This is a genomic window from Burkholderia sp. AU30280, from assembly GCF_020420125.1.
Taxonomy (GTDB): Bacteria; Pseudomonadota; Gammaproteobacteria; order Burkholderiales; family Burkholderiaceae; genus Burkholderia.
The window spans coordinates 168,096-224,764 of the sequence record NZ_JAIZRY010000010.1; the positions used below are offsets into that span (position 1 = coordinate 168,096).

The 56,669-nt window shown below is 68.1% G+C and carries 50 protein-coding genes and 1 pseudogene (2 of these 51 cut by a window edge); 21 read left to right on the top strand and 30 right to left on the bottom strand.

Annotated features, from left to right (window positions below):
- From LGN17_RS23315 to LGN17_RS23330, 4 genes are all read right to left on the bottom strand, one after another.
- Positions 1–294, bottom strand: the 5' portion of a protein-coding gene (locus tag LGN17_RS23315; protein ID WP_006478174.1) for a RidA family protein. 165 nt of this gene lie to the left of the window's left edge; 294 of the gene's 459 nt are visible here — the first part of the coding sequence; its start codon is at positions 292–294; the stop codon falls past the left edge of the window.
- 42 nt (positions 295–336) lie between these two features.
- On the bottom strand, positions 337–1,518 hold the full coding sequence (locus tag LGN17_RS23320) for a PLP-dependent aminotransferase family protein (RefSeq protein ID WP_175951063.1): 1,182 nt from the start codon (positions 1,516–1,518) through the stop codon (positions 337–339).
- A 151-nt stretch (positions 1,519–1,669) separates the two neighbouring features.
- Positions 1,670–2,578 carry a DMT family transporter gene (locus LGN17_RS23325; protein ID WP_175951064.1) on the bottom strand — a complete coding sequence of 303 codons (909 nt, stop codon included), beginning with the start codon at positions 2,576–2,578 and terminating at the stop codon, positions 1,670–1,672.
- Between the two features lie 55 nt (positions 2,579–2,633).
- Positions 2,634–3,326, bottom strand: coding sequence for a VOC family protein (locus tag LGN17_RS23330; RefSeq protein ID WP_226198799.1), 693 nt, complete (start codon positions 3,324–3,326; stop codon positions 2,634–2,636).
- 223 nt (positions 3,327–3,549) lie between these two features.
- Here LGN17_RS23330 and LGN17_RS23335 point away from each other — a divergent pair, with 223 nt between their 5' ends.
- From LGN17_RS23335 to LGN17_RS23350, 4 genes are all read left to right on the top strand, one after another.
- Positions 3,550–5,010, top strand: coding sequence for a PLP-dependent aminotransferase family protein (locus LGN17_RS23335; protein WP_175951066.1), 1,461 nt, complete (start codon positions 3,550–3,552; stop codon positions 5,008–5,010).
- Positions 5,011–5,169: 159 nt separating this feature from the next.
- Positions 5,170–7,068, top strand: coding sequence for a molecular chaperone HtpG (htpG, locus tag LGN17_RS23340; protein ID WP_226198800.1), 1,899 nt, complete (start codon positions 5,170–5,172; stop codon positions 7,066–7,068).
- A gap of 8 nt (positions 7,069–7,076) precedes the next feature.
- Positions 7,077–7,673, top strand: a complete 597-nt coding sequence (locus LGN17_RS23345; RefSeq protein ID WP_226198869.1) for a chorismate--pyruvate lyase family protein — start codon at positions 7,077–7,079, stop codon at positions 7,671–7,673.
- On the top strand, positions 7,673–8,149 hold the full coding sequence (locus LGN17_RS23350; RefSeq protein WP_226198801.1) for a DNA-deoxyinosine glycosylase: 477 nt from the start codon (positions 7,673–7,675) through the stop codon (positions 8,147–8,149). Before LGN17_RS23345 ends, LGN17_RS23350 begins: the two co-directional genes overlap by 1 nt.
- 19 nt (positions 8,150–8,168) lie before the next feature.
- Here LGN17_RS23350 and LGN17_RS23355 read toward each other — a convergent pair whose 3' ends face one another.
- The gene (locus tag LGN17_RS23355) at positions 8,169–8,423 is read right to left on the bottom strand and encodes a hypothetical protein (protein WP_226198802.1); all 255 of its coding nucleotides are present in this window, start codon (positions 8,421–8,423) and stop codon (positions 8,169–8,171) included.
- 221 nt (positions 8,424–8,644) lie between these two features.
- On the opposite strand from LGN17_RS23355, the gene LGN17_RS23360 reads away from it, so the two are divergent.
- From LGN17_RS23360 to mctP, 3 genes are all read left to right on the top strand, one after another.
- Positions 8,645–9,562, top strand: coding sequence for a spermidine synthase (locus LGN17_RS23360; RefSeq protein WP_226198803.1), 918 nt, complete (start codon positions 8,645–8,647; stop codon positions 9,560–9,562).
- A gap of 198 nt (positions 9,563–9,760) precedes the next feature.
- A complete protein-coding gene (locus LGN17_RS23365; RefSeq protein ID WP_011352801.1) occupies positions 9,761–10,003 on the top strand; it encodes a DUF3311 domain-containing protein in 243 nt (80 codons plus the stop codon).
- A complete protein-coding gene (gene mctP / locus LGN17_RS23370; protein WP_226198804.1) occupies positions 10,000–11,550 on the top strand; it encodes a monocarboxylate uptake permease MctP in 1,551 nt (516 codons plus the stop codon). The genes LGN17_RS23365 and mctP overlap by 4 nt, the downstream gene beginning before the upstream one ends.
- Positions 11,551–11,899: 349 nt before the next feature.
- On the opposite strand, the gene LGN17_RS23375 is transcribed toward mctP, so the two are convergent.
- The 5 genes from LGN17_RS23375 to LGN17_RS23395 all read right to left on the bottom strand — a co-directional run bounded on the left by LGN17_RS23375 (position 11,900) and on the right by LGN17_RS23395 (position 17,033).
- The gene (locus LGN17_RS23375; protein ID WP_226198805.1) at positions 11,900–12,355 is read right to left on the bottom strand and encodes a VOC family protein; all 456 of its coding nucleotides are present in this window, start codon (positions 12,353–12,355) and stop codon (positions 11,900–11,902) included.
- Positions 12,356–12,598: 243 nt separating this feature from the next.
- Positions 12,599–13,552: a transaldolase gene (tal, locus tag LGN17_RS23380; RefSeq protein WP_175951075.1), complete on the bottom strand. Its 954-nt coding sequence runs from the start codon at positions 13,550–13,552 to the stop codon at positions 12,599–12,601.
- Positions 13,553–13,720: 168 nt separating this feature from the next.
- The gene (locus LGN17_RS23385; RefSeq protein ID WP_226198806.1) at positions 13,721–14,932 is read right to left on the bottom strand and encodes a benzoate/H(+) symporter BenE family transporter; all 1,212 of its coding nucleotides are present in this window, start codon (positions 14,930–14,932) and stop codon (positions 13,721–13,723) included.
- 55 nt (positions 14,933–14,987) lie between these two features.
- Positions 14,988–16,163, bottom strand: a complete 1,176-nt coding sequence (locus LGN17_RS23390) for a vWA domain-containing protein (RefSeq protein ID WP_069257258.1) — start codon at positions 16,161–16,163, stop codon at positions 14,988–14,990.
- Between the two features lie 27 nt (positions 16,164–16,190).
- Positions 16,191–17,033: an AAA family ATPase gene (locus tag LGN17_RS23395; RefSeq protein ID WP_011352794.1), complete on the bottom strand. Its 843-nt coding sequence runs from the start codon at positions 17,031–17,033 to the stop codon at positions 16,191–16,193.
- Between the two features lie 246 nt (positions 17,034–17,279).
- Here LGN17_RS23395 and LGN17_RS23400 point away from each other — a divergent pair, with 246 nt between their 5' ends.
- Together LGN17_RS23400 and LGN17_RS23405 are read left to right on the top strand one after the other, a co-directional pair.
- A complete protein-coding gene (locus tag LGN17_RS23400; RefSeq protein ID WP_175951078.1) occupies positions 17,280–17,639 on the top strand; it encodes a c-type cytochrome in 360 nt (119 codons plus the stop codon).
- A gap of 39 nt (positions 17,640–17,678) precedes the next feature.
- On the top strand, positions 17,679–18,038 hold the full coding sequence (locus LGN17_RS23405; protein ID WP_027786804.1) for a c-type cytochrome: 360 nt from the start codon (positions 17,679–17,681) through the stop codon (positions 18,036–18,038).
- Positions 18,039–18,137: 99 nt separating this feature from the next.
- On the opposite strand, the gene LGN17_RS23410 is transcribed toward LGN17_RS23405, so the two are convergent.
- Complete coding sequence (locus LGN17_RS23410; protein ID WP_226198807.1) at positions 18,138–18,572, bottom strand: DUF1841 family protein; 435 nt, start codon at positions 18,570–18,572, stop codon at positions 18,138–18,140.
- Positions 18,573–18,624: 52 nt separating this feature from the next.
- Between LGN17_RS23410 and LGN17_RS23415 the strand changes: the two are divergent.
- Positions 18,625–19,059, top strand: a pseudogene (locus tag LGN17_RS23415) (EamA family transporter); the annotation flags it as partial.
- Positions 19,060–19,247: 188 nt separating this feature from the next.
- Here the strand turns inward: LGN17_RS23415 and nth are convergent.
- Positions 19,248–19,892: an endonuclease III gene (gene nth / locus LGN17_RS23420; protein ID WP_042976184.1), complete on the bottom strand. Its 645-nt coding sequence runs from the start codon at positions 19,890–19,892 to the stop codon at positions 19,248–19,250.
- Entirely contained in the window at positions 19,889–20,881 is a 993-nt protein-coding gene (gene rsxB / locus LGN17_RS23425; protein ID WP_226198808.1) for an electron transport complex subunit RsxB, read from the bottom strand. The genes nth and rsxB overlap by 4 nt, the downstream gene beginning before the upstream one ends.
- A 156-nt stretch (positions 20,882–21,037) precedes the next feature.
- Between rsxB and LGN17_RS23430 the strand changes: the two genes are divergently transcribed.
- On the top strand, positions 21,038–21,670 hold the full coding sequence (locus LGN17_RS23430) for a TetR family transcriptional regulator (RefSeq protein ID WP_039370405.1): 633 nt from the start codon (positions 21,038–21,040) through the stop codon (positions 21,668–21,670).
- A 70-nt stretch (positions 21,671–21,740) separates the two neighbouring features.
- Here LGN17_RS23430 and LGN17_RS23435 read toward each other — a convergent pair whose 3' ends face one another.
- A complete protein-coding gene (locus LGN17_RS23435; protein ID WP_226198809.1) occupies positions 21,741–23,225 on the bottom strand; it encodes a polyhydroxyalkanoate depolymerase in 1,485 nt (494 codons plus the stop codon).
- Between the two features lie 212 nt (positions 23,226–23,437).
- Positions 23,438–25,267: a glycoside hydrolase family 15 protein gene (locus LGN17_RS23440; protein ID WP_226198810.1), complete on the bottom strand. Its 1,830-nt coding sequence runs from the start codon at positions 25,265–25,267 to the stop codon at positions 23,438–23,440.
- Between the two features lie 166 nt (positions 25,268–25,433).
- On the opposite strand from LGN17_RS23440, the gene LGN17_RS23445 reads away from it, so the two are divergent.
- Positions 25,434–26,678, top strand: coding sequence for a lactonase family protein (locus LGN17_RS23445; RefSeq protein WP_226198811.1), 1,245 nt, complete (start codon positions 25,434–25,436; stop codon positions 26,676–26,678).
- A 95-nt stretch (positions 26,679–26,773) separates the two neighbouring features.
- Here LGN17_RS23445 and LGN17_RS36765 read toward each other — a convergent pair whose 3' ends face one another.
- Both LGN17_RS36765 and LGN17_RS23455 read right to left on the bottom strand, forming a co-directional pair.
- A complete protein-coding gene (locus LGN17_RS36765; RefSeq protein WP_226198812.1) occupies positions 26,774–31,429 on the bottom strand; it encodes a DNA translocase FtsK in 4,656 nt (1,551 codons plus the stop codon).
- Positions 31,430–31,606: 177 nt separating this feature from the next.
- Entirely contained in the window at positions 31,607–32,152 is a 546-nt protein-coding gene (locus tag LGN17_RS23455; RefSeq protein ID WP_226198813.1) for an META domain-containing protein, read from the bottom strand.
- Between the two features lie 213 nt (positions 32,153–32,365).
- Between LGN17_RS23455 and purT the strand changes: the two genes are divergently transcribed.
- From purT to LGN17_RS23475, 4 genes are all read left to right on the top strand, one after another.
- Positions 32,366–33,580, top strand: coding sequence for a formate-dependent phosphoribosylglycinamide formyltransferase (gene purT, locus LGN17_RS23460; RefSeq protein ID WP_226198814.1), 1,215 nt, complete (start codon positions 32,366–32,368; stop codon positions 33,578–33,580).
- 18 nt (positions 33,581–33,598) lie between these two features.
- Positions 33,599–33,784: a DUF6726 family protein gene (locus tag LGN17_RS23465; protein WP_226198815.1), complete on the top strand. Its 186-nt coding sequence runs from the start codon at positions 33,599–33,601 to the stop codon at positions 33,782–33,784.
- Positions 33,785–33,865: 81 nt separating this feature from the next.
- Positions 33,866–34,246: an MliC family protein gene (locus LGN17_RS23470; RefSeq protein ID WP_175951088.1), complete on the top strand. Its 381-nt coding sequence runs from the start codon at positions 33,866–33,868 to the stop codon at positions 34,244–34,246.
- Positions 34,247–34,626: 380 nt separating this feature from the next.
- The gene (locus tag LGN17_RS23475; RefSeq protein ID WP_226198816.1) at positions 34,627–36,195 is read left to right on the top strand and encodes a DEAD/DEAH box helicase; all 1,569 of its coding nucleotides are present in this window, start codon (positions 34,627–34,629) and stop codon (positions 36,193–36,195) included.
- Between the two features lie 184 nt (positions 36,196–36,379).
- Here the strand turns inward: LGN17_RS23475 and gluQRS are convergent, their stop codons facing one another.
- Positions 36,380–37,273 (bottom strand): tRNA glutamyl-Q(34) synthetase GluQRS, encoded by an 894-nt coding sequence (gene gluQRS, locus LGN17_RS23480; protein WP_226198817.1) that lies wholly within the window; start codon positions 37,271–37,273, stop codon positions 36,380–36,382.
- A 22-nt stretch (positions 37,274–37,295) separates the two neighbouring features.
- Positions 37,296–38,150 (bottom strand): sulfurtransferase, encoded by an 855-nt coding sequence (locus tag LGN17_RS23485; RefSeq protein ID WP_175951091.1) that lies wholly within the window; start codon positions 38,148–38,150, stop codon positions 37,296–37,298.
- Positions 38,151–38,367: 217 nt separating this feature from the next.
- Between LGN17_RS23485 and dnaE the strand changes: the two genes are divergently transcribed.
- From dnaE to LGN17_RS23500, 3 genes are all read left to right on the top strand, one after another.
- Positions 38,368–41,901 (top strand): DNA polymerase III subunit alpha, encoded by a 3,534-nt coding sequence (gene dnaE / locus LGN17_RS23490; RefSeq protein WP_226198818.1) that lies wholly within the window; start codon positions 38,368–38,370, stop codon positions 41,899–41,901.
- A gap of 306 nt (positions 41,902–42,207) precedes the next feature.
- Positions 42,208–43,299, top strand: coding sequence for a glycosyltransferase family 9 protein (locus LGN17_RS23495; protein ID WP_226198870.1), 1,092 nt, complete (start codon positions 42,208–42,210; stop codon positions 43,297–43,299).
- 174 nt (positions 43,300–43,473) lie between these two features.
- The gene (locus LGN17_RS23500; RefSeq protein ID WP_226198819.1) at positions 43,474–44,652 is read left to right on the top strand and encodes a glycosyltransferase family 9 protein; all 1,179 of its coding nucleotides are present in this window, start codon (positions 43,474–43,476) and stop codon (positions 44,650–44,652) included.
- 139 nt (positions 44,653–44,791) lie between these two features.
- On the opposite strand, the gene LGN17_RS23505 is transcribed toward LGN17_RS23500, so the two are convergent.
- From LGN17_RS23505 to LGN17_RS23515, 3 genes are all read right to left on the bottom strand, one after another.
- Positions 44,792–46,072, bottom strand: coding sequence for an O-antigen ligase family protein (locus tag LGN17_RS23505; protein ID WP_226198820.1), 1,281 nt, complete (start codon positions 46,070–46,072; stop codon positions 44,792–44,794).
- 128 nt (positions 46,073–46,200) lie between these two features.
- Positions 46,201–47,043, bottom strand: coding sequence for a glycosyltransferase family 2 protein (locus tag LGN17_RS23510; RefSeq protein ID WP_226198821.1), 843 nt, complete (start codon positions 47,041–47,043; stop codon positions 46,201–46,203).
- 120 nt (positions 47,044–47,163) lie between these two features.
- Positions 47,164–47,916, bottom strand: coding sequence for a glycosyltransferase family 2 protein (locus LGN17_RS23515; RefSeq protein WP_226198822.1), 753 nt, complete (start codon positions 47,914–47,916; stop codon positions 47,164–47,166).
- A gap of 223 nt (positions 47,917–48,139) precedes the next feature.
- Here LGN17_RS23515 and msbA point away from each other — a divergent pair, with 223 nt between their 5' ends.
- Positions 48,140–49,891 carry a lipid A export permease/ATP-binding protein MsbA gene (msbA, locus tag LGN17_RS23520; RefSeq protein WP_226198871.1) on the top strand — a complete coding sequence of 584 codons (1,752 nt, stop codon included), beginning with the start codon at positions 48,140–48,142 and terminating at the stop codon, positions 49,889–49,891.
- Between the two features lie 94 nt (positions 49,892–49,985).
- Positions 49,986–50,357 carry an RcnB family protein gene (locus tag LGN17_RS23525; protein WP_226198823.1) on the top strand — a complete coding sequence of 124 codons (372 nt, stop codon included), beginning with the start codon at positions 49,986–49,988 and terminating at the stop codon, positions 50,355–50,357.
- A 64-nt stretch (positions 50,358–50,421) separates the two neighbouring features.
- On the opposite strand, the gene LGN17_RS23530 is transcribed toward LGN17_RS23525, so the two are convergent.
- From LGN17_RS23530 to rsfS, 8 genes are all read right to left on the bottom strand, one after another.
- A complete protein-coding gene (locus tag LGN17_RS23530) occupies positions 50,422–50,988 on the bottom strand; it encodes an FUSC family protein (RefSeq protein WP_226198872.1) in 567 nt (188 codons plus the stop codon).
- Between the two features lie 41 nt (positions 50,989–51,029).
- On the bottom strand, positions 51,030–52,289 hold the full coding sequence (locus tag LGN17_RS23535) for an MFS transporter (RefSeq protein WP_175005482.1): 1,260 nt from the start codon (positions 52,287–52,289) through the stop codon (positions 51,030–51,032).
- A complete protein-coding gene (locus tag LGN17_RS23540) occupies positions 52,286–53,248 on the bottom strand; it encodes a PRC-barrel domain-containing protein (RefSeq protein ID WP_226198824.1) in 963 nt (320 codons plus the stop codon). Before LGN17_RS23540 ends, LGN17_RS23535 begins: the two co-directional genes overlap by 4 nt.
- Before the next feature lie 296 nt (positions 53,249–53,544).
- Complete coding sequence (locus tag LGN17_RS23545) at positions 53,545–53,880, bottom strand: YggL family protein (protein ID WP_175951101.1); 336 nt, start codon at positions 53,878–53,880, stop codon at positions 53,545–53,547.
- 118 nt (positions 53,881–53,998) lie between these two features.
- Positions 53,999–55,468: a ribonuclease G gene (rng, locus tag LGN17_RS23550; protein ID WP_175971483.1), complete on the bottom strand. Its 1,470-nt coding sequence runs from the start codon at positions 55,466–55,468 to the stop codon at positions 53,999–54,001.
- A gap of 8 nt (positions 55,469–55,476) precedes the next feature.
- Complete coding sequence (locus LGN17_RS23555) at positions 55,477–56,109, bottom strand: Maf family protein (RefSeq protein ID WP_175971482.1); 633 nt, start codon at positions 56,107–56,109, stop codon at positions 55,477–55,479.
- 51 nt (positions 56,110–56,160) lie between these two features.
- Positions 56,161–56,631 carry a 23S rRNA (pseudouridine(1915)-N(3))-methyltransferase RlmH gene (rlmH, locus tag LGN17_RS23560; RefSeq protein ID WP_011352746.1) on the bottom strand — a complete coding sequence of 157 codons (471 nt, stop codon included), beginning with the start codon at positions 56,629–56,631 and terminating at the stop codon, positions 56,161–56,163.
- A 25-nt stretch (positions 56,632–56,656) separates the two neighbouring features.
- A protein-coding gene (rsfS, locus tag LGN17_RS23565) for a ribosome silencing factor (protein ID WP_175951104.1) crosses the window boundary here: on the bottom strand, positions 56,657–56,669 show its end. The gene runs 440 nt beyond the window's last position; the window shows 13 of its 453 coding nt (coding positions 441–453); the start codon falls outside the window, past its right edge; the stop codon is at positions 56,657–56,659.

Sequence of the window (56,669 nt, forward strand, 5' to 3'; positions counted from 1 at the left end):
GTTGACGAGGCTCATCAGCTTGACGATGCGCGTGACCTTGTTCAGGTCGCCGGTGTGGGCGTGCAGCGTCGCGAGCAGGTCGATCGCGATCGAGCGGGCGGCGGCCTTGCCGTCTTCCGTCTGCAGATCCGCGCCGAGCTTGCCGGCCCAGACCTTGCCGTCCTTCTTCGCGATGTGGCCCGACAGGTAGACCGTGTTGCCGCTTTGTGCGCTCATCACGTAGGCGGCGGCCGGTGCGCCGGCGGTCGGGAGCTCGATGCCGAGCGACTTCAGCTTGTCGTAGACGTTAGCCATGTGTTCGATTCCTCGTAAAGGGTCGTGACAGGAAAAAGGGGATCAGAGGCGCTCTCGCAGCAGCTTGCCGAGGCGCGCGACGCCTTCCTCGATCTTCTCGGGCGGCACCGTCACGAACGACAGGCGCAGCGTGTTCTGCTGCGCGTTGTCTGCGAAGAACGGCGCGCCCGGCACGAACGCAACGTGGTTGTCGACGGCCGTGGCGAGCAGCTTCATGCTGTCGATCTGCCCGGGCAGGTTCACCCAGATGAACATCCCGCCTTCCGGGCGGTTCCACGTGACGCCTTCCGGCATGTGGCGCTCGAGCGCGCCGAGCATCGCGTCGCACTGCGCGCTGTACAGCTCGCGGATCGTCGGGATGTGCTCGTCGAGGAAACCGTCCTTGATCACTTCGTGCGCGATGCGCTGCGTGAGCGTCGGCGTGTGCAGGTCGGTGGCCTGCTTGGCCTGCACGAGCTTGAAGTGGAGTTCCTCGGGCGCAATGATGTAGCCGATCCGCAGGCCCGGCGCGAGCACCTTCGAGAACGTACCGAGGTGCACGATGTGGTCGGGCGCCATCGACAGCATCGTCGGCAGCGGCTCGCCGCGGTAGTTCAGCGCGCCGTACGGATCGTCTTCCAGCACCGGGAACGGGCTCGACTGCGCGAACGCGGCAAGCGCGCGGCGGCGCTCGACGGGCAGGCGGCGGCCGGTCGGGTTCTGGAAGTTCGGCTGCGCGTACAGCAGGCGCGCGCCTTGCGTGAGTTCGGGCGTGAGGCCGTCCGGCAGCAGGCCCTGTTCGTCGGTCGGCACCTGCACGTAGCGCGGCTCGTACAGCGAGAACGACTGCAGCGCGCCGAGGTAGGTCGGGGTTTCGACGAGGATCGGGCTGCCCGGATCGACGAGCGCCTTGCCGAGCAGGTCGAGCGCCTGCTGCGAGCCGGTCGTGATCAGCACCTGCGACACCCGCACGCTGTAGCGCTCGGCGATCCATTCGCGCAGCGGCAGGTAGCCTTCAGTCGCGCTGTACTGGAGCGCGGCGGCCGGCGCGTCGCGCAGCACGCGATCGGCGGCCGCGCGCATGCGCTCGGCCGGGAACGTGGCAGGGGCGGGCAGGCCGCCGGCGAACGAGATGACCTCGGGGCGTTCCGTGACCTTCAGGATTTCGCGGATGGCAGAGCTCGTCAGCTTGCGTGCGCGTTCGGAAAGCTGCCAGTGCGGCGGATGCAGGTCGCTCGGATTCATAGTCTCCTCGTTCGGATATCGTGGTCAGTCAAGAAAGGTCGTTCGGGCAAATCGCTTCGACGCCGCCGGGTGGGCAGGCACGAGCGCGATCGAGCCTTCGCGGCCGGGTGGGCAAACCGATCAGGCAAAACGTCCATTATGGCGCAGCTGTTCAGCCGGCGCGAGCCGGTTGCGGCGCGGCGGCGACCGCCGAGCGGCGCCCGAGCACCACGGTGGCGATCACCGCGGCGGCGAACAGCCACGTCGACGGCGTCACCGTTTCGCCGAACAGCAGCGCGGAAAAGGCGATCGTGAAGAAAATCTGCAGTAGTTGCACCTGGCCGACGCGCGCGATGCCGCCCATCGCGAGCCCCGCATACCACGCGAAAAAGCCGATGAATTGCGAAAAGAGGGTCACGTAGCCGAATGCGAGCCACGTGCGCAGCGCGAGCGGGCCCGGATGCGCGGCATGCTGCATCCACGCGAGCCAGCCGACCGGCAGCACGAGGAACGGCGCGGACACGACGAGCGCCCAGCAGATCACCTGCCAGCCGCCGATCTGGCGCGCGAGGCGCGCGCCTTCCGCATAGCCGAGCGCGCCGATGCCGACCGCGACGAGCATCAGCGCGTCGCCGGCCTGCACGGTGCCGCCGCCGTCGCGCAGCGCGAACGCGATCACGAGCGCGCTGCCGGCCACCGCGCTGACCCAGAACGCCTTCGACGGCCGCTCGTGCGACAGCCAGGCCGCGTACAGCGCGACGAACAGCGGCTGCAGGCCGTTGACCACCGCGCCGTGCGAGGCCGGAACCGTTTTCATCGCCCAGGCGGAGAACACCGGGTACGCGATGATCACGCCCGCCGACGTGATCGCGAGGCTTTTCAGCTGCGCGCGGGTCGGCAGCGGCTCGCGGCGCCACCACAGAAGCAGGCCGGCCGGCACCGCGGCGGCGAGCGCGCGGCCGAGCCCGTTGAGCAGCGGATGGAGTTCGGAGACGACGATGCGCGTCATCGGCAGCGTCAGGCTGAAGATCATCACGCCGATGAGGCCGAGCAGCATGCCCCGGGTTTCGCGCGAATTCATGTCGTGGGTGTCTCCGTGTTGCAGTGTCGGTGTAGTCGAAGGGGCGGCGGGGCGCTCAGCGCAGCGTGCGCGCGCCTTGCGGCGTGTCGAATTCGGCGACCAGCGCGGGCGGGCCGTCGGCGGCTTCGAGGTCGAGCAGGTGGGCGGCGCAGAGCCAGTCGAGCTGCTCGCGGATCGCGTCCGCATGCGGGTGGGTGCCCTTGAGCGCCGTCAGCGCGACGCCGTCTCCCGGCAGCGATTCGGCCGGGTGGCGCGCGCTGTCCCACTGGATCAGCGACGGCAGGAGGCCGTCGCCTGCGCCTTGCCACGCGGGGAACGTGCCGTCGTCGGGCACCGTGAGGCCCCAGCTCAGGTCGCCGCGCCGCATCGCGACGACCGGCGGGATGCGCGCCGGATACTGGCGCTGCCACAGCCCGAGCTGGCGCGGACGGTCGACGCGCGCGACCCAGTGCGCGAGAAACGGGCCCTGCGCGAGCCGCGCGTGCATGGCCGGGTCGTCGAGCCCGAACAGCCGCGCGCGCGGCGGCGCCGCGCCGTCGTTCGGCGCCGGCGCATCGGGATCGATCGCGATCACTTCGAGGTAGAGCCCGCCCCACGCGCCGAACAGCGCATTGTGGGTCCGCATCAACTGGTGGCGGCCGCCGCCGGCCGGTTCGATGCCGAGCGCGTCGGCGACATGGCGTACGCCTTCGTCGAGCGTGCGCGCGGCGATCACGAGATGGTCGAGTGTCAGGGAGCGGGCTGGCATGAACGTCGGTCGGGAAGCGAAAGTGTCATGGTAGGCAGGCGGGGCGGTGGCCGGACCGGCCGGCGTACCGGCCGCAATGCAGGCCGGTGGGCGCGGTGCCAGGTGCGGCGGGGCCGAAACGGTGGCCGCACCGTCGCCATTCCGGTCAACTGTAATCGTCGCTACCGGCACAGTAACGGTACAATCGGTGCGATAGCCTTCGGTACAGTTGGAGCTGCCGCCCATGTCCACCGTCCCACTCGCCCAGATTCCCGTGCCGCACGACACGGCCACGCTCACGCTCGTCGACCAGCTTGTCCAGTGGGCGCGGCGGCGCATCGACGAACGCGTGTTCCGGCCCGGCATGCGGATGCCGTCGATCCGCAAGCTCGCGCTCGACAAAAGCGTGTCGCGCTTCACCGTCGTCGAGGCGTACGAGCGCCTCGTCGCGCAGGGCTACCTCGACTCGCGGCGCGGCTCGGGTTTCTACGTGCGCGAGCGCACGGCCGCCGGCCCGCAACTGGCTGACAGCGTCGCACGCGTGGCCGAGGCCGCGCCGGTGCACAACACGATCGACGTCGTCTGGCTGCTGCGCAACATGCTGCACACCGTCAGCCCGGAAAAAGGGCCGGGTCTCGGCTATTTGCCGGGCCGCTGGCTCGACGGCGAGCTGATCACCGGCGCGCTGCGCGCGCTGGGGCGCCAGTCCGGCGCGCAGATGCTCGGTTTCGGCACCGCGCAGGGCTTCCTGCCGCTGCGCCAGCAACTGCAGACGCGCCTCGCCGAAGTGGAGATCGGCGCGAAGCCCGAACAGATCGTGCTGGTGTCGGGGATCACGCAGGCGATCGACCTGATCTCGCGGATCTATGTGAAGCCCGGCGATGCGGTGATCGTTGGCGATCCTGCGTGGTTCCAGATGTTCGGCCGTTTCGCGGCGCAGGGCGCGCAACTCGTCGGGATGCCGTACACGCCGGACGGCCCCGATCTCGACGCGCTCGAGACGCTCGTGCAGATGTGGCGGCCGAAGATGCTCGTGATCAACTCGGTGCTGCAGAACCCGACCGGCACGTCGCTGTCGGCCGCGCAGGCGTTCCGGATCCTGAAGCTCGCGGAGGCGTACGACTTCCTCGTCGTCGAGGACGACGTGTACGGCGACCTGTGCCCGCCGAGCTATCCGGCCACGCGCCTCGCGAGCCTCGACCAGCTCAAGCGTGTGATCTACCTCGGCAGCTATTCGAAGACGCTCGCGGCGAACCTGCGGGTCGGCTACGTCGCGTGCGCGCCGGAGATCGCGAAGGCGATCACCGACCAGAAGATGCTGGTCGGGATGACGACGCCCGAGCTCAACGAGCGCGTGCTGTACAAGATCCTGACCGAAGGGCATTACCGGCGCCATGTCGAGCGGCTGCGCGCGCGGCTCGACGGCGTGCGCGACAAGACTGCGCGGATGCTGGAGCGCACCGGGCTGGGGCTGTTCACGATGCCGGCGGCCGGGATGTTCCTGTGGGCCGACACGGGTGTCGATTCGGACGCACTCGCGGCCGCCGCGCACGAAGCGGGGTTCCTGCTGACACCCGGCAGCCTGTTTTCGCCGCAGCAGTCGTCGTCGACGTGGACGCGCTTCAACGTCGCGAACTGCGGCGATCCGGCGTTGCCGGGGTTTCTCGCGCGCTATATCGACTCGGCCGTGCGGCGCGCGTCGTGACGCGGCGCCGCACGCCGGCCCTTGAAATCGCACGCGCCACCCCCAGATAGGCGCGCGAACCGCCGGCGCCGGGCGGTCGCCCGTTCGCGGGCCTCGCGGCATCGCGCGCCGGCCGCCTGCGCCACACCATCCAAGTTCAAGTAAGAGGAAACAGCATCCATGGCACATGAAACGATGAGCTTTCAGGCAGAGGTCAAGCAACTCCTCCACCTGATGATCCATTCGCTCTACAGCAACAAGGAAATCTTCCTGCGCGAACTGGTGTCGAACGCGTCCGACGCGGCCGACAAGCTGCGTTTCGAGGGGCTCGCGGACAACGCGCTGTACGAGAACGATCCGAACCTGCGCATCCGCATCGGCTACGACAAGGCCGCGCGCACGATCACCATCGACGACAACGGCATCGGCATGAGCCGCGACGAAGCGATCGCGAACCTCGGCACGATCGCGCGCTCGGGCACCAAGGAATTCTTCACGAAGCTGTCCGGCGACCAGCAGAAGGATGCGGCGCTGATCGGCCAGTTCGGCGTCGGCTTCTACTCGGGCTTCATCGTCGCCGACAAGATCACCGTCGAGACGCGCCGCGCGGGCCTGCCGGCGAGCGAAGCCGTGCGCTGGGAAAGCGCGGGCGAGGGCGATTTCACGATCGACGCGATCGAGCGCGCGCAGCGCGGCACGACGATCACGCTGCACCTGCGCGAAGGCGAGGATGAACTGCTGTCGTCGCATCGCCTGAAGTCGATCATCCAGAAGTATTCCGACCACATCGCGCTGCCGATCCTGATGCAGAAGGAAGAATGGGATCAGGAAAAGGGCGAGATGGTCCTGAAGGACGAGGACGAGACCGTCAACCAGGCTAGCGCACTGTGGACGCGTTCGAAGGGCGACGTCACCGACGAGCAGTACACGCAGTTCTACCAGCACATCGCGCACGACCACCAGGATCCGCTCACGTGGACGCATAACCGCGTCGAGGGCCGCAGCGAGTACACGCAGCTGCTGTTCGTGCCGTCGCACGCGCCGTTCGACCTGTGGAACCGCGACTATCGCGGCGGCCTGAAGCTGTACGTGAAGCGCGTGTTCATCATGGACGACGCCGAGCAGCTGCTGCCGCAATACCTGCGCTTCGTGAAGGGCGTCGTCGATTCGGCCGACCTGCCGTTGAACGTGTCGCGCGAGATCCTGCAGGAAAGCCGCGACGTGAAGGCGATCCGCGAAGGCGTGACGAAGCGCGCGCTGTCGATGCTCGAAGAGCTCGCGAATGCGGAAGAGGATGCCGGCAAGGAAAAGTACAAGACGTTCTGGGGCGCATTCGGCCAGGTGCTGAAGGAAGGCCTCGGCGAAGATCACGCGAACCGCGAGCGCATCGCGAAGCTGCTGCGCTTCGCGTCCACGCACGGCGATACCGACGCGCAGGACGTGTCGCTTGCCGATTACGTGTCGCGCATGAAGCCGGAGCAGAGCAAGATCTACTACGTGACGGCCGATACGTGGCAAGCGGCGAAGAACAGCCCGCATCTCGAAGTGTTCCGCAAGAAGGGCGTCGAGGTGCTGCTGCTGACCGACCGCGTCGACGAATGGATGCTGTCGTTCCTGCATGAATTCGACGGCAAGCCGCTCGCGAGCGTCGCGCGCGGCGACCTCGATCTCGGCGAGCTGAACGACGAAGAGAAGAAGGCGCAGGAACAGGCCGGCGAGGCGATCAAGCCCGTCGTCGAGAAGATGAAGGAAGCGCTCGGCGACAAGGTGAAGGAAGTGCGCGTCACGTTCCGCCTGACCGATTCGCCGTCGTGCCTCGTCGCGGACGACAACGACATGAGCGGTTACCTGCAGCGGATGCTGAAGGCGGCCGGCCAGAACGCGCCGGCGATGCAGCCGATCCTCGAGATCAATCCGGAGCACGCGCTCGTGAAGCAGTTGAACGCCGACAGCGCCGATTTCGGCGACTGGTGCCATCTGCTGTTCGATCAGGCGCTGCTGGCCGAAGGCGGCATGCTCGACGATCCGGCGAGCTTCGTGAAGCGGACCAACGCGCTGCTGCTGTCGCGCGCCGCGTGAAGACGCGCCTGCGATTCGACGGCGGTCAGGCCGGCTGGCGCGAGACGCCGCGGCCTGGCTGCACGCTCGACCAGCGCGACTGGCTGACGCGCGGCGGATCGCTGACCGCGCACCTCGCGCGGCTCGGCCGCGTGAACGTGCGCGTGACGCGCGAGGCCGTCGACTGTCCATGGTTCGACGAGCCGGACGCGGTCGCCAGTGCGCCGCGCGCGCCGATGTGGGTGCGCGAGGTGATCCTCTCGGTCGACGGCTTGCCGTTCGTCGCCGCGCACAGCATCGCGCCGCTTTCCGCCAGCAAGGGTGTGTGGCAGGCCATGCGGCGGCTGCGCACGCGGCCGCTCGCGGAGCTGCTGTACAGCGATCCGCAGGTCGAGCGTTCGGCGCTCGTCAGCCGGCGCGTGATCGCCGGCCATCCGCTGTATGCGCTGGCGACCCATGCGCTTGGCGGTGCGCGAGCGCCGCATTCGTTCGTCGCGCGACGCTCGGTGTTCCAGCGTCACGGCAAGCCGTTGATGGTCACCGAGTGCATGCTGCCCGCGCTGTGGCGCCATCTCGATGCGCACGGCGACGGGCCGCGCTCGGGCGGGCCGGGCGGAGGCGCGTAATGTTGCGGGGTTTCCCGCCGGTCGTCACGGCGAATACGCACACGATGATCCTCGGCAGCTTTCCTGGCGAGGCGTCGCTGGATGCCGCGCAGTACTACGCGCATCCGCGCAACCAGTTCTGGCGGCTGCTCGGCACGGTGCTCGGCGAGCACGGGCTGCACGAGCTCGCGTACGACGCGCGGCTCGAGCGCGTGCTGTCGCACGGGATCGGAATCTGGGACGTACTGGCCGCGTGCCATCGCGAGGGCAGTCTCGATTCGGCGATCCGCCACGCGAAGCCGAATGATTTCGATGCGTTGAAAGCCCATGCGCCGCTGCTGAAGAAGGTCTGCTTCAACGGCAAGACGGCGGGGCGGTTTGCGGAGGTGATCGGCGCGGCGGGGTACGACACGCTCGTGCTGCCTTCGTCGAGCCCGGCGAACGCGATGCTGACGTTCGAGCAGAAGCTGGTGCAGTGGCACGGGATTCGCGCCTGACGCATTGGCGGATCGTCGCTCATTCGTCCTTGCCCCAGCGCCACTTCGGCTTGTCGCCTTTCAGCCAGCACACGACCGTGAGCACAGCCACCAGCGCCACGATGCATGCCGCGAACGCCAGCGGTGACCGGGCGGGCGAGACGTGCGTCGCAACCGCGACGATCCCGAGCACAAAGAGCAGCAGGACGACCCAGCCTTGCCACGCGACCGGCAACCCCCATCCCCAGCCGTAGCGTTTCGCCGGGAACCAGATCTTCTTGTTGGCCGACTCCATGGAACCTCCTCGACGCCGCGCGGACACCCGATCGCATTGTGCGCCGATTCCGATCCAGGCACGGCGCGCCGGCGGCTACCTCCAGGTCCCTTCGTGCGAAGGGTGACGAATCCGACGGCAATGGTGCCGACGTGGCGAAGGCGTGCCGGTCCGGCGGCGGGATCCCCGCCAATGCTATCCTCTCGTCCGCTAAAACCAGCTTCACCCAGCGAGATTCACACATGACCCGACTGATCAAGCGCGCGTCCGCTGAGGCGCGCGCGTCCAAGCGCAGCAAGCCGTCCGCCTACAACTGCTCCGAGAAACTCCAGCCGCCGCGCGTGAAGCGCCGCCCGGACATCGACGAACACGACGATGTGCCCGTGCTCGAAGCGCCGCGCAAGCCGCGCTTCGCGCCTGTCACGTTCTCCGAAGAGGGCGGCGTGCGCTTCCTGCACTTCGGCACCGAATGGGTGCAGGGCGCGATGCGGATCTCGAAGCCGCTGCATATCGAGCTCGAGTACGCACAGCAGATGATGGCGTGGCTGCTGTTCCTCGAAACGCCCGGGCGGATCGTCCAGCTCGGGCTCGGCACCGGCGCGCTGACCAAGTTCTCGCATCGCTTCCTGCCGCACGCGAAGGTCGAGGCCGTCGAGCTGAACCCGGCCGTGATCGTCGCCGCGCGCACGATGTTCGCGCTGCCGCCCGACGATGCACGTCTCGCCGTGCACGAAGCCGACGCTTGGGATTTCGTCAACGATGCGGCCAACCGCGGCACGACGGGCGCGATCCAGATCGACCTGTACGACGCGACCGCGCGCGGCCCCGTGCTCGACAGCGTCGCGTTCTACCGCGCGGTGCGCGGTTGTCTCGCCGACGCGGGCATCGCGACGATCAACCTGTTCGGCGATCATCCGAGCTTCGTGCGCAACATGAAGCACCTGAACGCGGCGTTCGATCATCGCGTGATCGCGCTGCCGGAAGTGCATGACGGCAACCGGATCGCGATCGCGTTCTCGGGCCCCGCGCTCGACGTGTCGTTCGCGCAGCTCGACGAACGGGCGAAGCTGATCGAGGACACGCTGAAGCTGCCCGCCCGCAAGTGGGTGAAAGCTTTGAAAGAAACGACCGGCGCACGCGACACCTCGTTCGCGATCTGACGCTTCATGCACCGGCGGCATGCCGGTGCAACCTCGCGACAAGGGGCGGATCACCTCGGGTTCGCCCCCGCTTGACCGCGTGCTGGCGGCTCCTATACTGGCGCGAAGCCAGGGGAGCCGCAGCCTACCCGTTTTGCGCTCCTCTCGGCGCCGTACCCGCTCAACAAGATCGATAACCGGGATAGAAGAGGAGACGTCATGGCTCACGATGCCGACGCCAACCGGGCCGCCAAGCGCTGGCTCTGGCTGCTGGTGCTGCCGCTGATTGCGATGGTCTGGGTACCGTCGTACAGCAAGATCGAACCGCAATGGTTGGGTTTTCCGTTTTTCTACTGGTACCAGCTGCTTTGGGTCTTCATCAGCGCGGTGATCACCGCGTTCGTGTACTTCAAGACCAAGAACGCGTGGAAGGCGAGCGGCCCGCAGGGAGGCGCGCGATGAATCTCGGTGCAACCTTCGTCTTCGTCCTGTTGTTCATCGGCGTCACGATCATCGGTTTCCTGGCCGCGAACTGGCGCCGCGGCGATCTCGCCCATCTCGACGAATGGGGCCTCGGCGGCCGCCGCTTCGGCACGATCGTCACGTGGTTCCTGCTCGGCGGCGACCTTTACACGGCCTATACGTTCGTCGCGGTGCCCGCGCTCGTATTCGGCGCCGGCGCGATGGGCTTCTTCGCGCTGCCGTACACGATCCTGATCTATCCGTTCGCGTTCGTCGTGTTCCCGAAGCTGTGGAGCATCGCGAAGCGGTACGGCTACGTGACGGCCGCCGACTTCGTCAACGCGCGCTACGGCAGCCGGATGCTCGCGCTCGCGATCGCGGTGACGGGCATTCTCGCGACGATGCCGTACATCGCGCTGCAGCTCGTCGGCATCGAAGTGGTGATCGGCGCGCTCGGCTTCGATACGACCGGTTTCGTCGGCGACCTGCCGCTGATCATCGCGTTCGCGATCCTCGCCGCGTACACGTACACGTCGGGCCTGCGCGCGCCCGCGATGATCGCGATCGTCAAGGACGTCCTGATCTACATCACGATCGCCGCGGCGGTCATCGTGATCCCGGCGAAGCTCGGCGGCTTCGGGCACATCTTCGCGAGCGTGCCGCCCGCGAAGCTGCTGCTGAAGGCGCCCGACGCGACGAGCCTGAACGGCTACAGTGCGTACGCGACGCTTGCGATCGGCTCGGCGCTTGCGCTGTTCCTGTATCCGCATTCGGTGACGGCGATCCTGTCGTCGTCGTCCGGCAACTCGATCCGCCGCAACATGGCGATGCTGCCGGCGTATTCGTTCGTGCTCGGACTGCTCGCGCTGCTCGGCTACATGGCGCTCGCTTCCGGCGTGAAGGACATGCCGCAGTACGCGCCGTACTTCAAGGCGTTCGGCCCGAACTTCGCGGTGCCCGCGTTGTTCCTCCAGTATTTCCCGTCGTGGTTCGTCGGCGTCGCGTTCGCGGCGATCGGCATCGGCGCGCTGGTGCCGGCAGCCATCATGTCGATCGCGGCCGCGAACCTGTACACGCGCAACATTCACCGCGAGTTCGTGAACCGCAACATGTCGCACGAGCAGGAAACGCACGTCGCGAAGCTCGTGTCGCTGATCGTGAAGGTCGGCGCCGTCGCGTTCATTCTCGGGCTGCCGCTGACCTATGCGATCCAGTTGCAGCTGCTCGGCGGGATCTGGATCATCCAGACGCTGCCCGCGATCGTGCTCGGCCTGTACACGCGCGTGCTCGACCATCGCGGCCTGCTGGCCGGCTGGGCGGCCGGCATCGTATGCGGCACGTGGATGGCGATCTCGCTGAAGCTGGCAGGATCGATCTTCACGATCCACCTGTTCGGTCTCGCGATTCCCGGCTATGCCGCCGTGTGGTCGCTGATCGTGAACCTGGTGGTGGCCGTGGCGGTGAGCGTGCTGGTGCGCGTGATGGGCATGGCGCATGCGGAGGATCGCACGCGGCCGGAGGACTATCTCGACGTCGTCGAGGGCTGATTCCCCGGAGCTTCTGTTGCAGTTTCGACACGACGCCCGCGATGCAAATCGCGGGCGTTTTGCATGGTGCCCGCGAACGCCGCGTGTGGCCGTGTGCTCGTTTCGCGGCCGACGATGCGTCCTGCACGTCAAAGGGTGGCGCCGCATCGCGCATCGTGATCGGCGATCGCAAGTACGACGAAGTGTGGGCGGCGGTTGCGCAGGTCCATGCGGCCGGCAAGCAGAAGAGCGCGCGTCGCGTGCCGCTCGAACGGCACGCTCGAGCAGGCGCTGGCGGAGGTGCTGCGCAAGTAACGGTCCCGCCCGGATCGCCGCGGCTGCGCGGCGGTCCGGGTGGCTGACGCGTGCGTTACTGGCCCGCGCGTTGCGCGAGGTCTTCGCGCTGAGACAGGTCCTCGACGTTGACCATCCAGTGCACGCCGAAACGATCCTTCGCCATCCCGAAGCCGAGCGCCCAGAACGTCTTGCCAAACGGCATCGTCACTTCGCCGCCGTCGGCGAGCGCATTGAACAGCCTCTGGCCTTCCTCGACCGTCGCCGGGTTCAGCGACAGCGAATAGCCGGCATGCGTGCCGCCGCCGGGCTGATTGCAGTCGCCGTCCGAGCACATGATCATCGAGTCGCCGATCGTGAAGCTCGCGTGCATCACCTTGTCGGCCATCTCCGGCTTCATCGGGTAGTCGGGATTCGGCGGCGCGTCCTTGAAGTGCATCTTGAACATCGTCTTCGCACCGAGCGCCTTTTCGTAGAACTGAAGGGCTTCGTCGGCGCGACCGTAGAACGTCAGGTACGGTTGGACTTGCATCGTTGTCTCCTGTAGCGGGGAGCCGGCCTGCACAGCTGCGCGGGTCCGGCGTCGTGCAAGACTGACTGGGAAAGGGCGCCTCGGGAGGCGGCCGACGCACCCGTGACGTGGATTGTAGTGCGCGGGCTTGACGATGGAATGAAAAATAAAAACGGCCGCGAACATGACGTTCGCGGCCGTATGCGGCGTGCGTGCCGACGGCTGTTGCCAGTGTTGCTGACAGCCGCTGACGCGTGTCGCGGCTCAGCGCAGCGAGTCGATCAGCTTCTCGAGCTTCACCGCATCGGCGGCGAATACGCGGATGCCTTCGGCGAGCTTTTCGGTCGCCATCGCGTCGTCGTTCAGCTGGAAGCGGAACGCGGCCTCGTCGATCGCGACGCGCGCGGCGGGCTTGTCCTGCAGCGCTTCCGGCGACAGCTTGCGCGTGACGGTCTCGTTGCTGTCCTGCAGCTTCTGCAGCAAATCGGGACTGATCGTCAGCAGGTCGCAACCGGCGAGTTCGGTGATCTGGCTGGTCGTGCGAAAGCTCGCGCCCATCACTTCGGTCTTGTAGCCGAACGTCTTGTAGTACGTGTAGATGCGGCGTACCGACTGCACGCCCGGATCGTTCGCACCACCGTCCTTCTCTTCATTCCACTCCGCGCCGGCCTGCTTCTTGTACCAGTCGTAGATGCGGCCGACGAACGGCGAGATCAGCTGCGCGCCGGCTTCCGCGCACGCGGCGGCCTGCACGAGCGAGAAAAGCAGGGTCATGTTGCACTTGATCCCTTCCTTCTGCAGCACTTCGGCCGCGCGGATGCCTTCCCACGTCGACGCGAGCTTGATCAGGATGCGCTCGCGGCCGATGCCGGCTGCTTCGTACAGCTTGATGAGCTCGCGGCCCTTGTCGATCGAGCGCTGCGTGTCGAACGACAGGCGCGCGTCGACCTCGGTCGACACGCGGCCCGGGATCAGCTTCAGGATCTCGGTGCCGAATGCGATCAGCAGGCGGTCGATGATGAAATCGGTGCTTTCGTTGCGATGATCGCGGACGGTTTTCTCGAGGATCGGCTTGTACGCATCCTTCTGGACGGCCTTCAGGATCAGCGACGGGTTCGTGGTCGCGTCGCGCGGCTGGTATTGCGCAAGCTGCTGGAAATCGCCCGTGTCGGCGACGACGGTCGTGTACTGCTTCAGCTGGTCGAGTGCGGTAGTCATGGCGATTCGGAAGAAGGGCGCAACGCGCCGGGTTCTCACGGGCCGCGCGAACGCGGCGGCGAAGCGAGGCGGCGCCGGGCACCGCCTCCGATCCGCTATTCTAGGCCCGATTCGTGTCGCGCACGTTCTGGCGTGCCCGATGGCCGCAGCGGCGGGCGCCGTGCCGCGTCACCCGGGTCGGCGCGCGTTCAGGATCACCTGCGTGACGATCCCCGCGACGAGCCCCCAGAATGCCGAGCCGATCGACAGCAGCGTGAGGCCCGACGCGGTGACCATGAACGTGACGAGCGCGGCTTCGCGCTGCTTGACGTCCTGCATCGCGTTCGCGAGGCCGCTCATGATCGAGCCGAACAGCGCGAGCGCGGCGACCGAGACGACGAGCGCCTTCGGCAGCGCCGCGAACAGCGCGGCGATCGTCGCGCCGAAGATCCCCGCGATCAGGTAGAACGTGCCGCACCACACGGCGGCCGTGTAGCGCTTCGCGCGATCCTCGTGCGCTTCCGGGCCCGTGCAGATCGCGGCCGTGATCGCCGCGAGGTTGACGCCGTGCGAGCCGAACGGCGCGAGCAGCAGCGACGCGAGGCCGGTGGTCGCGATCAGCGGCGACGACGGGGTCTGATAGCCGTCCGCGCGCAGCACCGCGATGCCCGGCACGTTCTGCGACGCCATCGCGACGACGAACAGCGGAATGCCGATGCTGACGATCGACGCGATCGAGAACGCGGGCATCGTGAACACGGGTTTCGCGAACGCGATGTGAAAGCCACTGAAGTCGAGCAGGCCGAGCCCGCCGGCGACCGCGGTGCCGACGATCAGCGTCGTCGGAATCGCATAGCGCGGCGCGAGCCGCTTGACGATCAGGTACGTGAAGAACATCGCGAGCACGAGCGCCGTCTGGAACTGCGCGGCGCGGAAGATCTCGATGCCGATCTCGAACAGGATGCCCGCGAGCAGCGCAGCGGCGATGCCGGCCGGAATCTTGCGCATCAGCGTGTCGAACAGGCCGCTCACGCCGACGGCCGTCAGCAGCACCGCGCAGACGACGAACGCACCGATCGCCTCGGGATAGGGCACGCCCGGCAGCGACGCGATCAGCAGCGCGGCGCCGGGCGTCGACCACGCGACGACGACGGGCGCGCGAAAGCGCAGCGACAGGCCGATCGTCGTCAGCGCCATGCCGATCGACAGCGCCCAGATCCACGACGAGATCTGCGCATCGGTGAGGTGGGCGGCGCGGCCGGCCTGGAACATCAGCACGAGCGAGCTCGTGTAGCCCGTCATCATCGCGACGAAGCCGGCGACGAGCGCCGAGACGGAAGTATCGGCGAAAAAGCGGCGGCCGCCGGCGCGGCTGGCGCTCGCGGTGGGCGAGGGGTTCATGCTATCTCCGGGGGAAGCCGCTCGGACGCGGCCTTTGAGTCTTGGGGGGCTGTGGTTACTTGCTGAGTGCGCGCATCGCAGTTTCGAGGCCCGCGAGCGTGAGCGGATACATGCGATGGCCGAGCAGGTCGCGGATCACCGCGACCGACTGCCGGTATTCCCATAGCCGCTCGGGCTCCGGGTTCAGCCATGCATGGTGGGGGAACTGGTCGGCGAGGCGACGCAGCCACACGGCGCCGGCTTCCGGGTTGTTGTACTCGACCGAGCCGCCGGGCTGCAGCACTTCGTACGGGCTCATCGTTGCATCGCCGACGAAGATCAGCTTGTAGTCGGGCGTGAACTTGTGCAGCACGTCCCACGTCGCGGTGCGTTCCGAGTGGCGGCGGCGGTTGTTCTTCCACAGGTGGTCGTACACGCAGTTGTGGAAGTAGTAGAACTCGAGGTGCTTGAATTCGGCCTTCGCGGCCGAGAACAGCTCTTCGGTGCGCTTGATGTGATCGTCCATCGAGCCGCCGACGTCGAGCAGCATCAGCACTTTCACGTTGTTGTGGCGCTCGGGCACCATCCGCAGGTCGAGCCAGCCCGCGTTCGCGGCGGTGCTGCGGATCGTGCCGGGCAGGTCGAGCTCCTCGGCGGCGCCTTCACGCGCGAAGCGGCGCAGCCGCCGCAGCGCGACCTTGATGTTGCGCGTGCCGATCTCGACGGAATCGTCGTAGTCGCGATACGCGCGTGCTTCCCACACCTTCACCGCGGTGCGGTTGCCGTTCGACGGGCCGCCGATGCGTACGCCTTCCGGGTTGTAGCCGCCGTGCCCGAACGGCGACGTGCCGCCGGTGCCGATCCACTTGTTGCCGCCTTCGTGGCGCTCCTTCTGCTCGTCGAGCAGTTCCTTCAAGCGCTCCATCAGCTTGTCGAGCCCGCCCATCGCCTCGATCTGCGCCTTTTCCTCCGGCGACAGCTCGCGCTCGAGGCGCTTCTCGAGCCAGTCGAGCGGAATGTCGAATGCTTCGGACGGCAGGGCGGACACGCCGTGGAAATACGCGCCGAACGCCTGGTCGAACTTGTCGAAGTACTGCTCGTCCTTGACGAGCGTCATCCGCGCGAGGAAGTAGAACGCGTCGATCGACGGCGAGATCAGCCCGGCCTTCAGCGATTCGAGCAGCGTCAGGTATTCCTTCACCGAGACGGGCAGCTTGGCTGCGCGCAGCGCGTAGAAGAAATTGAGCAGCATGGCCGGGCCTTCGCGGGTGGGAGAGGATTACCGGTTGTGCCGGTTCATGTAGACGAGCCGTTCGAGCAGGCTCAGGTCCTGCTCGTTCTTCAGCAGCGCGCCCGCGAGCGGCGGCACGATCTGCTTCGCGTCCACGCCGCGCAACTGGTCGGCCGGGATGTTCTCGGCGAGCAGCAGCTTCAGCCAGTCGAGCAGCTCGGACGTCGACGGCTTCTTCTTCAGGCCCGACACGCCGCGCAATTCGAAGAAACTCTCAAGGGCCGCGCGCAGCAGCTCCTCGCGGATGTCCGGGAAATGGACCGCGACGATCTTCTGCATCGTCGCCGGATCGGGAAACTGGATGTAGTGGAAGAAGCAGCGCCGCAGGAATGCGTCGGGCAGCTCTTTCTCGTTGTTCGACGTGATGATGACGAGCGGGCGATGCTTCGCGCGGACCGTTTCCCGTGTTTCGTACACGTGGAATTCCATCCGGTCGAGCTCGCGCAGCAGGTCGTTCGGGAATTCGATGTCGGCCTTGTCGATCTCGTCGATCAGCAGCACGCTCGGGTGCTCGGCATCGAACGCCTGCCACAGCACGCCCTTGACGATGTAGTTCGAGATGTCCTTCACGCGCTCGTCGCCGAGCTGCGAATCGCGCAGCCGCGACACGGCGTCGTATTCGTACAGGCCCTGCTGTGCCTTCGTGGTCGACTTGATGTGCCACTGCAGCAGCGGCATGTCGAGCGCGGCGGCCACTTCCTCGGCGAGCATGGTCTTGCCGGTGCCGGGCTCGCCCTTGATCAGCAGCGGGCGTTGCAGCGTCAGCGCGGCATTGACCGCGAGCTTCAGATCGTCGGTGGCGACGTAGTGCGAGGACCCTTCGAAACGCATGGCGGCGCTCTTATCAATCGGGGAAAAAAACCCAGTATAAGTCAGAAGGGCTGTCCGGTTGGGCCGTGCCCGCGTATCGTGGCGGGACTGCGGCGGGGCGAACCGGGGCGCCTTATGGACGCGTTCCCCGCCGACGCGGTACAATCTGGCCGTTTTTTTTGGCCTGCGTGGCGATCCGATAAGCAAAACGGCGCGGGCCGTTGCCGCTTCGGCGCCAGTTTCCCCTCAAGCTAGGTTACAAGAGCTATGAACAAATTCGTCGGCAAACACGTCGTTGTCGCAGCGCTCGTGGCGCTCGCGGGCAGCGCGCAGGCGGCCGGTGTGGTCGGCAACCCGAAGGACGGGGCGAGCAAGGTCGCCATGTGCATCGGTTGCCACGGCATCCAGGACTACCGCGCGGCGTATCCGGAGGTCTACCGGGTGCCTGTCCTCGGCGGCCAGAACCAGCAATACCTCGAGAACGCGCTGAAGGCTTACCGCAAGAAGGATCGTCACTTCCCGTCGATGAATGCGATTGCCGGTTCGCTGACGGACCAGGACATCGCGGATCTGGCGGCGTACTACGCCGCCCAGAAGGCCGACTCGAAGGACAACCCCTACAAGTAAGCGCGCGCCGCCGATCTCTCCGGCGGGACAGGAGCATTCATGAACAACGCATTCAAGACGGCGGCGGTTGCACTGGCGGCCGGCCTCGCGATCGGTACCGCGCACGCGGCGGACATCACGAAGGGCAAGGAACTGGTCGAATCGCACAACTGCGCCGCCTGCCACGGCGCGCAGATGAACAAGCCGATCAACGCCGAATATCCGCGCCTCGCCGGCCAGCATGCCGACTACCTCGTGTGGGCGATGCGCCAGTACCAGATGGGCCTGACGAATCCGCTGCTCGGTCGCAACAACGCGATCATGCAGGCACAGGTGCAGAGCCTGTCGGTCAGCGACATGAAGGACATCGCGGCCTACATCGAGTCGCTGAAAGAAACCGATCTGGTGTTCAAGAAGTAAGCGCGACAGGCCCGACGGGCCCGCGCAGCAAAAATACCCTGCCGAGGCGGGGTATTTTTTTGTCCGCGCTCCGGCGCCCGTGGGCTGGAGCCGCGGCGCTCAGTCGCGCGACGCGCGGCGCAGGATGCGCTGCAGGTACGCGTCGGTATCGGGCGGCGTGCCGGTGCGCTGGGCTTCCCAGATCGTCTCGCCGAGACATTCCATGATCACGTGCTGCGCGTCGTGGGTCGAGTCGAGCTTGGCCGCGAGCTTGTCGTGCGCGGCACGGATGCCGGGCGGCTGGTCGATCGACAACTGCTCGCTGATCGCGAGATGCATCGACAGGTGCAGGAACGGGTTCGTGCGGCCTTCCTCGGGCGTGTACTCGCGCGCGGTGGCGCCATCGGCGTCGGCGAGTGCGTCGTGGTATTCGGGGTGCTCGACGATCCAGTCGGCTGCCATCGCTTCCAGCGGCGTCAGGATCTCGCCCGCGCGCTGCTTGCGCCAGGTCTCGGTGAAAAAGCGACGCACTTCGTCGCGACTTGGATTGAACATGGTGGGGAAACGTCGTGATTCGAACGGCGTGATGCCGCGTCGCGCATTGTACGCCGGGTCGGCGGACGGCGCTGGCCGTGGGCGGGAGCGGATCGCGCTCGCGCTGGCCGCCGCGGTGATCTATTCGCTGTACGTCGTCGGCGGCACGAAGGCGACGCGCGGCGTCGATCGGCTCGCGACCACCGCGATCATCTGCCTGTCGGCGACCGCGACGCTCGTGGCGATCGCCGTCGTGCGGACCACCGCGTCCGGCGCGCCGCCGCGCTGGCCCGCGACGGCGGGCGGCTGGGCGGCGATGCTCGCGCTCGTGTCGACGGTCGCGGCGATGCGCGCATGCTTTGCCGGACTCGAACGGCGCGGGGCTGCACGCACGTCGATGCTGTCGACGCTCGAACCGGTCGCGACGGTCGCGCTTGCGGCGCTGCTGTTCGGTGAAGCGCTGTCGCCGCTGCAGTGGGCGGGCGGCGTCGCGATTCCGGCAGCCGTGCGGGCGGTGCGGCGGCAGACGATGCGACGGTGACGTCCAACGCGTAGTTTGAAAGGGGACGCGGGATCGATGGTGCGGGTGGCGACGCGTTGTCGCGGCTGCGGCTTGCCGGCCGAACAACGACCGACGCGGCGTGCGTCCGACCGCATGGCGCCGGACGGCTGCGGCACGTCAGCCGCGGTTGCGCGTCACTCGTTCGGCGGTGGCGTCTTTGGCCTGAATTCGCACAGCGGCTCGATCGCGCAGTGCCAGCATTCGGGCTTGCGGGCCTTGCACACGTAGCGCCCGTGCAGGATCAGCCAGTGATGCGCATCCTGCAGGAATTCCTTAGGCGTGAACTTCTCGAGCGCGGCCTCGACGGCGCGCACGTCCTTGCCCGGCGCGAGCCCGGTGCGGTTCGCGACGCGAAAGATATGCGTGTCGACCGCGATGGTCGGCTGGCCGAACGCGGTGTTCAGCACGACGTTCGCGGTCTTGCGGCCGACGCCAGGCAGCCCTTCGAGCGCTTCGCGATCGGCCGGCACCTCGCCGTCGTAGCGGTCCAGCAGGATCCGGCACGTCGCGACCACGTTCTTCGCCTTGGTCCGGTACAGGCCGATCGTCTTGATGTACTCGGTGACGCCTTCTTCGCCGAGTGCGACGATTTGTCGCGGTGTGTTCGCGACCGGAAACATCTTCCGCATCGCCTTGTTGACCGATACGTCAGTCGCCTGTGCGGACAGCATCACGGCGATCAGCAGCTCGAACGGCGTCGAGTATTCGAGCTCGGTGGTCGGATGCGGATTGAGGCTCTGCAGCGTTTCGTAGATCGCGCGTCGTTTGCTGGCGTTCATGGAGCGTTCTGGTCGGGCGGTGCGGACGGCCCGCCTGGGCCGTCGTTGCCTGCGTCGTTCTCTTCGTCGGTGCCGCTCGCGGCTGCCGCTTCGGCGTCGCGCTGGGCCTGTTGTTCGGCGAGCCGTTTGCGGCGTGCCTCGGCCGCGTCGATCTGCGCCTGGACGGCCGCACTCACGCTTTCGGTGTTCTTCGGCCCGGCGCCTTGCCCGGACAGCTCTTCCTTCTTCTTGCGCGCCCGTTCGAGCGCGGCGGCGATGATCGCGCGCTTCTTCGCTTCGGCGTCGTCCGCAGCCGGGGCGGCGGATTGCGCTTCCGCTGGTGCCGCCGCCGGCTTCGCGGCACTGGCCGCACGGCGTGCGGCCGCGCGCGCTTCGGCGGCCTCGCGTTCGCGGCGCTGGCGCGCGAGCCGCAGATCGTGGCGTTCGCGCGCGGCATCGGCCTGTTCCTGCGACCACGCGTCCCAGCCGGTGCGTTCGCCGGTCACCGGCAGCATCGCGATGCAGTCGACCGGGCAGGGCGGCACGCACAGGTCGCAGCCCGTGCACAGCGATTCGATGATCGTGTGCATCTGCTTCGGCGCGCCGACGATCGCGTCGACCGGGCACGCCTGCATGCACAGCGTGCAGCCGATGCACAGGCTTTCGTCGATGAAGGCGACCGCGCGCGGATGCTCGCTGCCGTTGACGGGGTTCAGCGGAATCACCGGTTTGCCGAGCAGGCTCGACAGGCGCACGATGCCTTCGGCGCCGCCGGGCGGGCACTGGTTGTAGTTCGCGTCGCCGGCGGCGATCGCCTCGGCGTACGGGCGGCAGCCGTTATAGCCGCACTTCGTGCATTGCGTCTGGGGAAGCAGATCTTCGATGCGATCTGCGAGTGTTTTGGAATCGGTCACGGTGACAACGGGCGCAGCGGCGCCGAATGGCTCTCGGCCACGTCGGGCGCGGCCGGAAAGGTTTGCCAAAGCTCGATTATCGCCGATTTCCCGCATTGCGCTGGACGCCGTCTGTGCGCATAATCGAACCGCTTTTTTGCAGGGGCTCAGCAGGAGGGCGGCCGCCCGCGGCGCGCCAGTTCCACGGCGGCCGGCGCCGAGGCGGTGGGGGTGCCGGTCCGGATCACGCGGCTCACATAGCAAAACGCCACCATGAATCAGCCAAAAATCAAAAGAGATCCTGAAGGTACGCGGCGCCGCATCCTGATGGCGGCAGCCGAAGAGTTCGCGAGTGGAGGGCTGTTCGGCGCACGCGTCGACCAGATCGCGCGCCGTGCCGAAACCAACGAGCGCATGCTCTATTACTACTTCGGCAGCAAGGAGCAGTTGTTCACGGCCGTGCTCGAACACGCGTTCTCCGCGCTGACCGAGGCCGAGCGCGAGCTCGATCTCGACGGCGTCGCGCCGGTCGAAGCCGTCACGCGGCTTGCGCATTTCGTTTGGGACTACTACCGCGACCATCCGGAACTGCTCAGGCTCATCAACAACGAGAACCTGCACGAAGCGCGCTACCTGCACAAGTCGACGCGGATCCGCGAGATGATGTCGCCGATCGTCGCGAAGCTCGGCAACGTGCTGACGCGCGGCCAGAAGGCCGGGCTGTTCCGCACCGACGTCGATCCGCTGCGCTTCTACGTGACGCTGTCGGGGCTCGGCTACTACATCGTGTCGAACCGCTTCACGCTCGCCGCGACGCTCGGCCGCGATTTCACCGATGCCGACGAGCGGGCCGAGATGGTCCGGATGAACACCGAAGTGCTGCTCGCGTATCTGCTGCGGCGCTGATGCGCCGCCAGATGTGAAAACGCCGCCGTGCGCAGGCAACGGCGGCGTTTTTTCGTCGGAACGCGGTGCGTCAGGCGGCCTTGCGCGGGCGCACGGCCTTTGCGCGTGGGCTGCCGGCGGAAGCGCGTTTCGTGGCCGGTGCTGCCGATGCGGCCTTGGCGGGGGCGGCGGCTTTCGCCGGCGCCTTCGCGCGCGTGCGCTTCACCGTGGCAGCGCGCGTCGTTTCGGCCGGCGCGTTGCTGGCCGGCACGGCCACGAGCGTCTTGGCCGCCGGTGCTGCCGGGACATCCTTCGTCGCGCCGTGCTTCGGCTCCGGTGCATGCTCGCGGATGAAGTCGCGCAGTTGCGGATAGATGATCGTGCGCCAGCGGCGGCCCGAGAAAATCCCGTAGTGACCGCACTTCTCGGCGGTCAGGCTGCGGCGCTGGTCCTGCGGGATACCCGTGCACAGCTCGTGCGCGACGTGCGTCTGGCCGCTGCCGGAGATGTCGTCGAGTTCGCCCTCGATCGTCATCAGCGCGGTGTGCTTGATGTCCTGCGGACGCACGCGCTCGCCTTCGACATCCCACGTGCCTTCCGCCAGGCGGAATTCCTGGAACACGATGCGGATCGTCTCGAGGTAATACTCGGCGGCCATGTCGAGCACCGCGTTGTACTCGTCGTAGAAGCGGCGGTGCGCTTCGGCGTCATCCTCGTCGCCGCGCAGCAGGCTCTGGTAGAAATCCCAGTGCGATTGCGCGTGCCGCTCCGGGTTCATCGCGACGAAGCCCGTGTGCTGAAGGAAGCCCGGATAGACCTGGCGGCCTTCGCCCGGATAGTTGGCGGGCACCGTGTGGATCACGTTGTTCTCGAACCACGCGGTCGAATGCTGCGTGGCGAGCGAATTCACCGACGTCGGGCTGCGGCGTGCGTCGATCGGGCCGCCCATCATCGTCATCGTGAGCGGCGTGTCCTCGCCGCGGCTCGCCATCAGCGAGATCGCCGCGAGCACCGGCACCGTCGGCTGGCACACCGAGATCACGTGCAGGTTGCGCGCGCCGATGTGACGGATGAACTCCTGGATGTACGCGATGTAGTCGTGCAGGTGGAACGGGCCGGTTTCGACCGGCACCATCCGCGCGTCGATCCAGTCGGTGATGTAGACCTTGTGATCCTGCAGCAGCGTGCGCACCGTATCGCGCAGCAGCGTCGAATGGTGGCCCGACAGCGGCGCGCAGACCAGCACGACCGGCTCGTCCTTCAGTTGCGTGACGGCGTCGGCGTCGTCCGAATAGCGCTTGAAACGCAGCAGCCGGCAGAACGGCTTCTCGACGATCGTCTGCTCGACGATCGGAATGTTGTGGCCGTCCTTGACGATCTGATGAATGTTGAATTCGGGCTTCTCGTAATCCTTGCCGAGCCGGTACATCAGTTCGTACGCGGCGGCCATCCGCGTCGCGCCGGGCATCAGCGAGAACGGGCTGGACGGATTGGCGAACGACTTGGACGCGGCCTGGGCCCAGGCCGTGAGCGGGCTCAGCATCGCCCGCTGGAATTCGTGCAATTGGTAAAGCATGCAGGCTACTCCCGCGTGGGGGACGGTGCGCAAGGGCGGCGTGGGGCGTCGCGGCGTGCCGTGTGGGTCAGCGCCCGGCCATGGTGCACTGCAGCCGGACAATCGCGTCGATCATATCGGACAACGATGGGTGGTGCAATGCAACATTTCCCCGATTTTTCATCAAAGTTTTGCGATTTGACGTTCTCTGACCAAGTCGCTCGCGCCCCCGTTCAGCGCCCCGTCGCGACCGCCGGCGCGGGCTGGCCGGCTGCGCGCGCCATCGCGTCCTCGTGGTGCATCAGGTTCATCGCGGTATGCACGAGCGCCACATGGGAAAACGCCTGCGGGAAGTTGCCGACGAGCCGTCCGGCGACCGGGTCGTACTCCTCCGCGAGCAGCCCGAGGTCGTTCGACAGCGCGAGCAGCCGGCTGAACAGGCGGTGCGCGTCGTCGATCCGGCCGAGCAGCGCATAGTTGTCGACCAGCCAGAAGCTGCACGCGAGAAACGTGCCTTCGCCGGGCGGCAGGCCGTCGTCGTAGTCGGTCGTGCGGTAGCGCATCACGAGCCCGTCGTGCAGCAATTCCCGCTCGATCGCTTCGACCGTGCCGACGATGCGCGGATCTTCCGGCGGCAGGAAGCCGAGCAGCGGCATCAGCAGCACGCTCGCGTCGAGCTCGTCGCTGCCGTAGCTCTGCGCAAACGCCTGTTTGCTTTCGTGCCACGCGTTGTTGCACACGTCGGCATGGATCTCGTCGCGCAGCGCGCGCCAGCGGTCGAGCGAGCCGGGCAGCCGGAACATCTCCGCCGACTTGATCGCGCGGTCGAACGCGACCCACGCCATCACCTTCGAGAACGTGAAATGACGGCGGCCGCCGCGCGTTTCCCAGATGCCTTCGTCGGGTTCCTGCCAGATTTTCTCGAGATGGTCGAGTAGCGCGCACTGCACGGACCAGACCGTGTCGTCGGCCTGCAGGCCGCCCACCCGTGCGAGGTGCAGCGCGGCCATCACCTCGCCGAACACGTCGAGCTGCAACTGGTTCGCGGCGCCGTTGCCGATGCGTACCGGCTTCGAGTCCTGGTAGCCGGGCAGCCAGTCGAGCTCCATTTCCGGCAGCCGGCGCTCGCCGGCGATCCCGTACATGATCTGGATCTGCTCGGGCGAGCCGGCCATCACCCGGCCCAGCCACGTGCGCCACGCGCGCGCCTCGTCGTAGTAGCCGCCGCGCATCAGCGCGAGCAGCGTGATCGTCGCGTCGCGCAGCCAGCAGTAGCGGTAGTCCCAGTTGCGGTTGCCGCCGATTTTCTCGGGCAGCGACGTGGTCGGCGCCGCGACGATGCCGCCGGTCGGCTCGTACGCGAGCGCCTTCAGCGTGATCAGCGAGCGGCGCACCGCGGCGGCGTAGCGGCCCTGCACCTGGCAGCGGCCCGACCATTCGAGCCAGTAGTTCTCGGTGCGCGCGAGCATCGACAGCGGATCGCGCGCGGGCGGCAGCCGCAGGTGCGATGCCGCATAGCTCAGCGAGAACGGCACGCGCTCGTCCGCGTTCACCGTGAATTCCGCGAGCGTATGGAGGTTTTTGCCGGCGAGCGGCACCGGCGTACGCAGCACGACGGTGTCGGGGCCCGCGATCGCCTTCATGCCGTCCTCGCGGGTTAGCTGCGTGACCCACGGGACCGAGAAGCCGTAGTCGAAGCGCAACACCAGCTCCATGCGCATCTTCATCGTGCCGTGGCGGCCGACGACGATCCGCACCAGTTCGGACCAGCCGTTGCCGGGCGGCATGAAGTCGATCACGGTGACGGCACCGTCGGCGCTTTCGTAGTCGGTTTCGAGAATCAGCGTGTCGCCGCGATAGCGGCGCGTCGTGTGCGTGATCGCGGCGTCGGCGGCCGGCGCGAGCAGCCAGCGGCCGTGCTCGGGCGTGCCGAGAAGCGCCGCGAAGCAGGCGCCCGAATCGAAGCGGGGCCAGCACAGCCAGTCGACGGAGCCGTCTTTGGCGATCAGCGCGGCGGTGTGGCCGTCGCCGACGAGGGCGTAGTCTTCGATCAGGGCAGGCATGGGCAGGCGATCCTTGGGTATTCGAGTTCACAATGCGGGCGGCGGTGGCCAAGGCTTCACGCGCTGGCGCCGCGCCCCGTATACTCGGCCGGGCGGCGGAGCGCATGAACGGCCGGCGTTTCGTCCTATCTCAACACTTGAAGCGACTCGATGCAAGGAGGATTCAATGCCCAACCGTTTACGCGAGCGTGACGCACGCGCTTCGACACGAGGGTTCCCGCTTAGGCTCGCTCACTGGATGAAAGGTTTCGCGATCGTGCTCTCCCTTTCCGCGACCCACGCATTTGCGCAGCAATCGCCCGCCCCGGCTGACGGCGTCTACAACCTGCTCGTCGGCACCTATACGGGTGGCGGCAGCGACGGCATCTATGTTTACCGCTTCGATACGAAAACCGGCAGCGTCGCGCCCGTGTCGTCGGCGAAGACCGTGAATCCGTCGTACCTGTTGCCGAGCCGCGACGGTCGCACCGTCTACGCGGTCAACGAACTGCCCGGCGACGACGGCCCGGCGACGCAGCGCGGCGGCGTCAGCGCATTCCGCTTCGACGCGAAGACGGGCGCGCTGAGCTTCATCGACCGCGTGTCGTCGGAAGGGAACGATCCTTGCTATCTCGCGCTGTCGCCGGACGGCAAATACCTCGTGACGGCCAACTACTCGGTCGCGAAGGATCCGGGCGGCAGCTTCGCGGTGTTTCCGCTGCGCGACGACGGCGCGGTCGGTCAGGCCGTGCTGACGGTGCACCATGAAGGCACGGGGCCCGTGAAGGGCCGCCAGGACGGCGCGCACGTGCATTCGACGGTGTTTTCGCCGGACGGCCGTTACCTGTTCGTGCAGGATCTCGGCACGGACAAGATCTACGGCTACCGCTACACGGTGGACGGCAGCCGCGGGCTGATCAGCCCGACCGACACGCGCTACACGCCGGTGAAGGCGGGCTCGGGCCCGCGTCACATGGTGTTCGGCGCTGATGGCCGGTACGCGTACGTGACGAGCGAGCTCAATGCGTCGGTCGAGGTGTTCGGCTACCACGACGGCAAGCTGACGCCGGTCGAGACCGTGTCGATGACCGCGCCGGGCTTCAAGGGCAAGGTCGGCGGCGGTGCGATCCACCTGTCGCCGGATGGCCGCTTCCTGTACGTGAGCAACCGCGGCGATGCGAACGACCTCGTGATCTACGCGGTGAACCAGGCGGACGGCCGGTTGAAGCTGGTCGGCCGCCAGTCGAGCCTCGGCAAGACGCCGCGCGAGTTCCTGATCGATCCGACCGGCAAGTGGCTGATCGTTGGCAACCAGGACAGCGATACGTTCTACGTGTTCAGCCGCAATGTCGAAACGGGGCAGCTCGGCCCGAATCCGCAGAAGGTGGCGGTCGGCAAGCCGGTCGACTTCAAGCTGGTGCCGGTGCAGTAAAGGAAAAGGGCGCTGCCGATGCAGCGCCCTTTCTTGGGGCGGCCGGTTTCCCGGTGCGCCCGTATCGGTTGCCGGTGGACGACCGGCCGCCGCGCTCAGTCGGCCGCTGCCGGCACGAGCACCTCGCGGCTGCCGTTGATGCCCATCGCCGACACGAGCCCGGCCGTCTCCATCTGCTCGACGAGGCGCGCCGCGCGGTTGTAGCCGATGCGCAACTGCCGCTGTACCGACGAGATCGACGCGCGCCGCGTGCGCACGACGAACGCGACGGCTTCGTCGTACAGCGGATCGGCTTCCGCTTCCGGCGCATCGCCGAACAGGTCCTGCGTCGCGCCGTCGGCAGCCGGGCCGTCGAGGATCCCTTCCTCGTACTGCGGTTCGCCGAACTGCTTCAGGTATTCGACGATCCGGTGCACTTCCTCGTCGGCGACGAACGCGCCGTGCACGCGCTGCGGATAACCGGTGCCCGGCGGCAGGAACAGCATGTCGCCCATCCCGAGCAGCGACTCGGCACCCATCTGGTCGAGAATCGTGCGCGAGTCGATCTTCGACGACACCTGGAACGCGACGCGCGTCGGGATGTTCGCCTTGATCAGGCCCGTGATCACGTCGACGGACGGACGCTGCGTCGCGAGAATCAGGTGGATGCCGGCCGCACGCGCCTTCTGCGCGAGGCGCGCGATCAGTTCCTCGATCTTTTTGCCTGCGACCATCATCAGGTCGGCCAGCTCATCGATCACGACGACGATCAGCGGCAGCGTCGACAGCGGCTCCGGATCCTCGGGCGTCAGCGAGAACGGATTGCCGATCTTCTTTTCCTTCGCTTCGGCGTCGCGGATCTTCTGGTTGAAGCCCGCGAGGTTGCGCACGCCGACGGCCGACATCAGCCGGTAGCGTTTCTCCATCTCGCCGACGCACCAGTTCAGCGCGTTCGCCGCGAGCTTCATGTCGGTGACGACCGGCGCGAGCAGGTGCGGGATGCCTTCGTAGACCGACAGCTCCAGCATCTTCGGGTCGATCATGATGAGCCGCACGTCTTCCGGCGTCGCCTTGTACAGCAGCGACAGGATCATCGCGTTGATCGCGACCGACTTGCCCGAGCCCGTCGTGCCGGCGACGAGCATGTGCGGCGCCTTCGCGAGATCGGTGACGACCGGGTGGCCGGTGATGTCCTTGCCCATCGCGATCGTCAGCTGCGAGGCCGAGTGCTGGTACTGGCGCGACTCGAGAATTTCCGACAGGCGGATCATCTGGCGCTTCGCGTTCGGCAGTTCGAGGCCCATGCAGGTCTTGCCGGGAATCGTCTCGACGACGCGGATCGACGTGAGGCCGAGGCCGCGCGACAGGTCCTTCATCAACCCGACGATCTGGCTGCCGCGCACGCCGAGCGCGGGTTCGATCTCGAAGCGCGTGATCACGGGGCCGGCCGAAGCGCCGACGACCGTCACCGGCACCTTGAATTCCTGCAGCCGCTGTTCGATCACCTGCGCCGTTTGCGCGAGGTGTTCCTCGGTGATCATTTCGACGTCGTCGGACGCGGGCTCGAGCAGGTCGAGCGTCGGCAGTTCGACGTTGAACGACGCGGGCGCGTGGAATTCGAACGCGTTCGGGCGCGGTGGGCGCGCGGGGGTGTCGGCGGGCGGCGGCGATGCGGCTTCGATCGGCACGGCCGGTGCGGTCGCCGCCGCGGTCGCCGCTTCGGCCGGGTGGCCGACGGGCATCGCCGGTACGGGCGCGACCGCCGCCGGTGCGGACAGGCTCGCGCCGGGGATCGTTGCCGGGGGTTGCGGCACCGCGGCCAATGGGGCTGCCGGTGCTGCGGAGACATTCGACGCGGACCAGCTTGCCGGCGACGAGGCCGAGGCGGGCGGGGTTGCAAACGTCGTGGCTGCGATTGCCGCAGGTGCGGAAGCGATCGACGGAGCCAGCGTCGCGGTGGTCATGCCGAAGGACGTCAGCGAGCCGGCCGGAGCGGTGGGCGAATTGGCGATCGGTTGCGCTGGCGTCGCTGCCGCCGTGGCGATCGATGCGATCGGGGCGGAGGTCGGTGCAGTTGTGTCGGAAGCGGCCGGTGGTACGGGCAGGCTTGCGGTCGGCTGCGGTGCGAATGCGCCGAATGTCGTACCCGTCGACGAGGTTGCCGGGTTGGCCTGAAGCGTCGGGGCGGGCGCGGACGGTGCAGTGATCAGGCCCGACGCGACATTGACGGGTGTCGTGGCAGCGATCGCCGGCATGGCGGGCGCAGGCACGGTCGAACCGGAAGTCGAAGCCGACGTGCCGGCCGTCGACGGCGTCACGGCGGGCGCGACGGACGACGCGGGCGTCGATGCGCGGAGGGGCGAACCGTCAGTCGTGCCCGCTACGCTGACCGGAGGCGCCGGCGCGATGGATACAGCGTTCGACGCCGAAGTGGCCGGCTGCGAAAGCGGAGCCGACGCAGTGCCGGTCACGCCGATCGGGGATGCCGGCGCGACGGATGCCGCGTTCGACTCGGCCGGTTGAGCAAGCGAACCGCGAGCCGTGCCGATCACACCGTCCGACAAAGCGGTGACGGCGACAGGCGCAATGTCCGATGCGGATGCAGACGCTTGCGCGGTCGAACCGTGGGCGGTGCCGACGAGCGGCGACGCAGTACTCGCCGACTGAGCTTGCGCGGCGGCAAACGGTTGAGCCGTAACCGGCGATTTCGGCAATTCCGAGGTGACGGGCGTATGCGTCGTGGCCGGTTGCGCCGTCGCAGGCGTCCACGTCCATGCCGCCGCCGGTGCGGCGCGTTGAGCGATTGCCGTCAGCGGCGCTGCAGGTTCCACCGTGTCCGACTTGGCTGCTTCCAGTGCGGCACTCGATGCCGACGGTGCCGACGCTGCCGCAAACGGCCGGGTTTCGGCACTTGTGCGCGATGTCGTTTCGGCGATCGGAGAGGCGGGAAGGGCCGCGAACGGCGCGACGTTCCCGGCGGGCTTCACGTCGGCGTGCGCGTCGGCGATGCCCTGCGGCATGCGGGCCGAGGCCGTGCGATCGATTGCAGCAGCCGGTCGCGCCGTGTCCTTGTCGTCAGTGTCGAACGATGCCGGCGGGTTGCTCGCGGCGATGTCGTGAGCCGCGTCGGTCGTCGGTTGCGCGGAGGCGGCGTTGGCCGGTTCCGATCCCGTCACAGCCGTCGACGGCGCGGCGACCGGGTGCCACGCGGACGCGTCGAACCCGGAAACCGGCTGGCTGGCGAGGTCTTCCCACGGCGCGAGGTCGACGGGCGCGTCGAACGCCGGCGCGGGCGTGATGCCCGATGCCGGTGCGGCAGCGGCATCGTCGGCGTGCCGGATTTCGTCATCGGCGTGATGCGAGAACGCGGCGGCGTCGATGACGGCATTCGACACCGCGTGCGGTGCGGCGGCGTCGAACGCCACGGCGCCTGCATCGTCAACCGGTGCATGGACAGCGGGTGCAGCCGGCACGAACGCGTCGAGCATGATCGGTGCGTTGTCGTCGTACGCGGGCGTCGCATCGTGTGCGAACGGAACACTGGCGTCATGCGCCGCGAGGCCGTGGGCCGCGGAGGCGAACCCGGTCGGCACGGTCGCTGCTGCCGCCGCTGCCGTGCCGGCTGCTGCCGCAGCCACACCGGCCACGGTTGCGGCTGCCGCCGCGCGCCCGGCACCGTCCGACTGCGCACCACCCAGCGTCGCCCATTGCGCGGTGCTGGCCTCGATCGAGCGCAGCGTGTCGTGCACGCTCGGCGCCGGCGTGATCGGTGCGGCGGGTTTTTCCGTCCACGCATATAGCGGTGGGCGCGCTGGCGTTTGCTGCACCGGGCGACGTCGTGCCGCATCCGACGGCAGGCCGGCCGAACCGGCTCCTGCGACGGGGCGTACCGGCGGGCGCTGCGGCTGCGTGGTGGCCGGCCGCGGCGTGACCGTGGTGCGCGGCGGGGTCGGCTTCAACGCGGCGGTGGCCGGTCGCGCGGCAGTCGGACGCGGGCGGACGGGTTGGAATCCGGCAGGAAGCGGGGCCGGATCGGGGCGCGGGACTTGTGAGTTTGCCGCTGCGCGCGCGAGGCTGGCGGTGCTGCCGGTCGTCGGCGGCGGCATCGCGCTGGCCGGGGGGATCGGCGCGGGCGGTGTCGGCATGCTGCGCTGGGGCGCGGCCGGCTTCAACCAGCCCGACGGCGCAACAGGTTCCACGTGCGGACGCGCAGGCGTGCTGCTGCGCAGCTTCGGGCGCGCCTGCGGGTCGGGTTTCCACAGCGTCGGGCGCGAATACCGGCCGTTCTGGCGCGGCGCCATCGAATTGACGGTATGTGCGGTGCTCGGCTGGACGACATCGTCGTCGCGATGCAACGCGCTGCGCGGCAGGTCGGCGATGCCGCGCGCTTCGTCGTCACCACTGTCGCGCGCCAGCTTGACGCCGAACGACGTATCGACCCACGCGGCGAACTGCCGCCAGCCGATGCCGGTCAGCCAGGGCAACCCGGCGAAGAACAGCACGACCATCGCGACCGGCGTGCCGATCGGGCCCAGCACGTGGGCGAAGCCTGCGGAGAACGCATGGCCGAGCGCGTTCGTGTCGGGGCCCGACAGTGGGCTCGTCAGCGTGCAGCTGGCCACGAACACGGCGGCGAAGCCGAGCCACAGGCGGATCGAGCCGCGGCCGGCGAGCCCGCCGCCGCCGGGCAGCATCGCCTGCACGAGACGCCAGAAGAGAAGGAGGAACCAGACGGCGGAGATGCCGAACCAGCCGAAGACAACCGTGTGCATGCTTTGAAACAGGAGTGGGGAGGGGCGCGCGAGGCGCGACCCGCCGAGTTTAACCGGCCGGCGAACAAGACTCTAACGCGGCGTGCATTCGATTCACGCCGTGCGACGCGTGTGCGCGGCACACGCGCGTGGCGCGCGGCGCGAAGGCGGTCGGTCGGCCTTCGCGCGCGCCGTGCATCAGGGGCTCCGGTGCGTGAAGGTCAGCGTTGCCCCGGAAGTGGTCACGATCTGCAATTGCTGCGGCTCGCGCATCTGCACGCCGGTCTTGTCGACGTGGGCGAGTGCGTCGAGGTACGCGGTTTCGAGCTGGCCGCCGAGCGTATTCGGGCAGGCCATCCGCGTGCCGGCGAGCGGACCGAAGCTCAACAGGCCGTTCTTGATCGCGTAGGTGCCCATGTAGCGATTGCAGCCCGAGAACCCGCTGGCGCGCCGGATGCCCGAATCGGTCGACAGCGCGAGCTTTATCGGCTCGCCGTTGTCGCCGTGCGGGATCGCGCGCTGCGTGCCGTCGGCATTCAGCCAGCTGGTGAGTTCCCAGCTCGTGTCGTCTAGCAGCTGGACGGCGGCCGGATTGTACGGGTCGGGCGCGGGTGCGGCGGAATCGGGGTGGGTCGGCATCGCGCAGGCGGCGAGAAGCGTGGCAAGCGTCAACGCGCAAAGCGGCGCGCACAGCGGACGAAGCAGGCCGGTGCGTGCGCGTGCGGCGGCGGACAGGTGGGACATGAGCCTCGTTCCTCATCGGATTCTGATCAAGGCGTAAGAGTAACGCACCCGCCCCGCGGCAGGCGAGCCGACACTTCGCGCGTGAAAACGTTCGCAGCCCGCTTGCGAGCGGCCCGCGGCCGGGCGCCGGCGCGGCGAAACGCGCAAAACCGGTGCCGTGGCGCGTGTTAACATCGGAGCCGTTTTCGTCCTCCACCAGAAGCGGGTAATCACATGCAGATCGGTCAGCGGCTCGGTACGCCGCTCTCACCCTCGGCCACGCGCGTCATGCTGCTCGGCGCCGGCGAACTCGGCAAGGAAGTCATCATCGCGTTGCAGCGGCTCGGCGTCGAAGTCGTCGCGGTCGACCGCTATCCGGACGCACCGGGCCACCAGGTCGCGCATCGCGCGCACGTGATCGACATGACGGACGCCGCCGCGCTGCGGGCGATCGTCGAAGCCGAACGCCCGCACCTGATCGTGCCCGAGATCGAGGCGATCGCGACCGACGCGCTCGCGGCGATCGAGGCGGCCGGCCTTGCCGAGGCGATCCCGACCGCACGCGCGACGCAGCTCACGATGAACCGCGAAGGGATCCGCCGGCTCGCGGCCGAGGAGCTCGGCCTGCCGACCTCGCCGTATGCGTTCGCGGATTCGTTCGAGGCGTTCAGCGCGGCGATCGCGAAGATCGGCATGCCGTGCGTCGTGAAGCCCGTGATGTCGTCGTCGGGCAAAGGGCAGTCGGTCGTGAAGACCGAAGCCGACGTGAAGCCGGCGTGGGACTACGCGATGGCGGGCGGACGGGTGAACCACGGCCGCGTGATCGTCGAGGGCTTCATCGATTTCGACTACGAGATCACGCAACTCACCGTGCGCGCGATCGATCCGGCGACGGACGCCACGCGCACCTACTTCTGCGAGCCGGTCGGCCACGTGCAGGTCGCGGGCGACTACGTCGAGTCGTGGCAGCCGCAGCCGATGAGCGCGGTGGCGCTCGAGAAGTCGCGCGAGATCGCGCACAAGGTCACCGAGGCGCTCGGCGGGCGCGGGATGTTCGGCGTCGAGCTGTTCGTGCGCGGCGACGACGTCTGGTTCTCCGAGGTGAGCCCGCGGCCGCACGATACGGGCCTCGTCACGCTTGCGTCGCAGCGCCAGTCGGAATTCGAGCTGCACGCGCGTGCGATTCTCGGGCTGCCGGTCGATCCGGCGCTGGGTACGCCGGCCGCGTCGGCCGTGATCTACGGCGGGCTCGACGAGCGCGGGATCGCGTTCGAGGGCGTGCGCGACGCGCTCGCGGTGCCGGGCGCGGACCTGCGCCTGTTCGGCAAGCCGGAAAGTTTTGCGAAGCGGCGCATGGGCGTCGCGCTGGCGACCGGCGCGACCGTCGACGAAGCGCGCGAGCGCGCGAAGCGTGCCGCCGCGGCCGTCCGGCCCGTGTCGGCCCGCTGACGCAACCAGGAGAGGACGATGACGCCGAAGTGGCTGCGTATCGGAAAGCTGGCCGCCGCGCTGGCGCTTGCAGCGAACCTCGCCGGTTGCGGCCTCGCGGCCGCACCGTGCCGGGTCGCCTCGGCCGGGCTCAAGATCGTGCCGCTCGTCGGCCATGTCGCGGCCGCACCGACCGACGCGTGTGCCGACGTCATCGATCCCTGATCACCATACCCGTCCCGATCGCCCGCAATAATCGCGCGCCCCGCGAGGGCGCGTTTTCACCCGTCTCGTGAGAGGACCTGCATGATTCGCCAAACCCTCGCCGCGCTCGCGCTCGCCGGCACGGCCGTTTCCGTCGCGCATGCCGCGCAACTGACCGTCGAAGAGATCGACGCCGATTCGCGCCAGTTCGCCGTCTACCAGTGCGCGAACCAGAAGCAACCGGTGCGCGTGTCGTACTGGCTCGCGGGCAACGGCCAGAGCTTCGCGCTCGTGCCGGTCAACGGAAGGCAGATGCTGTTCGTCGATACCGTGTCGGCGTCGGGCGCGCGCTACCAGGCCGGCCGCTATACGTGGTGGACGAAGGGCAAGGAAGCGACGCTGCGCGACGAGATCGCCGACCCGAACGCGCCGCCGCTGCTGGGTGACTGCGTACAGGTCGAGAAGAAAAAGAAGAAGGGCTGAGCGCCGGGCGGGAATGTGGATCGTGCGGCCGGTGCCTGCCGGCGGCCGGCTCCCGGGCCTGACAGCCCGGCAAGCGGGCTGGCAGCGGGCGACCGCGCAAGACGATCCGGGATCAGCCCCCTGAAATCACCCGCAGGCCGATCGGGTCGTTCGTCTGCCGCACGGGCCTGCCCGGGCCCGCCGCGCGAACCGCCGTTGCGGCCGTTCGCGGCGTTGTCACGGACAGATGGCTGCGCAGTGCTACAATACGACCCTTTCCGTCGGCATTCGCGCCGAACGGAGTCCGCACGGCCTGGCGTCCAGCGTTCGCATTGAACCGGTCCCAAGCGCCAGAGCGGCGCCGCGCGGCGCGCCGCGGCTCCGTCTAATTCCGAATTGTGATGAGCGCAGGCCCGGCTGGCCTGACGCACGATGTCCCCGCCGCGCCTTTTGAGCGAAACGCCACCATGTCCGATTCTGTCGCCAAGCCCGTCGACGCAACCTTCGATCAATTCGGCCTTGCCGCCGATATCCTGAAAGCCATTGCGGAGCAGGGTTATACGACGCCGACGCCGATCCAGGCGCAGGCCATTCCGGTCGTGCTCGCCGGCCGCGACGTCATGGGCGCCGCGCAAACAGGCACCGGCAAGACCGCGAGTTTCTCGCTGCCGATCATCCAGCGGCTGCTGCCGCAGGCCAACACGAGCGCGTCTCCGGCGCGCCACCCGGTGCGTGCGCTGATCCTCACGCCGACCCGCGAACTCGCCGACCAGGTCGCCGCGAACGTGCACGCGTATGCGAAGCACACGCCGCTGCGCAGCGCGGTCGTGTTCGGCGGTGTCGACATGAACCCGCAGATGGCCGAACTGCGCCGCGGCGTCGAGATCCTGATCGCGACGCCCGGCCGTCTGCTCGACCACGTGCAGCAGAAAACGGCGAATCTCGGCCAGGTGCAGATCCTCGTGCTCGACGAAGCCGACCGGATGCTCGACATGGGCTTCCTGCCCGATCTGCAGCGCATCCTGAACCTGCTGCCGAAGGAGCGCCAGACGCTGCTGTTCTCGGCCACCTTCTCGCCGGAAATCAAGAAGCTTGCGTCGACCTACCTGCGCAACCCGCAGACGATCGAAGTCGCACGCAGCAACTCGACGAACGCGAACGTCACGCAGATCGTCTACGACGTCGCCGAAGGCGACAAGCAGGCGGCCGTCGTGCAGTTGCTGCGCGATCGCGGCCTCAAGCAGGTCATCGTGTTCTGCAACAGCAAGATCGGCGCAAGCCGCCTTGCGCGCAATCTCGAGCGCGACGGCGTGGTCGCGTCGGCGATCCACGGCGACAAGACGCAGATCGAGCGGATGCAGGCACTCGACGCGTTCAAGCGCGGCGAGATCGAGGCGCTGGTCGCGACCGACGTGGCCGCGCGCGGCCTCGACATTGCCGAACTGCCGGCCGTGATCAACTTCGACCTGCCGTTCAGTGCGGAAGACTATGTGCACCGGATCGGCCGTACCGGCCGTGCGGGTGCGACGGGCGACGCGCTGTCGCTGTGCAGCCCGAACGAGCGCAAGCAGCTTGCCGATATCGAGAAGCTGATCAAGCGTCCGCTCGAAGTGCAGACGCTCGCGCTCGACAAGCCCGCACGCCATCGTCACGACGAGCGCGGCAACGACCGCGGCGGCGATCGCAACAGCGAGCGCGGTGCCGAGCGGGGCGGCGAACGAGGCGGCCGTCGCGATCGCGACGAGCATCGCGGCGCGTCGGGGCGCCGGCCGGGCGGTTCCGAGCGCGGTCATCACCGTCGCCACGAAGCGCCGGTCGACGATTTTTTCCTGAAGCCGTACGAGCCGTCGGCGTCGGCGAAGCAGCACGACGACGCGCAGCCTGCGCAGCAGCCCGAGAAGAAGGGGCCGAAGCGTCAGGTCGCCGCACTGCTCGGCGGGTTCGGGATGCCGCGCAAGCCGTCGGTGTAAGCCGGGCCGATGTGACACGCAGCGCGCGAGCGCTGCAGGAAAAGCGGGTGCATGCGATGAGCATGTGCCCGTTTTTCATTGGGGCTGCGGTTTGATTGGGGGAGGGGCGGGGCGCAGGCGGCGGGCGATGCAAGCGGCATCCGGCCGCTGCCCGATCGCCGCGGCCGCCGCCAGCTGCCGTGCGCTAGCCGTCCTGCCGCCCGAAGCGCGTCGCCCATGCGGCCGTTGCGGCTGCGTAGAACGCATCGAGGGTCGTGCATGCGAGCGCGCCGCCGGGCGCGAGGCCCAGGTGCGCGGCCGCGGCCTGCAGCGCCGGCAGCGGATCGTCGCGTTCGAGCGCGGCCGCGCCGGTCTGCTTGCTGAGCTTTTCGCCGTTCGCATCGACGACGACGGGCACATGCAGGTATTGCGGCGTCGGCACGCCGAGGCAGTGCTGCAGGTGGATCTGGCGCGCGGTCGAGTCGAGCAGGTCGGCGCCGCGCACGACGTGCGTGACGTGCGCATCGGCATCGTCGACGACGACGGCGAGCTGATAGGCCCATTGTCCGTCCGCGCGCTTCAGCACGAAATCGCCGACCTCGGTCGCGAGGTTCTGCGATTGCGTGTGCTGCCAGCGATCGTCGAACGTGACGATCGCATCGTCGCCGTCCGGCACGCGCAGCCGCCACGCGCGCGCGGGCTTGCCGTGCAGGCCGGTGCGGCAGGTGCCGGGGTAGGCGAGCGTCGTGTGGCGCTCGTGCGCGGCACGCAGCGAATCGGCGATTTCCTTGCGCGTGCAGCCGCACGGATAGACGAGCCCGGCCGCGACGAGCCGTTCGAGCGCGGCCGTGTACGCGGCATCGCGCGTGCTTTGCCAGACGGGCGGCTCGTCGGGCGTCATGCCGAAATGCGCGAGCGTCGCGAGGATGTCCTCGGCGGCGCCGGGCACCGTGCGCGGGCCGTCGAGATCCTCGATGCGCACGAGCCATGTGCCGCCGTGCGCGCGCGCGTCGAGCCAGCTCGCGAGCGCGCCGACCAGCGATCCGAAATGCAGCGGGCCGGTGGGCGACGGCGCGAAGCGGCCGCGATAGGCGCTCATCGGGGCGCGGGGCCGCGCGCGCTTACGCGGCGCTGGCTGCCGGTGCGCAGGCCGGGCACGACTTGCCGGGCACGTAGCTTGGCGACTGTTGCGCGTCCGGCGTGACGACCGCGCGGCACGCGAAGCACGTGACGTTCTCGGTGGGCTGGAGTTGCGGATTCAGCGCGGTGCGGTAGTCGAACACGAAGCAGTCGCCGTGATAGTGCGCGCCGCCGACTTCCTCGAAATACTTCAGGATCCCGCCTTCGAGCTGGTACACGTTCTCGATGCCGATTTCCTTCATGTGGATCGCGGCTTTCTCGCAGCGGATGCCGCCCGTGCAGAACGACACGACCGTCTTGCCTTCGAGGTCGGCGCGGTTCGCGTCGATCACTTCCGGGAATTCGCTGAACTTGTTGATCCGGTAGTCGAGCGCGTCGTCGAACGTGCCGACGTCGACTTCGAATGCGTTGCGCGTGTCGAGCATCACGACCGGGCGCCCCGTGTCGTCGTGGCCGCGGTCGAGCCACGTCTTCAGCGTCTGCGCGTCGACGAACGGCGCGCGGCCGAGTTCCGGCTTGATCGCCGGCTTCTTCATCGTGATGATCTCGCGCTTCAGGCGCACGAGCATGCGGCGGAACGGCTGCGAGTCGGACAGGCTTTCCTTGAACTGCAGCGACGCGAACTTGCCTTCGAACAGCGGATCGTGGCGGAGGTACGCGATGAACGCGTCGGTGGCTTCGCGCGTGCCGGCGACGAACAGGTTGATGCCTTCCGGCGCGAGCAGGATCGTGCCGCGCAGGCCGAGTTCGTTGCAGCGGGCGGTGACGAGCGGGCGCCAGTGCTCGTTCGCGTCGAGCGACACGAAGTGGTAGGCGGCGAGGTTGACGATGGTCATGATGGTCCGACGGGAAAACGGCCGCACGGCGGCCCGCAAAAAAGGGGTGCGAAGCCGGGGCGTTGATTCGAAAAACCGTATTATCCCGCAAACCGCGCGCAGGCCGGCATCCAGCCGTTTGGCCAGCCGCGCGACGTGCGGTCGCGTGCATCGGCCGAATGGCCGGCGTGGGGATTTTTTGGGCAGGCTGCGCGGCGGGGCGGCTACAATAGCGCCCATGTCAGATCCCCGCTTCGTCCATCTTCGCGTTCACTCCGAATTCTCGATTGCCGACGGCATCGTGCGTATTGACGACATCGTCAAGGCGGCGGCCGCAGACGGTCAGGGCGCGCTCGCGCTCACCGATCTCGGCAACGCATTCGGCCTCGTCCGTTTCTACCAGGAAGCCCGCGGCAAGGGCATCAAGCCGATCGCCGGCTGCGACGTCTGGATCGCCAATCCGGACGACCGCGACAAGCCGTCGCGGCTGCTGCTGCTCGTCAAGGACAAGGTCGGCTACCTGAATCTCTGCGAGCTGCTGTCGAAGGCGTGGCTCACGAACCAGTATCGCGGCCGTGCGGAACTCGACGCGAGCTGGCTCGACGGCGAGCTCGCCCAAGGGCTGCTCGCGCTGTCGGGCGCGCAACAGGGCGACATCGGGCTCGCGCTTGCCGCGGGCAACGAAGAAGCCGCGCGCCGTCACGCCGAGCGCTGGGCGAAGGTGTTCCCGGGCGGCTTCTACATCGAGCTGCAGCGTTACGGCCAGCCGGGCGCCGAGGCGTACATCCAGCAGGCCGCGACGCTCGCCGCGGCGCTGAAGCTGCCGGTCATCGCGACGCACCCGACGCAGTTCATGACCGACGACGATTTCACCGCGCACGAGGCGCGCGTGTGTATCTCGGAAGGCGACATCCTCGCGAACCCGCGGCGCCAGAAGCGCTTCACGACCGACCAGTATTTCCGCACGCAGGCCGACATGGTTGCGCTGTTCGCCGACCTGCCGTCGGCGATCGCGAACACGGTCGAAGTCGCGAAGCGCTGCAACCTGAAGCTCGAGCTCGGCAAGCCGAAACTGCCGCTGTTCCCGACGCCCGACGGCATGTCGCTCGACGACTACCTGGTCCAGCTGTCGAAGGAAGGGCTCGAGACCCGTCTCGCGCAGCTGTATCCGGCCGAAGCCGAACGCGAAGCGCAGCGCGACACGTATTACAAGCGCCTCGAATTCGAGTGCGGGACCATCACGAAGATGGGCTTCCCCGGCTACTTCCTGATCGTCGCGGACTTCATCAACTGGGCAAAGAACAACGGCGTGCCCGTCGGCCCGGGCCGCGGCTCGGGCGCCGGTTCTCTGGTCGCGTATGCGCTCGGTATTACCGACCTCGACCCGCTGCGCTACAACCTGCTGTTCGAGCGCTTCCTGAACCCGGAACGCGTGTCGATGCCCGACTTCGACATCGACTTCTGCCAGCACGGCCGCGACCGCGTGATCCAGTACGTGAAGGAGAAGTACGGCGCGGACGCCGTGTCGCAGATCGCCACCTTCGGCACGATGGCCGCGAAGGCGGCCGTGCGCGACATCGGCCGCGTGCTCGACCTCGGCTACATGTTCACCGACGGCGTCGCGAAGCTGATCCCGTTCAAGCCGGGCAAGCACGTGACGATCGCCGACGCGATGAAGGAGGAGCCGCAGCTGCAGGAGCGCTACGACCACGAGGACGAGGTGCACCAGCTGCTCGATCTCGCGCAGCGCGTCGAGGGCCTCACGCGTAACGTCGGGATGCACGCGGGCGGCGTGCTGATCGCGCCCGGCAAGCTGACCGATTTCTGTCCGCTGTATACGCAGGGCGACGACGGCGGCGTCGTCAGCCAGTACGACAAGGACGACGTCGAAGCCGTCGGCCTCGTGAAGTTCGACTTTCTGGGTCTCACGACCCTGACGATCCTCGACTGGGCCGAGCGCTACATCCGCCGCCTCGATCCGTCGAAGGCCGACTGGTCGCTCGCGCAGGTGCCGCTCGACGATCCCGCCTCGTTCCAGATCCTGAAAAAGGCCAATACGGTCGCGGTGTTCCAGCTGGAAAGCCGCGGGATGCAGGGCATGCTGAAGGATGCGCAGCCCGACCGCTTCGAGGACATCATCGCGCTCGTGTCGTTGTACCGTCCGGGCCCGATGGACCTGATCCCGAGCTTCTGCGCACGGAAGCACGGCCGCGAGAAGGTCGAGTATCCGGATCCGCGCGTCGAGCCCGTCCTGAAAGAGACCTACGGCATCATGGTCTATCAGGAGCAGGTGATGCAGATGGCGCAGATCATCGGCGGCTACTCGCTCGGCGGCGCGGACTTGCTGCGTCGCGCGATGGGCAAGAAGAAGCCCGAGGAGATGGTCAAGCACCGCGAGATCTTCGCCGAGGGTGCGGCGAAGAACGGCCTCACGCGCGAGAAGTCCGACGAGATCTTCGACTTGATGGAGAAGTTCGCGGGCTACGGCTTCAACAAGTCGCACGCGGCCGCCTATGCGCTGCTCGCGTACTACACGGCATGGCTGAAGGCGCACCATCCGGCCGAATTCATGGCGGCCAACATGACGCTCGCGATGGACGACACCGACAAGGTGAAGATCCTGTTCGACGATTGCGTCGTGAACAACCTCGCCGTGCTGCCGCCCGACATCAACCAGTCGCATTACCGCTTCGAGCCGGTCGCCGAAGCCGATGGCAAGCGTTCGCGCACGATCCGCTACGGTCTCGGCGCGGTGAAGGGCAGCGGCCAGAACGCGATCGAGGAAATCCTGCGCGCCCGCGAGGAAAAGCCGTTCACCGACCTGTTCGACTTCTGCGAGCGGATCGATCGGCGCGTGGTCAACCGCCGCACGGTCGAGGCGCTGATCCGTGCCGGCGCGTTCGATTCGCTGAACACGAACCGTGCGCAGCTGATCGCGTCGGTGCCGCTGGCGATGGAAGCGGCCGACCAGGCCGAGGCGAACGCGATGCAGGCCGGCCTGTTCGACATGGGTGCCGAGTCGCCGCACGCGCATGCGCTCGTCGACGAGCCCGCATGGGACGACAAGCGCCGCCTGCAGGAAGAAAAGGGCGCGCTCGGCTTCTACCTGTCCGGCCACCTGTTCGACGCGTATCGCGACGAGGTCCGCCGCTTCGTGCGGCAGAAGGTCGGCGACCTGAAGGAGGGGCGCGACAAGCTCGTGGCCGGCATCATCGCGTCGCTGCGCACGCAGATGACCCAGCGCGGCAAGATGTTGATCGCGCTGCTCGACGATGGTTCGGGCCAGTGCGAGATCACGATCTTCAACGAGCAGTTCGAGGCGAACAAGGCGCTGTTCAAGGAAGATGAGCTGCTGATCGTGCAGGGGCAGGCACGCAACGATGCGTTCACGGGCGGCATCCGCTTCACGGCCGATACCGTGATGGATCTCGAACGCGCGCGCAGCCGCTATGCGCAGGCCGTGCGGCTGACGATGAACGGCAACGCCGACGCGGCCGCGCTGCGACGCGTGCTCGAGCCGCACGTGTCGAAGGACGATCCGGCGGCGGTGAACGTGGTCGAAGCGCCGGCGCCGCGCGGCGGCGGGCGCGATGGCGGTCGTCGCCCGCAGGCGCCGCTGCCGAACGGGCTCGCGGTCCAGATCCACTACAGCAACGCGCGGGCACAGGGTGAAATGCGCCTCGGCGACGCATGGCGCGTGAAGCCGAGCGACGTGCTGCTCGCGGAGTTGCGTGCGACGTTCGACGGCAGCGTCGTCGAAATCACGTACTGATCGCGCCTTAGCCGGGCGGCTGTCGCACCATGCGGCCCGTCGCATCGCCATCGTGCGGTGCGACGGGCCGTTTGCATGTTCACGCAGACGGGTCTTGGGCTGGCCATCCGGACGCTATACAATCCGGCGCTGGCCGCACGAACGCGGCGCTGACAGCCGGCTGTCCGGCGGGTGGCGCCGGTATCGCGCACATAAACGGGGGCGGATCCGCGCGGCGATCGGCGACATGCGACCAGGCCATCCCGGAACCGGATGCGGTGGAATGGCCCGTCGCGACGACAAAAAACTGACAGTCACCACATGACCATGGCCAATGGGAACCCGACGCAGCGGATCCTCGTGATCCGGATTGATTTTCTGGGCGACATGCTTTGCACAACGGCGTTTCTCCGCGCGCTGAAGGAGCGCTGGCCCGGCGCGGAACTCCATGTGGTCGCGAACCGCTACAACGCGGCCGCGCTGGCCGGAAACCCGGACGTGGACCTGATCCACACCTACGTCTATAGCCGTCAATGCGAGCGTAACGACCGTCCCGGGCGGATGCGCGCGTTCTTCGACCGGCTGCGGCTCGTGCGCCGCCTGCGTCGCTTGCGGTTCGACCTCGTGGTCGTGCCGAACGGCGGCATGCATCGCAGCAGCGTGCAGCTCGCGCGCCAGATCGGTGCGAAGGATTGCCGCTGGCACGATGCAGAGACCGAATTCGACGATCGCAAGCCCGATCATGTCGCGCAGCGGCCGATGTGCCACGAGGCGCTGTCGGGTTTCCGGCTGGTACCCGAACTCGGCCGCGCCGACGTCGACCGCCTCGCGTTGTCGGTTCATCCGGACCGTGCGCTGCAGGACGCGTGGCATCGGCTGCTCGGCGCGCGCACGAAGCCGCGCGTCGGACTGTTCGTGACGAACAAGGCGGCCGAGCGTCGCTGGCCGGCGGATCGCTGGCGTGACCTCGCCGAGCGGCTTGCGCCGCGCGCCGACGTGATCGTGTTCCGCGACCCGGCCGTCGGCCATGCCCCCGAGGACGACTCGTGGCGCGACGTGCGCGCGCGCCATGTCGCGCCGTCGTCGGTCTCCGAGCTGGTGGCCGCGGCGAGCCTGCTCGATGTGATCGTCTCCGCCGATAGCGCCCCCGTGCATCTCGCATCGGCGCTCGGCGTGCCCGTCGCCGCGCTGTTCGAGGACCGTCCCGAGAAATACCTGCGCTGGCATCCGCTCGGTGTGCCGCATGTGATCCTGCGCGCCGGTGCGACCGTCGACGCGATCGGCGTCGACGCGGTCGAGCGTGCGGCAAATCATTTGCTGCCGCAGGCCACCCATCGCGACGAACCGTTGGCTGACGCGGCACACGCGCGGCCGGCTGCTGCCGCTGCGACGCCGGTGATCATGACCGTCGCTTCGTAGCACCACGGGCATTGCAAGCACCGCGTACGCCACGGGCGCGCGGTGCGCCTGCCGCGCCGCAGCTCGCGAGCGGGGCCGTATCAGGGCAACCGCGCGGCCGATTCGCCATGTCGCGCCGGCTGCTGCAAAATCCTGTACATTGCCAGCCTTGTTCAGCCAGACACACCCATCGCCGTGGCCCTGTTTTCTTCCGCCCGCCCGCCCAGAACCATCCTCGTCGCCGCGCCGCGTCGTATCGGCGACGTGCTGCTGACGACGCCGCTCGTTCGTTCGCTGAAGGCCCGCTGGCCGGAAGCGCAGATCGACATGCTGGTGTTTCGCGGCACCGAAGGCGTGCTCGAGCACAATCCGGACGTGCGGCGCGTGATCGTCGTCGCGCAGCGCGCGGGGTTCCGCGAGCGACTGCGCGACGCGCTGTCGATGTGGCGACGCTACGATCTCGCATGCGCGGCGCTGAGTTCCGACCGGCCGCGTTTCTACAGCTGGTTCGCGGGCCGCAAGCGGGTGGGCCTCGTCGATCCGAACCGCGTGACGTGGCTCACGCGAATGATGCTGAACGGGATCGCGATCAATCACCACGAATCCGCGCATACGGTCGTCAGCACGCTCGCGCTTGCCCCCGTGATCGGCATCGAGCCGGTGTCCGAGGTCGTTGCGCCCGGCATCGGCGACGATCCGGCGCGGCGCGCGCGCTTCGACGCGTGGCTTGCCGAATCGCCGGCGATCCGCGCCGGCAAGCCGCTGGTCGTCCTGCATCCGTATCCGATGTTCCGTTACAAGCAATGGCGGCTCGACGGCTGGGTCGAGATGATCGGCTGGCTGCGCGAGCACGGCTTCGCGATCGCGCTGTCGGGTGGCCCGGCGGACAGCGAGCGCGAGTATGCGGAGCAGATTGCGGCCGAAGCGGGCGGCGACGTGCTGAACCTGGTCGGCCGCCTGACGTTCGGCGAAAGCGCCGAACTCGTGCGGCGCGCACGGCTTTTCATCGGGCCCGACACCGGCGCGACGCACGTCGCGGCCGCGACCGGCACCGACACGATCGCGCTGTTCGGCCCGTCCGACCCCGTCCGCTGGGGGCCGTGGCCGCAGCACTGGCCGGCCGCCGAAAATCCGTGGCCGCTGCGCGGCTCGGGTCGGCACGGGAACGTGTGGCTGTTGCAGGGGGAGGGCGATTGCGTGCCGTGCCGGCACGAGGGCTGCGAGCGCAAGGTCGACAGCCGCAGCGACTGCCTCGTCAATCTCGGTGCGCAGCGCGTGAAAATCGCGGCGGCCGAGATGCTCGGGCTGCATCCGCCGGGCCCGTCCGAAGTCGTCGTCGATACGTCGCGACTGCATCGCACGGGATCCGACTGACGCGCGGGCAACGCGCGTTTCCTGCCGGTTACAGGCGGCTTGTCTTGCGACGAGCCGGCCGCACGGCCGGTTTCCTTCGAAGATGGCGAACGCCGAGGTGGCCGAAGCCGTCCGCCGGCGAAGCGTAGGCCGCTGCGCGTTACGCGCTGCGCCGGATCGCCGACGTTTCGCGCGGCAGCGCCTCGGTGCGCTCGCCGCAGCCGAGCAGGATGCCGGTCAGCAGCACGATCAGGTGCCCTTCTGCGAAATCGAGCAAGAGCGAATTGGCGAGACTGCCGATCGCGAAGATCGCGAGCCAGCCGAGCAGCAGATGTCGCGAGCGCGGATCGAGCGTGCGGCTGCCGCGTGCGATCTGCACGATCAGGTTGATGTACAGCAGCAGGCCGACCGAGCCGAGCTGCACGGCCATCAGCAGGTATTCATTGTGCGGGTTCGACGTGAGCTGGCCTTCGGCTGCCGTCTTGCCGGCCGTGAGCTTCTCGAACTCCGTCTCGAGGCCGCCCGCGCCATAGCCGATCACCGGGTGCTGGCGATACAGCTCGAGCCCCTTCTTGTACCACTCGAGGCGCAGCCCGGTGGACGTCGCCGCGTCGCTCTGCCGGTATTGCTGGACTTCCGTCACGACCTTCACGAGCCGGCCGTTGTGGACCGTGCACGCGGCGACCACGAGCGCGATGCCTGCCAGCGCGAACACGGCGGCGGCGAGCCCTGCGCGCAGCGCCGACTGCTGGCGCAACAACAGCACGAAACGCACGGCGACGACGAGGATCAGCAGCAGCGCGATGACCTGCCCGGTGCGTCCCTGCAGCATCACGAACACGTTGACGAGCGACCACGCGGCGACGCCCGCATACGCGGCGCGTGACAGCGTCGTGCGGGCCGCCAGCGCGAGATCGGCCGCCTGGTAGAACAGCAGCGCGCCGAACATGCCGGCGGCGATGTGGTTCTTGAACACCCACGCGCGTGACAGCGGCAGTTCGGTTGCGTGCGCGGGCCCGATCGCGGTCAGGCCGAGATAATTGGTGGTCGACAGCAGCAGGATCACGCATAGCGTGCCGAACCAGCAACGGCGCACGATCGGCGCCCAGTTCGAATGGCGGAAGGCGAGCACGGCGAACGGCAGCAGCAGCAGCTTGTCGTACTTGGCGACCCAGTTCCACGCCTTGTTGTGCGGTGCAACCGTATAGGTGACGCTGGCGGCCAGCGCGGCCAGGATCAGCAGCGCCGCGAGCGAGGCCGGGTCGGTGACGAACGAGCGCAGGTCGCGCCAGAATTCGGGGGAAATCACGAGCGCGGCGGCGAACAGCCCGCAGAACACATTGGTCAACGCGGTCGAGACGGGCACCATGCAGAGTGCGGCAACGGCGAATGCACGGGCGGCGGTCAGGCGCCGCGAGGCGGGAGCGGAAAACGAAAGCATCGGAACCTGTCGAATGGACGAATGCGGCTTGCGTACATCGTGCCGCGCGTCCCGGCAGGAGATCCGGGACGAACGGCGCAGAGTATACGCGAAGCAGCGCGCGTTTCCGTGTCGTTTTTGGGGCTCGATCAGCTGAGCGCGCGCTTGATCCGCGAGCGCAGCAGCGCGCGCTTCAGGCGCCCTTCGACGGCCGGCGTGTCGAGCGCGACGCGCGTGCCGGCCAGCTCGCCGCGATGCAGGTAGTAGCGGTCGAACGTCGCCTGGGTCATGCCCCATTTGTTCAGAAACTGGCGGCGACCGTCGTTCTTGACGATCTTGCCCGTGCTTTTCTGCTGGAAGTGGTAAACGAGGCTGTCGCCGGCCCCGATGAAGATCCGGCAGCCGGCGTCCCAGAATTTCATCGAGAAGTCGTTGTCGCTGCTCATGCCGGGCGACAGCTCGCTGCTGTAGCCGCCGATCCGGTTCCACCAGTCGCGGTGCACGAGCGTCGGCGGCCAGGTCGAGCCGAGCCAGTCCGCGCGTACGAGCTTCGGGGCCGCCGCGACGAGGCCCGCCGCGTCGAAATGTGCGGCGTCGCGGCCGAAATTGCTGACCACGACGCACGGGTTGCGCGTGTCGACCGGCTCGACCATCGTGCCCGACAGCATGAAGAGATCGGTCGGCATCTGTTCGATGCGGCGCACGAGCGCCGTGTCCCAGCCGGGGCAGCAGAACATGTCGTCGTTCATGTAAACGACGTAGTCGCGCGTTGCGCGCGCGGCGGCCCAGTTCACTGCGTGGCAGATGCCGATGTTGGTCGGCGACGCGGTGTGCTCGATGCTTTCGCTCCGCACCCAGTCGAGCGTGCCGTCCGAGCCGTCGTTCACGTGCACGATGATCTGGTGGTCGTACGCGGAGTGGCGGCGCAGGCTGTCGACGACGAGCTTGAGGTACGGCAGGTTGTTCCAGGTCGGAATGATGATGGAGAACATGGCGGTCGGATTCGGTAGTCGTCGTGGCGGGCGGCGCGTGGCGCCGCCGGTCGGGCGGGCGCGCGCGGCGCGGGCAGCCCGGCATTGTAACGCCGGGCCGGCCGCGCGCCGGGCGGGCGCTCAGCGCGGCCGTTGGTCGCCGAGCTTCAGGAAGCGGTAGTACACGGTTTCCGCATTGAACACGGCGATCATGAAGCCGGCGCGGCCGTCGAGGAAGCCGCGGCGCAGCACGTAGGTGCGCACGAACGCCCAGGCGCCGCGCGCGAGCGCCTTGCCGAAGCCGCCGCGCTGGCCGGCCGCGCGGCGCTGGCGCGCACCGGCCGTCGAATACGCGTCGAGCTTGCGCAGCACCGTTTCGAAATCCTCGTACGAGTAGTGCATCAGCTTGCCGGACAGGCGTTGCGCGGCGCCATCGAACACGAGGCGTTCGTGCACGAGATCGTCCGAGAAGCGCGCGGCGCCGCGCCGGAACAGGCGCGGGATCCAGTCCGGATACCAGCCGCTGTGATGGATCCACCGGCCGCAGAAGCTCGACAGCCGGTCGACCGCATAGATCTGCGCGGCCGGCGCGCGGATCGTGTCTCGGATCGACCGCGCGAGCTCCGGAGTGACGACTTCGTCGGTATCGAGGGACAGGATCCAGTCGGTGTCGAGCGCGTCGAGCGCGCGGTTCTTCTGCGGGCCGAAGCCCGGCCAGTCGCGCTCGACGATCACGCGCGCGCCGTGCGCCTGCGCGATCGCGACGGTATCGTCGGTGCTGCCGCCGTCGATGACGACGACGTCGTCGGCGAACGACAGCGCGACAAGGCACTGGGCAAGCCGCGCGGACGCGTTGAGGGCGATGAGGGCGACGCCGAGGGAGGGTTCAGCCATGAAATCGTCGGAAAGGCGGAGAAAACGGTGAGCGGCAGTATACCCGCGGCTCGGCCGCCGCCCGTATCGGCCATGACCGTGCCGGTCGGGGCGGTGCGGCTATAATGTTGAGCCCTTTTCGGCACCCGCCCGACAGGGCGAAATCCCGGGCGGTCACGTCCGGGCGCCGCTTCGCGGCTCAAGAAGGATTGCCTTGGAAACCCAGAACACTCTTCGCAAACCGATGGACGGCACGGGCACCTCGCCCGTGACGGTCCTCAAGCGCCTGTGGCCGTACATCCGGCCGCTGATCGGCATCGTGGTGCTCGCCGTGATGACGATGGGCGTCGTCGCGGCCACCGAGGCCGGTATCCCGGCGCTGCTCAAGCCGCTCCTCGACCACGGCTTCGGCTCGCACGGCAGCGATCGCGCGAAATGGTACGTGCCGATGGCCGTGATCGGGCTCGCGCTCGTGCGCGGTGTGTCGCAGTACGCGTCGAATTACCTGCTCAACTACGTGTCGAACCGCATCCTGCTGCAACTGCGGCTCGAGATGTTCCAGCGGATGCTGCACACTGGCGCGTCGTTTTTCCAGCGCGAGACGGCGAGCACGGTGATCAACGCGATCGTGTTCGAGGTCAACCAGATCCTGTCGGTGCTGACCGGCGTGATGGTCACGCTCGTGCGCGATTCGCTGACGGTGATCTTCCTGCTCGGCTACCTGTTCTACCTGAACTGGCGGCTCACGCTGATCGTCGCGGTGATCCTGCCGGGCATCGGCTGGCTCGTCAGCAAGATCAACCGCCGCCTGCGCCGCCTGAACCGCGAGCACCAGACGCTGACCAACGAGCTGTCGTACATCGTCGAGGAGACGGTCGGCGGCTACAAGGTCGTCAAGGTGCACAACGGCGAAGCGTACGAGATGGGCCGCTTCACGCAGATGAGCAAGCGTCTGCGCGGCTACGCGATGCGCATGACGATCTCCGGCGGCCTCGCGCAGCCGCTTACGCAGTTCCTCGCGTCGATCGCGCTCGCGGTCGTGATCACGATCGCGGTCGTGCAGTCGTCGAACGACCAGACGACGGTCGGCGGCTTTGTCGCGTTCGTCACGTCGATGCTGCTGGTGATCTCGCCGCTCAAGCACCTGATCGACGTCAACCAACCGCTCCAGCGCGGGATGACGGCCGCCGAGCTGATCTTCGGGCTGATCGACGAACCGGCCGAACCGCAGGGCGGCGGCCGGCCGCTGGCGCAGGCGCGCGGCGACATCGAGTTCCGCAACGTGTCGTTCGACTACGGCGCGGCCGAGCGGCCGACGCTCGACCGCATCTCGTTCAAGGTCGCGCCGGGTGAAATGATCGCGCTCGCGGGCCCGTCCGGCAGCGGCAAGACGACGCTCGTGAACCTGCTGCCGCGCTTCTTCGACCCGACCGACGGTGCGATCCTGGTCGACGGCGTGCCGGTTGCCGACTACGACCTCCACGCGTTGCGCGGCCAGATGGCGATGGTCAGCCAGGACGTCGTGCTGTTCAACGACACGATTGCCGCGAACGTTGCGTACGGGCAGACGCCCGATCGCGCGCGCGTGCAGGCCGCGCTCGAGGCTGCGAACCTCGCCGATGCGGTCGCCGCGATGCCCGACGGGCTCGACACGCTCGTCGGCGGCAACGGGATGCGGCTGTCCGGCGGCCAGCGCCAGCGGCTCGCGATCGCGCGCGCGATCTACAAGGACGCGCCGATCCTGATCCTCGACGAAGCGACGTCGGCGCTCGACTCGGAATCGGAGCGCCACGTGCAGGCCGCGCTCGAACGGCTGATGGAAGGCCGCACGACGCTCGTGATCGCGCACCGGCTGTCGACGATCGAGCGTGCGGACCGCATCCTCGTGCTCGAGGCCGGCAAGATCGTCGAAGAGGGTAGCCACGACGAATTGCTGCGCCGCGGCGGCCTTTACGCGCACCTGCACCGGATCCAGTACCAGCAGCAAGCGGCGTAACACCCGGTCACGCGGCCGCGCGATGCCGTGTGCTAGTCTTCATCGGGTAGTCCGAGTGGTTTCGTTCGACGTGACAACACGGAGGGAAGGCACGATGAAGAAGATGCACGGGATGATGCTGGCGGTGCTGATCGCGGCGGGTTTCGCCGCGCCGGCCGCGATGGCACAGGATCACGACAACCGCGACGACCACGGCATGCAGCACGGCCATGGTCCGAAACGCATGCCGCCGGGCCAGATGCACCACGAGGAAGACGTGCCGCCGCGCTGGGCCGACCAGCCGCGCCGCGAGTGGCACAAGGGCGACCGGCTTCCCCCCGAGTTCCGCGATCGCCAGTATGTGATCGACGATTGGCGCGGCTATCACCTGAGTCCGCCGCCGCGCGGCTATCAATGGGTCGGCGTCGGCGGGGATCACCTGCTGGTGCAGATCGGCTCCGGTATCGTGCTGCGGATCGGTGACTGACCTGGCCGGCTGCCCGACACGGATCGCGATGCCGCGATCCGTGCCGGGCAGCCGGTTCACCGTGTCACTTTGCCGCTGCGTGGCGGAACCAGCGGCGCTCGATTTTCGACATCACCCAGCACACGCCCAGCGCACACACGGTGCCGAGCGTCACCTCGCCGAGCCGCATCAGCGGAATGTCCCACAGCGGGCCGTTGCCCGGAAACAGCAGCACGATCGTCGCGGTCACGCCGCCGAGCCGTGCCGCGCTGCCGACGTTCAGGCACCAGCAGCAGACGATCACGACCGCGACGGTGATCGCATACGCGACGAGGCGGTCGCCGCCGAGCGCCGCGCCGGCGAAGCCGAGCACGCCGCCGACCATCGCGCCGATGAACTGGTCGCGCGACAGCGACATCGTGTCCGAGTAGTTGTGCTGCGTCACGGCGATCGCCGTGATCGACGCCCACACGGCCTGCTCGGTGTGCAGCGCGCGGCCGATCGCGTACGCGAGGCATGCGCCGCACACGGCCTGCAGCGCCATCCACGCGCCTTGCGCGAGCCGTTCGCTGAATGACAGGCCCTTGAACAGATCGAAGATCGACTGCTGGATCTGCTGGCGGGCTTCATTGAGTGTCCTGATCGTATCCATCATGCGTTGGCCAAGAAGCGGGTAACGGCGGCGCGCCGGTGTCAGCGCGCCTGTTCGGGCGATGCGGCGGCCGGTTCGTCGGCGGCTGCGTCACCGTTCTCGACGCGCGTTTCGGGCATCACGAGCCAGACCAGCAGCACCGCGAGCGCCCCGGCGCCGGCGAGCCCGAAGAAGCTCACGGCGTTGCCGAAGTGATCGGCGACGTAGCCGGCCGCGGCCGTGCTGAGCGTCGCGCCGATCCCGGCCGCGAGCCCGAACAGCCCGATGCACAGGTTGTAGCGTCCCTTGCCGCCCGCGACGTCGGCCGCGATCAGCGGCAGCATCACGCCGAACACGGCCGCGCTGATGCCGTCGAGCATCTGCACCGGCACCAGCAGGTAGGGGCTGCTCACGCCGGCGAACAGCAGCGCGCGCACCGGTAGCGCCGAGAACCCGAGCAGCAGGATCGGCCTGCGCCCCCAGCGTTGCGCGGAGCGGCCGACCCACGGCGACAGCATCGCGACGATCGCCTGCGGCACGATGATGCACGCGGCGATCACGAGCTGTACGTTCTCGCCCATCCCGGCCGTGACTTCGCCGGCCGCGAGGTTCAGCATCGCCGCGTTCGACAGGTGGAACAGCACGACGCACGCCGCGAAGATCAGCATCCGGCGATCGCGCAGCAGCTCGAGCAGCGTTTCGCGCTCGCCGGCTTCGTCGTGGTCGTCGGGCTTCGACGACTGCGGGATCACCTCGTGTGTCGGCTGGATCATCGCGAGTGCGAACAGCGCGGGCAGCGCGAGCACGGCGGTTAGCCAGAACACCGCGCGTGCGGAGAAGTATTCGCCGGTGAGCCCCATCAGGCCCGCCGCGACCGCGCTGCCGATCGACGCCCAGCGCGCGTTGCGGCCGAGCCGGTCGCCGAGGTCGGCGCGGCCGACGAGCGAGAACGAGATCGCGGCCATTGCCGGCACGAGCATGCAGCTCGCGAAGCCGTGGAACACCTCGGCGGCGATCACCGGCACGATCGTCGGGCTCGACGCGAGCAGCACCGCGGACAGGATGATGGCCGCGATCGCCCACGCGGCCGCGCCTTTCTTGTTCTTCAGCGCATCGACGGCCGCGCCGCCCGGCACCTGGCTGACCATCGCGCTGATCGTGCCGATCGACAGCACCATGCCGATCTCGCCCTGCGTCCACTTGTGCGACGCGAGGTAGGACGCGATGAACGGACCGAACCCGGTTTGAACGTTTGCAACGAAGAAGTTGAGCCAGTCGAGGGACCGCAGACTGCGTACGCTGACGGAATGCTTGATCGTCATCGGGTCGCGCTCGCAGAGGAAGCCGGTGCCGGGGCAACGGGCGGGAAAACCGCGACGATCGGCTTGTCGGCCGCGTAGGGCGGCGACGCCTTGATCTGCGCGTCGTTCAGGTCGAGCTGCGGACGCAGCGCCTTGTCGCGCGTGACGAAGCGCAGCGCACCCCAGCTCGCGGCGATCGAACGGCGGTCGGTATTGACGAGGCCGCCGAGGTCGAGCACGACCGCCTGCGGCTGCGATGCGCGGTCGATCAGCACGTCGACGATACGGCCGATCTTCGTGCCGTTCGGGCGCTCGACGTCGCTGTCGAGCAACGGCAGTCGCGTCGCCGGTGAGGCAGCGGCCGAACCCGACAGCGGCACGGCCTTGGGCCGCGCGGCCGGCGGCAGGTCACCCGACGGCACGTCGAGCACGATCGGCTCCTGTTTGCCGCCCGGCGTGAAGCGGAACACGTTCCACGGGAAGATGACCTTGCGGTCGCCGACACCCATGAAGCCCTGCAGGTTGACGACCATCTCGCGCGGCTTGCCGCTCGCGTCGGTCACCATGTCGACCGCGCGGCCGATCACCTTGCCGTTGCGGCGCGCGACTTCGCTGTCGAGCAACGCATGGATCTGGGTGCGGTCGAGCGGGCGCGTCGCGACGATCGGCGGGGGCGGCGGCGGTGGCGGTGTCGGCGATTCGGGGCGCTGCACGGGCTTCGGCCGCGCGACTTCGCGGTGCGGCTTCTTCGGCGCCTCCGGTTCCCCCGGGTGCGTCGGTGCGGGCACGGGCGGCATCGTCAGCGGTTCGCCGGCGGTTTCCTCGATGGGCTCGACGAGCGCCTCGCTGATCGGCGCAGGCGGATTCTGGACCGGCAGCAGGCCGCAGCCGGACAGCAGCGCGGCGGCGGCGAGAATCAGGAAGACCGTCGAGGACGGCAACGACTTGCGGGATGCGGGAAACGGAAGTCCGCCGCTCATTGACACTCACTCCATGGGTCGGGGGCGGCACGAGGGCACGCGGCTGGCGATGGATGGCGGGTGCGGGCGGCGCACCACGCGAGGTGAGAGTTTAACGTGTCTTGCTTTCAGGACCGATTTCGATGGCTTGCTGGAGGCGGACTGTCGGGAAAAGGAAGGGATCGCGGCGCGAATCGTGTGAGTGGGTGGCGGGGGGCGCGCGACGGCGGAGGGGGAGGGAACGGGGCGGCGCCGGCCTCGCCCGCCGTGGCGGCGGGCAGGCGCGGGCGCTGCGCGAGGGGCGTGAAACCGGAAGCTCAGGCTTCCGGGTACCACGCGTCGGTGAATTCGCTGACCTTGACGTCGGTCAGTTCCGGCCGTGCGGCCAGCCAGCCGCGCACGAGTTCGCGGTCGGCGTCGGTCGTCGTGCCGCGCGGTGCGCCGGAAATCACGTAAGCGCCGATTCCTTCGTCTGCCGACGCGACCGTCAGCAGTCCGTTCGCTTCGACGAAGTCGATGAACGCGTCGATCAGCTGGCCGCGTTCGAGGTCCGACATCTCGTTGCGGTAATGCGCGGTGGCGTTGAACGCGAGTTCCTGGAATTCGCCGATGTGGAGTTTCTTGCGCTGGCGGCGGTTGTGGCCTTGGCTCATGGTGTGCGTTGAATGCGAAAAGGGTAGTAGAAAAAGGCGGCAGCGGGTGCCGTCGCGGGCGGCCCGGGTGCCGCATCGAAGCGCCGCGCGGCGATGCCGGCGGCGGATGGACGGAACGTTACATCAGCACGATATCGTACTGCTCCTGGCTCAGGTTCGACTCGACCTGCAGCGACACCGGCTTGCCGATGAAGTCGATCAGCATCGCGAGATGCTGCGATTCCTCGTCGAGGAACAAATCGATCACCTGTTGCGCGGCGATCACGCGGAATTCGCGCGGGTTGAACTGCCGCGACTCGCGCAGGATCTCGCGCAGGATGTCGTAGCACACGGTGCGCGACGTCTTCACCTGGCCCTTGCCCTGGCAGGTCGGGCACGGCTCGCACAGCACGTGCGCGAGCGATTCGCGCGTGCGCTTGCGCGTCATCTCGACGAGCCCGAGCTGCGAGAACGTGTTGACCGTCACGCGCGTGCGGTCGCGCGACAGTGCCTTCTTCAGTTCGGACAGCACCGCGTCGCGATGCTCGGCGTTCTCCATGTCGATGAAGTCGATGATGATGATCCCGCCGAGGTTGCGCAGCCGCAACTGCCGCGCGATCGTGTGCGCGGCCTCGAGGTTGGTCTTGAAGATCGTGTCGTCGAAGTTGCGCGCGCCGACATAGCCGCCCGTGTTCACGTCGATCGTCGTCATCGCCTCGGTCTGGTCGATCATCAGGTAACCGCCCGACTTCAGGTCGACGCGGCGCGACAGCGCGCGCTGGATCTCCGTCTCGATGTTGTACAGGTCGAACAGCGGCCGCTCGCCCGTGTAGTGGTGCAGCTTCGCGCTCACGGCCGGCGTGAACTCGGACGCGAATTCGGAGAGGCGCTGGTACGTCTCGCGCGAATCGACCTGGATGCGCGTCGTGTCGTCGTTCGCGAAATCGCGCAGCACGCGCTGCGCGAGATCGAGATCCTGGTACAGCAGGCTCGTCGCCGGCAACCGCTGCGCCTGCGCGACGATCGTCGCCCAGGTCTTGCGCAGGTACGTGACATCGCCGGCCAGCTCGTCGGAGGTTGCGTCCTCGGCGATCGTGCGCACGATGTAGCCGCCTTTCTCGTCTGGCGGGATCACGGCCGTCAGGCGCGCGCGCACGGCCTCGCGCTCGGCCTCGCTCTCGATCTTCTGCGAGATGCCGATATGCGGCTCCTGCGGCAGGTAGACGAGCGTGCGGCCCGCGATGCTGACCTGCGTCGACAGCCGCGCGCCCTTCGTGCCGATCGGATCCTTGATCACCTGGACCATCAGCGTCTGGCCTTCGAACACGGTCTTCTCGATCGGCTGGTGCGGCGTGTTCGATTGCGGCTCGCCGGCGAGGCGCGGGTGCCAGATGTCGGCCACGTGCAGGAACGCCGCGCGCTCGAGGCCGATGTCGATGAACGCCGACTGCATGCCCGGCAGCACACGCACGACCTTGCCGAGATAGATGTTGCCGACCCGCCCGCGCGACAGCGTGCGCTCGACGTGAAGCTCCTGCACCGCGCCTTGCTGGACGAGTGCGACCCGCGTTTCCTGCGGCGTGAGGTTGATCAGGATTTCTTCGTTCATGGTGGGATTCAGAAGGCGACACGCGCGGCGCGCAATAGCGCCGCGGTCTCAAAAAGGGGCAGACCCATGATACCTGAATGGGAACCGTCGATTCGCTCGATGAACTCGGCGGCGCGCCCCTGGATCGCGTACGCGCCGGCCTTGCCGAACGGCTCCCCCGATTCGACATAGCGTGCGTACGCGTCGCGCGACGCTGCCGCGAAGCGCACCGACGAGCGCGACAGCGCGGGCGGCAGCAGTTCGCCGCTCGCGTCGATCACGGCGACGGCGGTCAGCACCGCATGTTCGCGGCCCGCGAGGCGCGTGAGCATCGCGAGCGCGTCGGCGGCATCGGCGGGCTTGCCGAGGATCGCGCCGTCGATCGTCACGGTTGTGTCGGCAACCAGCACGGGGGCGGCGGGCTTGCCGCTCGCGACGAGGCGCGCACGCGCGGCTTCGGCCTTCGCGACGGTCACCCGCCGCACGTAAGCATCGGCGGCCTCGCCGGGCAGTTCGGCTTCGAGCGCCTCGGCGTCCTCGTCGGGGCGCGGCAGCAGCAGTTCGAAGCGTACGCCGATCTGCTGCAGCAGCTCCTGGCGGCGCGGACTTTGCGAAGCGAGGTAAAGGAACGGGAAAAGCGCGGGGGGCGTGCTGGACGGCATGGTGTCGTTATCTCGGTGTGCGCACGTGGCGTGCGTCTCGAGGACGACACGTCATGCGCGGTGGTAGGGGTGATTCTGCGTGATGCTCCACGCCCGGTAAAGCTGTTCGGCGAGCAGCACGCGCACCATCCCGTGCGGCAGCGTCATGCTCGAGATGCGCAGCAGCGTATCGGCACGCGCTTTCAGCTCCGGATCGAGCCCGTCGGCGCCGCCGATCACGAACGCGACGTCGCGGCCGTCCTGCTGCCAACCGGGCAGCGCCTGAGCGAGCTGCATCGTGGTCCAGTCGCGGCCGCGCTCGTCGAGCGCGACGAGGCGCGCGCCCTTCGGCAACGCGGCCTCGATCTTCTGCCGCTCGGCCGCCATCACGCTTTCGGCGCTGCGGCCGCCCGAACGCAGTTCGGGCTTGATCTCGCGCAACTCGATGCGCAGCTCGGGCGGCATCCGCTTCGTGTATTCGTCGAAGCCGGACGCGATCCAGCCCGGCATCTTGTGGCCGACCGCAAGGATGAAAAGCTTCATCGGGAGAGGCGTAGCGACTCGGGGCTCAACGGCGGCGG

Coding starts and splice junctions, on each gene's coding strand:
- LGN17_RS23320 (WP_175951063.1), bottom strand. CDS start 1,518: ATGAATCCGAGCGACCTGCATCCGCCGCACTGGCAGCTTTCCGAACGC.
- LGN17_RS23325 (WP_175951064.1), bottom strand. CDS start 2,578: ATGAATTCGCGCGAAACCCGGGGCATGCTGCTCGGCCTCATCGGCGTG.
- LGN17_RS23330 (WP_226198799.1), bottom strand. CDS start 3,326: ATGCCAGCCCGCTCCCTGACACTCGACCATCTCGTGATCGCCGCGCGC.
- LGN17_RS23335 (WP_175951066.1), top strand. CDS start 3,550: ATGTCCACCGTCCCACTCGCCCAGATTCCCGTGCCGCACGACACGGCC.
- htpG (WP_226198800.1), top strand. CDS start 5,170: ATGGCACATGAAACGATGAGCTTTCAGGCAGAGGTCAAGCAACTCCTC.
- LGN17_RS23350 (WP_226198801.1), top strand. CDS start 7,673: ATGTTGCGGGGTTTCCCGCCGGTCGTCACGGCGAATACGCACACGATG.
- LGN17_RS23355 (WP_226198802.1), bottom strand. CDS start 8,423: ATGGAGTCGGCCAACAAGAAGATCTGGTTCCCGGCGAAACGCTACGGC.
- LGN17_RS23360 (WP_226198803.1), top strand. CDS start 8,645: ATGACCCGACTGATCAAGCGCGCGTCCGCTGAGGCGCGCGCGTCCAAG.
- LGN17_RS23365 (WP_011352801.1), top strand. CDS start 9,761: ATGGCTCACGATGCCGACGCCAACCGGGCCGCCAAGCGCTGGCTCTGG.
- mctP (WP_226198804.1), top strand. CDS start 10,000: ATGAATCTCGGTGCAACCTTCGTCTTCGTCCTGTTGTTCATCGGCGTC.
- LGN17_RS23375 (WP_226198805.1), bottom strand. CDS start 12,355: ATGCAAGTCCAACCGTACCTGACGTTCTACGGTCGCGCCGACGAAGCC.
- tal (WP_175951075.1), bottom strand. CDS start 13,552: ATGACTACCGCACTCGACCAGCTGAAGCAGTACACGACCGTCGTCGCC.
- LGN17_RS23385 (WP_226198806.1), bottom strand. CDS start 14,932: ATGAACCCCTCGCCCACCGCGAGCGCCAGCCGCGCCGGCGGCCGCCGC.
- LGN17_RS23390 (WP_069257258.1), bottom strand. CDS start 16,163: ATGCTGCTCAATTTCTTCTACGCGCTGCGCGCAGCCAAGCTGCCCGTC.
- LGN17_RS23395 (WP_011352794.1), bottom strand. CDS start 17,033: ATGCGTTTCGAAGGGTCCTCGCACTACGTCGCCACCGACGATCTGAAG.
- LGN17_RS23400 (WP_175951078.1), top strand. CDS start 17,280: ATGAACAAATTCGTCGGCAAACACGTCGTTGTCGCAGCGCTCGTGGCG.
- LGN17_RS23405 (WP_027786804.1), top strand. CDS start 17,679: ATGAACAACGCATTCAAGACGGCGGCGGTTGCACTGGCGGCCGGCCTC.
- LGN17_RS23410 (WP_226198807.1), bottom strand. CDS start 18,572: ATGTTCAATCCAAGTCGCGACGAAGTGCGTCGCTTTTTCACCGAGACC.
- nth (WP_042976184.1), bottom strand. CDS start 19,892: ATGAACGCCAGCAAACGACGCGCGATCTACGAAACGCTGCAGAGCCTC.
- rsxB (WP_226198808.1), bottom strand. CDS start 20,881: ATGCGGGAAATCGGCGATAATCGAGCTTTGGCAAACCTTTCCGGCCGC.
- LGN17_RS23430 (WP_039370405.1), top strand. CDS start 21,038: ATGAATCAGCCAAAAATCAAAAGAGATCCTGAAGGTACGCGGCGCCGC.
- LGN17_RS23435 (WP_226198809.1), bottom strand. CDS start 23,225: ATGCTTTACCAATTGCACGAATTCCAGCGGGCGATGCTGAGCCCGCTC.
- LGN17_RS23440 (WP_226198810.1), bottom strand. CDS start 25,267: ATGCCTGCCCTGATCGAAGACTACGCCCTCGTCGGCGACGGCCACACC.
- LGN17_RS23445 (WP_226198811.1), top strand. CDS start 25,434: ATGCCCAACCGTTTACGCGAGCGTGACGCACGCGCTTCGACACGAGGG.
- LGN17_RS36765 (WP_226198812.1), bottom strand. CDS start 31,429: ATGCACACGGTTGTCTTCGGCTGGTTCGGCATCTCCGCCGTCTGGTTC.
- LGN17_RS23455 (WP_226198813.1), bottom strand. CDS start 32,152: ATGTCCCACCTGTCCGCCGCCGCACGCGCACGCACCGGCCTGCTTCGT.
- purT (WP_226198814.1), top strand. CDS start 32,366: ATGCAGATCGGTCAGCGGCTCGGTACGCCGCTCTCACCCTCGGCCACG.
- LGN17_RS23465 (WP_226198815.1), top strand. CDS start 33,599: ATGACGCCGAAGTGGCTGCGTATCGGAAAGCTGGCCGCCGCGCTGGCG.
- LGN17_RS23470 (WP_175951088.1), top strand. CDS start 33,866: ATGATTCGCCAAACCCTCGCCGCGCTCGCGCTCGCCGGCACGGCCGTT.
- LGN17_RS23475 (WP_226198816.1), top strand. CDS start 34,627: ATGAGCGCAGGCCCGGCTGGCCTGACGCACGATGTCCCCGCCGCGCCT.
- gluQRS (WP_226198817.1), bottom strand. CDS start 37,273: ATGAGCGCCTATCGCGGCCGCTTCGCGCCGTCGCCCACCGGCCCGCTG.
- LGN17_RS23485 (WP_175951091.1), bottom strand. CDS start 38,150: ATGACCATCGTCAACCTCGCCGCCTACCACTTCGTGTCGCTCGACGCG.
- dnaE (WP_226198818.1), top strand. CDS start 38,368: ATGTCAGATCCCCGCTTCGTCCATCTTCGCGTTCACTCCGAATTCTCG.
- LGN17_RS23495 (WP_226198870.1), top strand. CDS start 42,208: ATGGCCAATGGGAACCCGACGCAGCGGATCCTCGTGATCCGGATTGAT.
- LGN17_RS23505 (WP_226198820.1), bottom strand. CDS start 46,072: ATGCTTTCGTTTTCCGCTCCCGCCTCGCGGCGCCTGACCGCCGCCCGT.
- LGN17_RS23510 (WP_226198821.1), bottom strand. CDS start 47,043: ATGTTCTCCATCATCATTCCGACCTGGAACAACCTGCCGTACCTCAAG.
- LGN17_RS23515 (WP_226198822.1), bottom strand. CDS start 47,916: ATGGCTGAACCCTCCCTCGGCGTCGCCCTCATCGCCCTCAACGCGTCC.
- msbA (WP_226198871.1), top strand. CDS start 48,140: ATGGACGGCACGGGCACCTCGCCCGTGACGGTCCTCAAGCGCCTGTGG.
- LGN17_RS23525 (WP_226198823.1), top strand. CDS start 49,986: ATGAAGAAGATGCACGGGATGATGCTGGCGGTGCTGATCGCGGCGGGT.
- LGN17_RS23530 (WP_226198872.1), bottom strand. CDS start 50,988: ATGGATACGATCAGGACACTCAATGAAGCCCGCCAGCAGATCCAGCAG.
- LGN17_RS23535 (WP_175005482.1), bottom strand. CDS start 52,289: ATGACGATCAAGCATTCCGTCAGCGTACGCAGTCTGCGGTCCCTCGAC.
- LGN17_RS23540 (WP_226198824.1), bottom strand. CDS start 53,248: ATGAGCGGCGGACTTCCGTTTCCCGCATCCCGCAAGTCGTTGCCGTCC.
- LGN17_RS23545 (WP_175951101.1), bottom strand. CDS start 53,880: ATGAGCCAAGGCCACAACCGCCGCCAGCGCAAGAAACTCCACATCGGC.
- rng (WP_175971483.1), bottom strand. CDS start 55,468: ATGAACGAAGAAATCCTGATCAACCTCACGCCGCAGGAAACGCGGGTC.
- LGN17_RS23555 (WP_175971482.1), bottom strand. CDS start 56,109: ATGCCGTCCAGCACGCCCCCCGCGCTTTTCCCGTTCCTTTACCTCGCT.
- rlmH (WP_011352746.1), bottom strand. CDS start 56,631: ATGAAGCTTTTCATCCTTGCGGTCGGCCACAAGATGCCGGGCTGGATC.